Raw genomic sequence first — 53,192 nt, forward strand, 5'->3', positions numbered from 1 at the left:
GCTGACGCACCTCACAATCGCGTTTGAGGTGCGTCAGCCTCACCTCGATGGCTAGTCTCGGGCGTGCGGGCAACGCCCGTCACGGGCCGAGGAAAGCCAGCGCTACGACCACGATGTCGTCGCGGCAGCGGAAGGCGCGTTCGCCCGCATACACGACAACTCCATCGATCAGTTCCTTGCCGATGCGGTCACGGAGCCAGTGCAGATGCTTGGTGCCGGTGTCCTCGACGCGATAGGCCAGCTTGCCTTCGACACCCAGCACCCGGCCGTCCGCGTGTCGAGCGAGCAGGTCCACCTCTGCTCTACCAACGCAGGTCGCTTACTCTGCCGAACGCAGGCGATCTGGTCTGCCAAACGCAGGCTCCGCTACCCTCGAGGAGCACGGGAGCTGACAGCGTCGGGTCCGCCGTCAGCGCAATCGTTGCCGGCGACCGTCGAGCTGGGGAAGAGCGGGAGCTGTCGCCGCTGACAGGCGGTGTCCCGGCTGATCACCAACTCGGCAGTACGGCGGCAACGAGCGATCTGTGTCTGCCCATGAGGTCTCCCCATCGCTCAATCAGCGTCGCTGGACGGCGGTACGGTGACCTCATGCGGGCTGTCCGGATTGGGCTACCCATCGCCGTGCTGTTCGTGGTCGCCAGCGCGGCTGCGGTCGCCGTACCGCTGGTGCGGGCCAGCATGTCGGCAAGCGAGCCGGATGATCGGCCTGCTGCGGCTGTCGAGCAGTTCGTGTGTGCCCAGGTGGCGTCCAGCGTCGATGACTACTGCGATCGCATCGCCGAGGATCTCGGCCGGCGTACGCCGGTGACCGACGACGAGCGGGTAGCGGCGCAGCCGCGCCGGCAGGCGTTGCTGGACGGCCTCGTCCGCGAGTTCGGCGCGGATTGTCCCGGGCCGTTGAAGCACTGTCGGCTCCCGGCCACCACACCGGAGGCGGTCCGGCAGCGCTGATCGCTGCCGGCTTCAACGACCCGGCGGTACGGCCGGCGGTGCCGCCGGACAGGGAGAACGGTGGTGTCGAGAGTCGGCCGCCTCAGGTTTCATGAGGGTCCCGTAGGTCACCGTCCTCGGCGCTGTCTGCATCGGCACGGAACCGCGCCGCGTCCATCACCGGTGCGTGCCCTGACCCGTCCGTCAACTGCTCGCGGGTCACCACCCGGTGCCGACGGAGCGAAATCATCTCGCCCATGGGGGTGCCGTTACCGGGGACAACGAACGACTCGTCCTCGCCTCGCGCGTCAGCGCTGGTGATGTCTCCGCTGCGCACCAACTCCCGGATCGCCGCAGTCATCGCTGGTACGCCCGGTTCAGGCACGATGAGCTGGTCGACTGCCCAGAAGTAGCTGCCGTTCGCGACCTCCCCTGTTTTCCTCCACCGCGCCAACAGGCGGCCGACTTCATCGACAGTCACGATCGTCAACGACCAGGTGGAGCCGTCGGGAAGGTCGACGAACGTGTCGACGGAGGCCACAGTGTGAACGGTGTCTGTGCCTGGGTCGATCAGGAACCGTGCCACGAACATCGGCTCGGTGACGGTGGTGTACGGATCGCCGGTGCCCATGGACGCCAATCATGGCCTACCGCCGGGGTCGCCAGCGCGTCTCGTGAAGTGCCTGGTCGATGGTTTGCCGAGGCTGTATCGCCTCGTCGTCGTGGTCACAGAGGAGCAGCATGGTGGATGGGACGGCCGCCCCCTCTGGTCTGCCGCCCGCGCCGGACCAGTGCGCAGGTCTCTCAGACAGTCGGATAGCGCGTCCCAGTTCCAGCCGAAGTAGCGGGGAAGAAACAGGGTGTCCGAAAAGTCGTGAAAGAACTGGTTGGCATCGGTGAGTCTCATACCGTCAAGGCGGGCCACCACGAATTTGCCGGACGCCGGAAGCGCTGCGGCCAACTCCACTAGGGATTCACGCTGGCGGACCACGAGCGAATCGCCGAGGCGGAGCCGCATTCTGCCGCTGTGCAATTCAGCGCACATGGACGTCGATCCCATCCTCGGTGAGCCAGTGCAGGAGCTGCCCGAAATCCGGGTCGCCGGCTGGGGTGGGCGGGCCCAGGCACTCCTGAGCCACAGCCGAATGCCGCCAGACCAGCTTGAACGGCGCTGCGGCTCCCCAGCCACCTCGCGCGCAGTCGTGGAGTGCGTCGGCGTTCGAGCCGAAGTAGCCGCCCGGCCCGTTGATTGCCTCACCGAGAGCGCAGTAGAACCCTTCGACGTCGGTGACGTTCCGCCCGTCGAGTTCGTAGGTGGTGCCGGCTGGCTTGTCAGTGGCGTCGTAGCGGTGGTGGGCAAGCGTCGTCACGGTCCACTGGTGACGGATAGGGCGGTCGTAGTGTACCCAGTGACCGTGTTCGGTCGGCCGGCCGGAGCGCCAAATATCCCAGATCTGGCGTGCCCTGCCGGGCACTGGGTCGGTGATGGGGGTGTCGAGGGTTACGTCGATCAGTCCGTTGCCCAGCGCAGACGGACGGACTGCCGCCACCGACCCATGGACGTAGGCTCCCGGCACGTGGGTCGCGCTGCCGTCGTCTGCCACGCTGGCGATGGAGGCACGGATTCGGCGACGCCACGCCGCCCCACCAGGGTTGCCGATCCCGCGAGCCAGCGCGTCCAGCGCACGCTCCAGCGGTGGCATGGGCTGGCATCCGATGAGCACTGCCGGCCGGGCCGTCGCCAGTGAGGCTGGCCCGCTGTCGTCGAACAGCCCGTCGATGTCGACGCAGGCGGCGATGGTCTTGCCCGGATCGTCTGCGTCGTCGTCGACCAGCAGCCAACGAAGCGGGAGCGTATCGTGCCAGAGCCGCAGCAGTTCACCAGGCTTTCCGCCGCCACGAGACATGGAGTGAGCCCTTCCGTGTAACGTCGCGAACACGTAGCGCATCGCCGCCGAACTTCCTACCGATGGGCTCGACCGCTTCGCCGACGACCCCGTTGCTACGGTGCGGCAGGCGATGGCGAGCAGCCCTCGCCTGCCAGCAGCGCGGATCGCCGGGCTTCTCGACGACCCCAAACCGGTTGATGCCTCCGCAGCCAACCCGGCCCTGACTATCGACCAGCACCACATCCTGGACCGGCTCAACGTGGGCTGATTGGCGCTCGTCGGTGAATCAGTCGGTGTCGCTGGCAGCCAGTACCGCCAGCCGTCGCCGGTCCGGTGAGACCACCGCCAGACCGATATCCCAGGCGATACGGTCGAACCACGCGGTGGCACCGGCGAACGAATACCACGAGCAGCGATGTGCCAGTGCTTCGACATCACCGGCCGATGCGCCATTCGCAGCGCCGACCAGCGCCGCGACCGACCGCCACGCCAGCAGCCTTCCGTACGCTCCGAACTCGCCACGGTTGTACGCGCCGCCGGTCGACGCCGCTGCGAACAACTGCCGCCACGCCTGCGGCGGCGAGCATGTGCCGAGCCCTGTCGTCAGGCCCAGGGTGCACTCCAGGTCGACGCTCACCAGCGCATCGCCGACGGCGTCCGGCGGGAGGTCGTCGTCGAACGCGAACGTCTGTGCCTCGATACGGCCGTTGGATCCGGTGGCCCAGTTGTCGACCGCCGCGCTGAGCGCCGCAGCCTCGCCAGACGTGGTCGTCTCCTGCCACCGGGGAACAGGACCGTGCCCGTGCGCGAGCTCCGCCGCCATGGCCGGCAGGTCATGGCGGCCCCCGCCGTGGTGGTACCTGGCACGGCTGGGGTGCCCTTCGATCGGCGTCAACGACAACGGCAGCCAGCCGAGCGGATGTTGGCGCCAGTGCGGCGAGACAACCCACCGGTGATGCACCTCGGCACCGCGCAACACCAGCTCCTGCAGCAGACAGGCCCGCAACTCCTCCGACCCGTCCGTGTCGAACACGACGGCCAGGTCTGCGGCGGTATGTGCCGAAGCGAGCAGCGACGCGGCGTACCGGATCTGGCGGCGGTCCTGCACGACGGACATCAACCGGACGGCCTGGTCGATCGCCCCTGGCGTCAGAGTCAGCAGCCGCATGATCCGGTCGAGAACGCTGCTGTACTGCCGCGGTGCTGTCGTATCGTCCCCGCAGCTGCGCCACACCGCGATGCCGAGGTCCGCGACGAAGCTCGCGTCGCCGGCCCGGAGACGCTTCTCGGCGAGCGCCAGGACTGCCGTCACGTCGCCCAACTCGGCGAGGCCGGCCGCGATGCGTTTGAGGTCGTCATCCACGCCGAGCACTCTAGCCAGCGTTCACCCGTTGCACCGGACGGGCGATCGGCGTACGGGCGGCTCGTTGCTACCGTCGGTCGGTGCGCCAGGACTCGCCGAGGTGGGAGCAGATCAACCCCAGTGGGTACGAGTGGGAGCGGGAGGGCTTGCGGGAGCTGGCCTCGTACCTGCCGGATGTCGACCCGTACCACGTCTGGGCCAACATCGAGTTCGTCGCGTCCGACGGCTCGATCAACGAGGTCGACGCGCTGGTGCTCACCCCCAGCGGGCTGTACGTCGTGGAGCTCAAGCACTGGCAGGGTGAGCTGCACGGCGACGGCGGTCAGTGGGTGCACCGGGCGACGAAGACGTCGCGGCTGATCCCGCGGGACAATCCGACGATCCTGGCCAACCGTAAGGCGAAGCGGCTGGCGAGCCTGATCGACCACTACGCCCGCCAGCAGCGCAAACATGCCCGTACGCCGTTCATCGGGGCGGCGGTGTTCCTGCATGCCCGGTCGGTGCGGTCGCAGCTGGATGCGATCGGCCGCCAGCACGTGTACGGCCTGCACGATGCGCCCGAGTCGGGTCTGCCGAGTCTGCGGGAGATGTTGACGGGCGCGCCGCGTAACCCGGCGCATCTGGTCGACGAGGCCCGGGGTCGGGAGATCGTCGCCCTGGTCAAGGGGGCGAAGATCCGCCCGTCGGTGGCGGACCGCAAGGTGGGGCAGCTGCTGCTGCATCCGCGTCCGTTCGCCGAGGGCGTCGGCTGGCAGGATTTCATCGCCGGGCATGTGGTGGACACGGCGTTGCTGCGTCGGGTGCGGTTCTATCTGACCAGCCGGGCCCCGGAGGAGGAGATCCCGGCGATCCGGGCGGCGGCCGAGCGGGAGTTCCGGCTGCTGCAGGGCATCCATCACCCGGGGATCGCCCAGGCGCACGACCTGGTCGATCATCCGCTGGGCCCGGCGCTGATCTTCGACCATCAGCAGCAGTGGGTACGCCTGGACCAGTATCTGGTGGAGCGGGGTGACCGGCTGACGTTGGCGCAGCGGCTGCACCTGCTGGGCGACCTGGCCGAGATCGTCGACTACGCGCATTCGCGCCGGCTGGCGCACCGGGCGCTGCATCCGGGGGCGGTGTACGTCTGCGATCCGGAGTCGTCGCGTCCGCAGCTGGTGGTGACGAACTGGCAGACCGGTGGCCGGCTGGCGGACACCCGGTTGACCCGTACCGGTGGTTCGTCGACGGACCCGGGCAGTCTGACGTTGCTGCACGACGACGAGGTGCGGCGTTACCAGGCGCCGGAGGCGGCGATGCCGGGCCGTCCGCCGGGCCACCAGTTGGACGTTTTCGCACTGGGCGCGGTCGGCTACCGGATTTTCGCCGGTCAGCCGCCGGCGGGCAGCGCCGAGGAGCTGGCGACGGCCGTACGCGACAGCGGGGTGAACCTGGCGGCGGCGGTCGACGGGATGCCGGCGGCGTTGGTTGACGCCGTCTACGACGCGACCCGGGGGGATCCGACGCGCCGGTCGGCGAGTGTCGCCGCGTTCCGGTCCCGCCTGGAGCGGGTGTGGGACGAGCTGACCGCACCGGAGCCGGAGCCGGTGGTCGATCCGCTCGTCGCCCGCAAGGGCGACGTGCTCGACATCGGTTACACCGTGCTGAGCCGCCTGGGTGCCGGTTCGACGGCGCTGGCTCTGCTGGTCAGCGAGCCGGCGGTCGACGGCAAGGACGGCCGGCGGCTGGTGTTGAAGGTGGCCCGCGACGAGCAGCACGCCGCCCGGCTGGCGGTGGAGGCGGAGACGCTGGGCAAGCTGCGGGACCGGCGGGTGGCCGCGCTGGTGCGGGGGCCGATCACGGTCGGTGGCCGGACGGCGCTGCTGATGGAGAGCGCGGGGGAGCGGACCCTCGCCGAGGAGCTGCAGGGCGGCCGGCTGACGCTGGATCTGCTGGAGCGGTACGGCCGGGACCTGCTGGAGATCGTCGTCTACCTCGACGAGGTGGGGATCTGGCACCGGGATCTGAAGCCGGCGAACCTGGCGGCCCGACCGCTGAATGCCAAGGACCGGCAGCCGCATCTGTGCGTTTTCGACTTTTCGCTCTCCGCGACCCCGACGGACCAGCTGACCGCTGGCACCGCCGGCTATCTGGATCCGTTCCTGGGTCCGCCAAAGCGGCTGCGCTACGACCGGGCGGCGGAGCGGTTCGCCGCCGCGGTGACGTTGTTCGAGATGGCGACGGGGTCGCTGCCGGAGTGGGGTGGGGCCAATCCGGCGGCGGTCAGCGACGAGGTGACCCTGGATCCGGCGGTGTTCGAGCCGGCGGTCGCGGACCGGCTGGTCGACTTCTTCGGCCGGGCGTTGGCCAGGGAGACGGCCGACCGGTTCGACACGGCAGAGGAGATGCTCGACGCCTGGCGGGACATCTTCCGTAAGGTGCCGGTGGCCGGCGGCGGGCTGGCGTCGCCGGCGGCGGTGTCGGTGGCAAGCCTGGACACCGTGTTGGAGCAGTCGCCGCTGACCGAGCGGGCCCGTTCGGCGGTGCGCCGGCTCGGGTTGGTCACCGTGCGGGACCTGCTCCAGGCCAAACCATCCACGTTGGTCACCGCGAAGGGTGTGCCGGACGCGACCCGCAAGGAGATCCTGGCGTACGCCCGGTCGTTGCGCCCGCTGTTGGCGGCCGACCCGGCCGACGGCGTCGGCGATGTCGACGGTGCGGAAAAGGGCGGCGACGGTCGGCCGGCTGCCGGGGCGGCGACGCGCGGCATGGAGACGCTCTGCGCCGCGCTGCTTCCGGCGGAGACGGGCCGCACGAGCAAGCGCCGGACGACGTTGGCGGTGCTGCTGGGCCAGCAGCCGGCACCGGGCGACGACACGTGGTTGCACTGGCCGACGCAGGGTGAGGTGGCGCGCCGGACCGGCCAGACCCAGCCGCAGATCTCGGTGCTGCTGCGTAAGCAGATCGACGCCTGGCGGGCCGACGACGCCGTGTCGGCGGTTCGGGACGAGATCGTCGCCCTGGTGGAGAGCCGGGGGGCGGTGATGTCGGCCGCCGAGCTGGCGGATGCGCTGATCGCCACGCACGGCTCGTTCACGTCGGAGCCGAAACGCACGGCGCAGGCGATCGGCCTGGTCCGGGCGGCGGTGGAGACGGAGTTGTCCACCGGCGGCGACGCCCGGCTGGCGATCCAGCGGTTCCGGGCCTCGTCGACGGTGCTGGTGGGCCGGGAGCCGGTGGATCCGGCGTCGACGACGACGGCAGCCGACCTGTTGTCGTACGTGGTGGCGCTCGGCAGCCGTGCGGCGGAGTTGGTGCAGGCCGATCCGCTGCCGACCCGGCAGCGGGCGGTGGCGGAGCTGGCCGCGGTCACGCCGCCGCCGACGATGCCGGTGGTGCCGGAGCTGCGGCTGCTGCAGTTGGCGGCCGCCGGCAGCAACGGCCGGGCCGACGTCAACGGGCAGGGCCAGCTCTACCCGGTGGGCATGCCGGCCGAGCGGGCGTTGCGGTTGGCTGCTGGCAGCATCGCCGGGCAGCGGCTACGCGAGGACGAGATCATCGGCCGGGTCCGGGCCCGTTTCCCACGCGCGCAGCAGCTGCCGGGCCGGCCGCAGCTCGACACGCTGGTCTTGAACATTGCCGGGCTTGACTGGGATTCCGAGCAGCGGGTGTACGCGCCGCCGGCGCTGCCGTCGGTGTTCAGCGGCACCCGGGGTGCCACGGTCACCGGCGGGTACGCCCCGCCGCTGTGGCAGGCCGATGAGGTGGCGGCGAAGCTGGCCGGGGCGATCGACCGGCGGGCGTTCCTGGCGGTGCTGACCCCGTTGCGGGAGCTGGCCGCCGCCCGGCGGGAGCTGCTGGCCCGGCTCGGGCTGACCGAGGTGGACGTGACCGGGATCCTGCTGGATCGGCTGCGGGCGCTCGGCTACCCGTGGCAGGCGCTGGTGGCGGCGGACTCCGGTTCGGCCACTGACGCGAACTTCCGCAGCTTGGTGGATCTGGTCCGGCACGAGGTGGTGCCGGCGATTCGGGTGGCGCTGGCCACGGACGCGCCGGTGCTGTTGACCGAGGCGGCGCCGCTGGCCCGGTACGGCCAGGTGGAGCTGTTGGCGGAGTTGGCGGATCTGACCCGACCCCGGCCGGCGGCGCGGCTGCTGCTGGTGCCGGCCCGCAAACCGGATCCGGCGATGTTGGACGGTTACCAGTTGCCGTTGACGTCACCGGCGAGTCAGTCGCTGTGGATTTCGGGGCAATGGCTGAACGCCAGATCTGGTAGGACTATCCACCATGCCCATTCGACGGCTGCTTCTGGAGAACTACCGAGGGTTCCGTAACCGGCAGGAGATCGAGCTGGCACCGATCACCGTGGTGCTCGGCAAGAACAACTCCGGCAAGAGTGCCCTGACCCGTGCGCCGCTGGTGATCGCCACCGGCTTCGACACCACCTCACCGTCCCCACTGGACCTGGAACGCCTCGGCCCGGACGCGGTCGACGACCTGCGTGAGCTCTACTTCGATCAGCTCGATGTGCGACCGCTGACGTTGGGCGTGACCGTCGACGGTCCGCTGCCGTTCACACTGCGGGTGGATCTGGAGTATTCAGCCAGACTACGGAACGCGGTAGTGGCGGCGCTTCGGGTCGACACAGATGACAGCGCCGACCCGGTCGGCACCGTTGAGTTGGTGTCGAGCCGATTCACCGCCCCGATGCCGGATACCTCGGACATCGACGGCGTCGAGCTGTCGACGCTTCCTGAGCCTTCGGTCGACGGGCTCGACGAGTACGACATCCGCATCAGTGGCGGGCCGACCCGGACGAGGCAGGTGCGTTTCGCGGGCCTGCTGCCTGCCGCCGGGCAACTGCCGGACCTGGACGACCTGTTCCGCCAGGTGCGCCCAGGTCTGATCCGATACCTGGGGCCGTACCGGGAGCGGGTGGCCCGTCAGCATCGGATGCCGATCGGCACGCCTGCCGTGCTCGGCACCAAGGGCGAAGGGCTGGCCGGCCTGCTGGCCGACAGCCAGCGGAAGTCGGACGGACGGCTGCTGGCACAGATCAATGCGCACTTTCGCGAGATCGTGCCGGGGTGGCGGCTGGAGGAGGTCCCTGCCGGCCCGCTCTGGTCGACGGTGCTGGTCAGGGACGGCTCCAGGGCAAGGATCAACCTCGCCGACGCCGGTAGCGGGCTGGCCCAGGTGCTGCCGATCCTGGCGCAGTGTGCGATGGACGAACTGGCGGGGATCACCACAGCGCCGCCGTTGCAGATCATCGAGGAGCCGGAGGCGCACCTGCACCCACGTGTCCACGCTGACCTGGCCGACCTCTACCTGAGGACCGCGCAGCGGACCGGGACCCGGTTTCTGATCGAGACACACAGCGAAACGCTGCTGCTGCGGCTGCGTCGCCGGATCGCCGAGGTCGACAACGACTACGGCCCGGAGACGGTTGCCATCTACGTCGTGGAGCAGCACGACGGCGTCTCGTCGGCACGTCGCATCCCGCTGGACAGTCTCGGCAACCTCGACGACAGCTGGCCGCCGGGCTACTTCTCCCAGGACTACCACGAGGTCCGAGCCCTCGCGGCTGCCCAGTCGGAACGGAACGCCCGTGCTTCTTGACATCGACGAGACGATTCTGGACGGCGCGGACCACCGGCCGGTGATCACGCTGCTCTGCATGGTGGCGGAGAAGCGCCACGACTGGCATCCGACGTTGTCGCAGGCAGCGAGGATGATCGACCTTGTCGAGCGGCTGGCCCGAGCGGGTGTCCGGATGCCGGTGCTCAGCCAGTGGGCAGAGGAGGCGACGGAGGAGGCCGCGTACCCCAGCCCACCGGACGCTCGGCGGACGGTGCGTGTCGGCCTGGCTGACCTGGAGCATCTGGTCGCTGACCTGGACAAGCCGGCGGTGCTGGTGGTGGAGAATCAGCTCGCCGATGGCAGCTTCGTGCAGGACATGGCGGCGGCCCTGGACGACAAGCGGATCGTCGAGGCGCTGCGTCGGATGTGGCTTCGGCTGCACAACGGCGGCGGTAAGGGCCAGATGGCCGAACTCGCCGCCGATGAGGGAAAGAAGTTCGCGATCGTGTCGCCAAGGGTGGCGATCCTGTTCGACGGCGACCGCGACGGCCCTGGCCAGCCGAGCGACAACGAGCCCAGGAAGGCGCAGGCGCACGCGGCCGGCATCCAGAACGTGCACATCCTCGCCTACCGGGCGGCGGAGAACTACGTCCCGCTCGTGGTGTGGGAGTCGCTCTACCCCCGGCATCGGCGCAGGATCAGCCAGCTGCGGGCGATGCCGGCGAATCAGCGTGGCTACCTGAAGAAGGACTCCTACCCCGGTAACGGGCTGCCCAGGCAGCTCACCGTGGCGGGCCGGAAGCTGACCGAGGCGGACTTCGACGAGCTCGGCCCGGACGTCGTCGCCGAACTGCGGCAGATCCTCACGATGATCCACACGATCCTGTAGGACACTAGCGGTATGTCCAGCAGCCGGGGAGACGTCCAGGTCGAACCTATTGCGATGATGCTGGTCGACATGCTGGAGGAGATCGCCGCAGGCCGGATCCGGGTGCCCAGGTTTCAGCGGCCGTTCGTGTGGCGACCCGAGCAGATGCTGGACCTGTTCGACAGCATCGAGCGAGGATGGCCGATCGGCGGCATCACCGTGTGGGAGACCACCGACGAGGTGCCCTCGCTCGACCACCTCGGCGAGGTGCCGGTGCGGATGCCGCCGGCAGGCACTCCGGTGTCGTACGTGCTCGACGGGCATCAACGGCTCTCCACCCTGTTCGGGGTGCTGCGTAGGCAGGGCCGGCCGCCGCGCGGCGACGATCAGCGGGAGTGGAAGTGGCGGATCTATCGCGATCTGGAGCCGCAGGAGGACAACGAACGCTACCGGCATCATCGGGCGTTCGGCTCCCCGCCGCCCCTTCCTCCTGATTCGTACCTCCCGATGCGCTCCGTCAACAGCACCGTCGACTTTCTCCGCTTCCTGCGGAACCTGGAGGCGCGGGTCAACGACGCCACCCGGATGGAGAGGCTGATCAACGAAGCCGACTGGGTGGCGCAGCGGGTTCGTGCGTACAAGATTCCGTTGGTGCGGGTCCGCGACAGCGACCTGGGGTCGGCCATCGAGGTGTTCGCCCGGATCAACAACCGTGGAGTACGCCTGGAGACACACGAGATCGCCTCCCGGCTGACCGGCCCGGTCCAGAAATCCACAATGGGCGAACAGGTCGACAGCATCGTCGAGTCCGTCGCGAGCACGGGCTTCGGCGAGCTGCCCAGGATGGCGGTGTTCCGGTCGATGCTAGCGATCGCCGGCGAGCCGGACGTCATGAAGCCGCACTGGGAACAGGTGGCGCAGCGGATCCGGACCAGCCAGGTCGACGTGCTGGCGGCCGGGCAGGAGGCGGTGCACAAGGCGGTGGAGCTGCTGCGGGCGGCGGGGCTGCCGCTGGCGGCGCTGTTGCCGTACTCGCATCAGTTGGTGTTGTTGACCTATTTCTTCCACTGTCGGCCGGAGCCGACCGGCAACCAGCGGTTGGAGCTGGAGAAGTGGTTCTGGGTTACGTCGTGGGCGGGGTCGTTCGCGGGCGCCAACTCGACCCGGATCCGTGAGGGCCTGGCGGAGATGAAGGCGTTCGCCTCCGGCGCGACCTCGACCCTGAAGCTGGACGTCGGCGCGGTGCAGCCGATGCCGGAGCCGTTCAACCTCAACAGCGCCCGGACGCTGGCGTACGTGGCGTGGGAGGCGCACGAGTTCCCGACCCGGCGGGACGCGCTCGGGCAGGAGTTCGACGTGGTGAAGCGGTTGGCGGCCGGGGTGCCGCAGGCGTACCGGCCGATCGTGCCCGGCTATTCGACGGCGGCCAACCGGATCATCCTGCCGACCAGCCCGGGGGACAACCCGCTGGGGGTGTTCAAGGAGCTGCGCAACGGCCAGCTGGAGCGCACGATCGGCCGGGAGCACGTGACGAGGCTGCTGGCCAGCCACTGCATCACCGAGCGGGCCTTTCTCAAGTTGCTGGCCGGCGACTACGAGGGGTTCCTGAAGCTGCGGGCCGAGGTGTTGCAGGAGCGGCTGCGGGCGTTCGCGAAAGGGCTGGGCGTCATGCTCGGGCCGGACATGACCGGCGTGGCCGACAACGATACCGAGCACGACGAGTGACTCAGCGTGCTGCTGCTCGTCGGCGTCTTCGCGCAGCGATCGGTTAGCAATTCGCCAGCATCTCTGGCTCCAGGGCCGGCTGTATTGCGCCAATTGGTGTCATCAGGTGACGGTTCTGGAGATGGTGGCTGTCGGGTCGCTATACGTGCCAAATCTATCGCTCACCATCGCATGGAAGTGGTGTAGACCAGGGCTTACGCCGTAGAACTGTTTCGACGAGTGCGTCCCACACTGCGCCGTGAACACCTCTACCCCATCGATGAAGAAGTGGCAGATAACAGGGTCGTATCCTTCCCGCCAGCCGACACTAAACGAAACGCCGACGTGTCCACCGCCGTAGATAACCACGGTAAGGTTGGTCGCCACCGGCTTTGGCGCAGGCGGGTCCTGCGGCGCAGGAGGAGTCGGTGGTTCCTGGGGAGGCGCGGGGTTCGGCCGAGGCGACGCAGGCGGCGGCGTTGGCGTGGTCGGAGCAATGGAAGGCTGCGGCTGAATGCTAGGCGAAGGCTCTGCGGCCGGCGGCGGGGCGGTCCATCGGACGCGGTTCGATTCGACGCCGAGTGCTGCAGCCCAATGTTCAGGGCCATCACCTGATCGACATTTGTCGACCGCCTCGGCGTAGCCGCGGCCGTCAGTTAAGACGACGAATGACCTGAAGCCTTCCGGACTCACCGTGTCGTGGCAAGTCACGGTGACTTCAGCGTTGGCAGGGAAGTTCTTCAGCCGGATGTCGTAGTAGTAGCCTGACTCTGCCGGGTCGCCTCGGCTGAGTTCAACCACCTGGTCGGCCAGACGTAGCGTGAAGGCGACGTGGTCGGAGATGTAATCGCCTACCCTGACGTTGTGACTGAAACCGTCTGCCTTGCACCCTGTGCTTGAGAAGGCTGACCCATCTGCATCCGTGCGTACAACAAAAGAACCGACGACGTGGTCCTCGATATAGCACGTGACGGTAACGTCAGTCAACGAGCTAAAGTTGAATAGCTGGACCTTGTACCAGTTCTCGCCGCTTCCCGTTGGCCCGCCATCATCGAGCTTGATGTAGGAGTTCGACATTAGTGGTGGCGTGCTCACGCCGGGTAGTGTTCCCGGATTGGGTGATCGAGCGTCCATGTAGTCACCGCTGCATTGGCGCACATCCTGGAGAAGGTGCACAAGCGAGGAGTGGACGTAGCCGCTTCGCCCTTGGCTGGTGGTCGTGAAAAACCAGCGATCCGACGGGTAGTTTCCGATGTCGACCGGAAGCGACTCGTTCTGAGTCCAGCACCACACATCCAACCGGACGTGGTTGTCGACCTTCTCGATCGTTGGGCACATCGCATCTGGTCCCGTACTGGGATCAATGATCGGACAGCTGCGGAGGTTGGCCCATCCGTCGTTGGACAGGACGTAGCCGACCGCAGGCTTTGACTCGCTGGTGACCGGCAACATGCGTTGCGCCGCAGCTGGCACCCCGATAATTGCGGCGAGTGCCACCACGATCAGGGCTGTCGTGAGCGTCTTGTGCCGAGAGAGCCAACTCGCGCAGCTGGACGCTTCGAGAAATTTTCGCATAGTCCCCTCGATTCCTTGTCCGTTAGTAGCTGCAGTCCGGCAAGTCTTCGGGACTTCCTTCGAGGAGTTCGACGTACATGTCCGGCACCCAGCGCCTCTCGTGTGCGCTGATGAGGTACCACGTACTCGTCGATGTTGGTCGGTCCCGCCATGGGGCATCTGTAATTGTTCGCCCCTCTTGCAGCCGACAGACTACCTGCACAGGTGCACCCTCCGGGTAGTGTGCGACATCAGTGCCCTTGCCGGACTCGGTGGGGTCGCTGTAGGCCCTAACCCCCGGATAATTGTTCGTTGCAACTTCCCAGGTGTTGACAATCTTGGCGTCCACTGGGGTTCCGGAAATCGTGGGCGTTGTTGCCGTTGTCCTGGGAGATTTGTTGCCGCTATCGCTATTGGAACCGGTTTCTCCCCGCGTTGTATCGGGTAGCATTGTCAGCAAGAGAGTCGCGATGGCAACCAGTGTTCCCAATACTGTCGCTACTCCGACAATGCCCTTGCTGAAGAATCCCCAACGCCTCCGGGTTGGATTCGAGCTGGCTTTGGCGTCGGGCTGGGTGGACTGGATATCGCCTAAATTACTTTGGCTTGCGGCATGACTAGCAACGTTCCGGTTGCCGATATAAATATCGCGGCCGTATATGCGAGAGAAATGCTGGCGGTGGTCTGCTGCCGCAGGACCTTGATCGGCTGCGTCATCGCCTGATCTTGGCTCTGGCGGTGAGGGTGTTGGATCCTTCGTCACGATCGCTCCTCCAGGGACGGGAAGAACATTGTGCACGGCTCATGTTGATCTTTATCGCTGGGGTGCGCTGGATCTTCTACTTATGGATCTTCGATTGCGAGAGAAGCTCGCGAAACCAAGACTGCTGGGTCCGTGGTCTTGCCCGACTTATTCCTCTAACCCTTAGTGTCCTGATATGCATCGCTGGTCATCTACGCAAATGCTGGTGTCGGAAAACTTGCAGACTTCGATCTAAAAGTGCCTCTAACCTGCTCTTTTGGCCAAGGCTCTCGGGTTGGTCATCCCTTGGACTCCAGAGATCAGCCCATCGGTTGGACTTCAACGGGGAGTGACGAGTCGAGGGGCAGCCAGACGGCGACGCGTGCCCGGCTATCCAGCGGAGCGGGACGCTGTGCCCGGCTCCTACCCGGCATCTGCTGCGGTTGGTCAACGATCGGCGAGCAGGTGGTGTAGGAACCGGCCCGGGTCGGCCAGGAACGCTCGGGTGAGGGTTACCGGTTCGGCCTGGTCGTAGTCGACCGGAGCGATGGCGCCGGCGGCGTCGATTTGCAGGATCGTCGCGCCAGGGCTGGCCAGCAGGATCGGCGAGTGGGTGGCGATGATGAACTGACTACCCTGGTCGACCAGGTCGGCGATGCGCAGCAGCAGGGCCAGGCAGCCGTGTACGGACAGCGCTGCCTCTGGCTCGTCGAGCAGGTAGAGCCCTTGCGGGCCGAAGCGATGGTTGACCAGGTCGAGGAACGACTCGCCGTGGGAGCGTTCATGTGGGGAGACTCCGCCGTAGGCACCGAGCAGGCCAGGCGAGTCGGGGTCGGCGTCGATGCGCTCGATCTCGGTGGCCACGTTGTAGTACGACTCGGCGCGCAGGAAGAAGCCGGTGCGGGCCTTGCGGCCGGGAGTGCGTTGCAGCCTCAGGTGCTCGTCGAGCGGGGATTCGGTGGTGCGGGTGGCGAACCGAAACGAGGTGCTGCCACCCTCAGGGTTGAACCCGGCGGCGACCGCGACCGCTTCGACCAGGGTGGACTTGCCGGTGCCGTTGTCACCGGCAAGCAGGGTCACCGGTGTGGGGAAGTCGACGCCCTGCTCGGCCAGCCCGGCCACGGCGGGGATGGTGTACGGCCATCGGGCACGATCGGCCGGGGTCAGCGTGTCGGCCGACAGGTATGCACGTCGCACGAACATTTGTGATCACCTCCTGCCCTCAGGGTCGCAGCCGTGCCCGATGACCTGGCGAGTGACGACGTCAGGTTGTCGGGCTGGGGCGGTCCTCCTGCCAGGGGTTGCCGCTGTCTCCCTGTTCAGAGAAGCAGAACGGCACTCCGGGGTACCGCTGGGGGAACACACGCTCTGCCTGGTCGGGGTCCGGGGTGCCGACCTCCACGCAGGATCCGTCGTGGCGTACGCCTGATTGCACCACCGGCAGGCCCCGCTGCCGCCAGTAGTCCTGGTCGCGGAGGATCTGTTGGAACGTCGGCTCCAGGTCGATCGCCGCATGGTCGGCCGGGTGCAGACGCACTCGATGACCCCACGGCATTGACTCGATCGCCGCCTCGAACTCGGCGGAATCCTTGGCCCAGACGTCGACCCGGTCATCCTGCACATCAATCGAGAGACCCGCGTAGACCTCAGCGAACTCGCCTTCACCGAGGTGCCCGACCGCCGTGGCGATCTGGTTCAGCTCATCCTGATTCGGCCAGGCGGACGGCACACCTGTGACGGTCGGATCGCCAGGTCCCGCCGCAACTGAGTCCGACCCGGTGACGCCGCACGCAGTGAGGAGCCCGAGCGTGAGGATCGAAGCGGCGAACATCCGGTGCGTCCTCATGATTTCCTCCTTACCCGCCCCGGCGGCGCGGCTGCGGATACCTCATGTCGGCAGGGGCGTGGTGCCGCTGCCGGGCCGTAGGATCGCAGCCGTGCTCGATGAACTCGACGAAGACGCGCGACGGCGACTCCAGCAGGCGATGCAGGCGCAGGTGAAACACCTGGTCGACGACCTGCGTAAGCGGCTCGCGGAGCCGGAGTCGCTGTCGCTGCGGGCCGAGCTGCTGCAGGAGTACGAGAAGGCGAAGAAGGCCGAGCGGCTGGCCGGCGCGTTCGAGGTGTGGCTGGAGGACGTGCTCGATCAGGCGGCGGTGGCCTGGGTGCTGGGTTGTGTCTTCGTCCGCTTCTGCGAGGACAACGAGCTGATCGACGGGCTGTGGATCGGCGGGGACGACCCGGCGGCCCCGGCCGAGGCGGGCATGCAGCGGCGGCAGGCGTACCTGATCGAGGCCGAGCATTCGTTGCACAACGACCGGCACTGGTTGCGGGAAGCGTTCCGCTACCTGGGCAGGCTGCGCCCTACGGCGCAGATCTTCGACAAGCACAACCCGGTGTGGCGGTTCGACATCTCCGGCGCGGCCGCGGAGGGGCTGAGCAACTTCTTCCGTACGGGGGAGGGCCGGGTGTCGCTGCGCAGCGCGACCCTGGACACCCGCTTCCTCGGTGACCTCTATCAGGAGCTGTCGACGCACGCGAAGAAGACGTACGCGCTGTTGCAGACCCCAGTGTTCGTCGAGAAGTTCATCCTGGACCGGACCTTCGAGCCGGCGCTGAGCGAGTTCGGCCTGCCCGAGATGAAGGTGATCGACCCGACGTGCGGCTCCGGCCACTTCCTGCTCGGCGCGTTCGACCGGCTGGTGCGCGAGTGGCGCAAGCGGGAGCCGACCACCGACATCCGGGCCATCGTCGACCGGGCGCTCGGCCAGGTCACCGGCGTCGACATCAACGCCTTCGCGGTCGCCATCGCCCGCTTCCGGCTGCTGGTCGCCGCGATCAAGCTCGGCAAGTGGCACAAGCTCGAACGCTGCCCTGCCTTCCCGGTCCGCGTCGCCACCGGCGACTCCCTGCTGGAGTGGGGCCGCGCCTCCCGCGCACAAGGTGACCTGCTGGCAGCTCTTGAGGGCGAGCAGGTCTTCGCCTACGAGAGCGAAGACGACGAACTGCTAGCCGAGTATCTGGAGGTCGGTCAGTACACGGTGGTGGTCGGCAACCCGCCCTACATCACCGTCGCCGACCCGGCCCGCAACAAGCTCTATCGCAGCATCTACCCGGGCGTCTGTCACAGGCAGTACGCACTGACCGTGCCCTTCGCCAAGCGCTTCTTTGACCTGGCGAAGAAATCCGACGAGTACGGCGAGGGTGCTGGCTACGTCGGCCAGATCACCGGCAACGCCTTCATGAAGCGCGAATTCGGCAAGAAGCTGATCGAGGACTACTTCGCCCACGAAGTCGAGCTGAGCGAGGTCATCGACACCTCCGGTGCCTACATCCCCGGCCACGGCACCCCCACGGTGATCCTGATCGGCCGCACCAACGCCCGCCGCCGTCTCCCGGTCGTCCGCGCTGTTCTCGGTGTGCAGGGCGAGCCGACAACGCCGGACAATCCGGCCGACGGCCTGGTCTGGCAGGCGATCGTCGACCAGGTCGACGCACCTGGCTCCGCGTCCCGCTGGGTCACCGTCCAGGATCTCGACCGCACCCGCCTCCTCAAACACCCCTGGAGCCTCTCCGGCGGCGGCGCTTCGACACTTGTTTCTGCAATAGAGGACGGGCGCAAGCGTATCGCTGAGCGGGTGGATCACATCGGGTACACCGGGCAAACGAATGCAGATTCTGCAATGATCACTGATCGAAAGGTAATGGCTCGATTCGGAGTCGAATCAACCGTTCATCGCCAGTTGGTAATCGGTGAGGATGTCCGAGATTACAGAATCGGCAGTAATGAACACGTTTTCTTCTTTTATGGAAGAGAAAATCTGCTTGACGTAGAAGATTTCCCTGGGGCCTATCGGCGTTTGTGGTTAACGAAGACGACCCTTTGGGCGCGAAGGACGTTTGAGAAGATTTCCTATAAGGCTGAAGGGCGGAAGTGGTGGGGGTGGCATCAGGTGGCGTTGCGTCGCCTCTTAGAGCCACTTTCTGTCGCATATGCGGAGGTTGCTACGCACAACCATTTCGTTCTGGATCGCGGCGGAAAAGTCTTTAAACAGACGGCGCCGGTGATCAAGTTTCCGGGCGGCGCTCTTGAAGATAACTACCTCGAGTTGCTTGGCGTGCTAAACAGCTCCACCGTCTGCTTCTGGTTGAAACAGGCTTGCTTCCCTAAAGGTGGGAGTGGTGTGGGGCGAGGGATCCAGCCGGAGAGTTGGATGGAGCGCTTTGCGTTTAACGCCTCGAATATTGAGCAGGTGCCGTTGCCGGCGGAGTATCCGTTGGGGCGGGCGCGCGAGTTGGACACGTTGGCGCAGCGGCTGGGGGAGCTGACTCCGGCGGCGGTGGCCGGGTCGGGGGTGCCGACTGTGGAGCGGCTGGCGCTGGCGCGTGCCGAGTACGACCTGGTCCGCACGCGGATGATCGCGCTTCAGGAGGAGCTGGACTGGGAGGTCTACCGGCTCTACGGGCTGATGGATGAGGATCTGACCCATCCGGACCCGCCAGGGCTGAGCCTTGGTGAGCGGGCGTTCGAGATCACGATGGTGCAGCAGAAGGTGGAGACGGCCTGGTTCATGCGGCACGACTCCGTACCGGTGGACAAGCCCAACCCCGACTGGCCGGCGGATTACCGCGACCTGGTGGAACGACGGATTGCTGCCACGGCCGGCAACCGGCACCTTCAACTGATCGAGCGTCCGGAGTGCAAGCGGCGCTGGGCCACCGACGGCTGGGCCAAGATGCAGGCGGCGGCGTTGCGGGACTGGCTGCTGGATCGGCTGGAGGCCCCCGAACTGTGGGGTGGCATGCCGGAGCCGCTGTCGGTGGCGCAACTCGCCGACCGGGTGGCCGGCGACGCCGACTTCCAGCAGGTGTTGGCGCTGCTACCGGAGTACGAGGGCATGAGCCTGGTCGTCGCGCTCGACAAGCTGGTCGCCACCGAGCATGTGCCGTTCCTGCCGAAGCAGCGCTACAAGCCGTCCGGGCTGCGTAAGCGGGTGTTGTGGGAGCAGACCTGGGAGAAGCAGCGGCGTGAGGACGCCGGGGAGACGGTCGAGATCGACGTGCCGCCGAAGTACACCTCGGCGGACTTTGTCCGGCCGTCGTACGCGAAGGCGCGGGGCAAGCTCGACGTGCCGAAGGAGCGGTTCATCTCGTACCCGGAAATGGGCCGCGACACCGACTCCAGTCTGCTGCTCGGCTGGGCCGGCTGGGACCACCTGGCGCAGGCGCAGGCGCTGGCCACGGTGTACGTGAACCGGCGCAGTCAGGAGGCGTGGGAGGCGCACCGGCTGCTGCCGCTGCTCGCCGGGCTGCTGGAGCTGGAGCCGTGGCTACACCAGTGGTACGCCGCCGAACGCCCCGGCTATCCCGGCTCGCCGGCACAGTTCTACACCGACTTCATCGACACCGAGCTGTCCACCCTCAGCTCCGACCGCACAGCTCTGTCCCTGCTCCGCGGCCTCCCCGAGTAGGACCCGACACCGTCTGACCCTGTTGGACGGTGGTGGGGTTCGGTAGGTTCGGATGGTGCCGGGAGGGCGACGGAGCGGTGGTCGATGAGCGTTGACGATGTGAAGCGCACTGTCGAGCGGGGCAACGAAGCAGTCCGGCAAGGGTGTCAGATCCTTGAACAGGCGCTCACCGAGGCTGCAGAAGCGGGTGCCCTGGCGCGGGCCACGATGCATGACAGCACCCATGACGAGGTCGAGAAGGCGAAGGCGAAGCTGGACTCGTTGGAACGTGAGGTTGAGCTGGCGATCCGGCGGTTCGGCGCTGCTGTCCAGAACGCGAACGACTACGTAGCCAAGCTCTGATGTCCGGGACCCTCGGCGACGTCGTAGCGCGGCTCTACGCTGCGCGGGAGCGGCTGCTTGCCGCAGCCGTGACCGCCAACCGTGCACAGGCCGACGCCGAGCAGGCGGCAGCGCACTACTCGGAAGCTGCTCGCGGAAGCACCGATCAGTCGATCAAGACGGCTATCGCCGAGGCGCAGATCGCTGGGGCGAAGGCCGATCGGGTCGCCGGCATCCTGAACGATATCTGCGATCATATTGTCAACTACGTCAACCACATTGCTCCAGGCGTGGCGCCTCCGTCTGACCCCAAAATCGATGTCTCAGGTGAACGTCTTGTGGCAGAGGCTGAGGGGGCGGGCAGCAGGGCAGACCGGTTCGCGCGTCGCTTCGTGCAGAAGGCCGACTCCACTGAGGAACACCTGCAAGATGCGGAAAAGACGATGCAGACGGGAAAAGAAATTCTCGACCTGTTCAAGATCCAGCCGGGGTCGGAGAGTGCTACGACGGTAGCGCCGGAGCCGATCCCTGCTGATCGCCCGAGTGTGGACAATCCGGTGACTGCTGTGATCATGGCTGCGGGTGCCACTGCAGTAGTGGGTCGCGAAATGTGGAAAAAATACAAGAAACGCCATGAAGGGAAGTAAATTATGAAGATTGAGCCTGACTTGGTCGAATATTTTCGCACGATGCTGAAGGGTGACTACGCCGAGAACGATCGCCTGGAAGTCCAGCTGAACATAAAAGGTTGGGGCGACTTTTCCACTCTGATGGGCATCGTCTTCTACTACGCCGTCAACCACCGGTTGCCCGTGGATGCCAGCGAAGCCGACATCGTGCAGTTCGTTGCTGAGCTGCGCGCGGCTGCTCCAGTGGATCCGCGCGAGATCGACGCCAACGCTGCGGAACGCCTGGTGAAGGCGGCACTCGACCCCGATGTCGAGTCCGACTTCGATCCTGAGATGGCAGGCAAGATTCAGAGCCTTACCATCATGCACGTGCTCGGTGAAGGTCGGGCGAGCGGGGACGAGATTGATGCCATTCTCGCCAGCGCTGTCGAAACGGCTAGTCGACTCTGATGCCGGTGCTGAGCTGCTGATCGGACCGGGTCGCGTAGTTCTGCAGACGTGCTTAGATTCCTGTTATCTCGCCGATTTCGAGGGCTATCTACGGTTTACATGGCGTCGGGCTCGGTCTGATAGGTGGCCAGTGCGGCCGGCATCGGCAGTCCATACTTGTCGCACAGGAACCGGGTCTGGCAGTATCGCTGGGCATCGGCGGCCACGTTGCCGAGGACTGTGGAATTCACCCCTGCACCGATGAGGACGCCCACGATGGGCACGGCTTTGGCGACGTTTTGAACTGGAACCCTGGCACCAGCCGGACCCAAGTGCTGCAGCAACTTCTCAAGGGCGACCACGAGGCGATGGTCCGCACGGAGCTTGGCGGAGAATCTTACGCGTCCCTTCAGAGCGCTGGCCGCTCGTGCGGTGTCGCGCAGCGGCCCAACCTTGGCTGCCTGTGCCATGAAGGACCGGTGCACCAGACGTTCGATGAAAGCTTGCTCCGAGGGGTCTTTGGCGTCGTAGCCGTAGGAGTACGCGATGCGCGACGCGATCGAGGTGCTCAGGACCTGGATGACGAGGATGTCGGCAGTAATTGCGGCGGGGATCCCTGCCACGGGGACCAGGGCCAGCAAGCCCATCGCACCACCTTCGACCGCGCCGGCGGAACGCCACCTCAGTGTGTTGCGGGTCAGCAGCCGGTCACACACCTTGAGGTCCTGCTGCCGCAGCTCAGTGAAACTGTCGAGTTCGATGCCACGCTTGCGGGCGATCTTCTCGACACCCTTCGGGTCGTTTAGCTCCAAGGCCCAGGCGTTGACCAACTCCAGCAGCGCTGCCGCAGCCTCGGCCGCCGGTCGCAGGGCCATGCTGGCGACCGCGTCGCCTCCGCGGCGCACTGGTTCCTTGATCGTCTCTGGCACAGCCCTGGTGGCCCGGCTCGCGGCGTTTCGCGCGACCTCGCCGGAGCGATCGAGTGCAGTGCTCGCCCAGTTCGGTAAACCACGGCGGTTGTTGCGGCGCTGCCAGTGCTCGTTGAGCCTGTCCCACACCTGCTCTTCGTATGCACTCATCGGGGTTGCGCCGTCGGCGAGCGAGTCAGCGACAGTGCTCATCGAGGGCCTCCATTCGACTGGGATGACTGGGTCATGATGGCACTGCCGGGCGGCAGGCGGCGGTGAGCTTCGGCCGACGACCAGGCCAGGCATACAGTCCACAGACGATCGAGGGTACGTCGCTTGCGCTCAGGGCAGACATCGCCTAAACGGTGGAGGGCCGGAACCTCCACCCGCTGAATGCCGCACTCCAGTCGTCTGCTCTCAGAATGGAGACAGCTCTCTGTCTCGGGTCAGTGAGGAGCGTCGGGGGTGAGGGTGGAGAGGAAGGACGTCCAGCCGGCGGGGGAGAAGGTGAGTGCCGGGCCGGCGGGGTCCTTGCTGTCGCGTACGAGGACTGTGGCGGGGACGTTGGTGGCGACCTCTACGCACATGCCCTGCCCGTTGCTGCGGGTGCTCTTGCGCCAGATCGCCTGATCCAGGCCACGGGGGGTGGTCATTCGGGGCTCTCCCTTGCTCCCTGCGCCAGCATCGCCTCCGCCCTCATCCGCAGGAAGGCCAGCGAGTCGGCGGGTGAGAGCGCGGTCGCACGGAGGTGGTCGAAGGCCAGCCCGTGCGTCTCCACATGGTAGTCCTTGTCCAGGTACAGAGCGCCACTCAGATTCTCCTGGTAGACGACCGTCGGATGGTTGCTGAAGTCGAGCATCGTGAAGGAGACGCCCATGCCCATGTGGGCACCCTGGCGAAACGGCAGCACTTGGACGGTGGTCGACGGCCGCTGCGCGATTGTGGCCAGGTGCTCCATCTGGGCTGCCATCACCTGCGGGCCTCCGACCGGCCGGTGCAGGACTGCCTCGTCGAGGACGAACCACATCCGGGGCGGGTTCGGCCGGTCCAGGATCTTCTGGCGAACGATACGTACCTCGACCCGCTCCTCGATCTTCCCTGGTGGGCCGTCCGGGAACTCGGCGCTGATGATGGCGCGTGCGTAGTCCGTGGTCTGGAGCAAGCCGTTGACGAGCTGAACGTTGTAGGCGCGAAGCTGGATCGCCTCGTCCTCGAACGCCACGTACTCGGCGAGTTCGTGTGCCATGGCGTTGGAGTAGTCGTGCCACCAGTTGTACTGCTGGGCCTCGCGGGCGAGCTGAGTCAGCGCCTCGACGTCCTCGTCTGACACACCGTAGAGCCGGAGCAGGTTCGTGACGGTCCTTGGTGCCACCGACACCTGCGCATTCTCGACGCGCGACAGCGTCGACTTGCCGACCTTCACCTTCTGGATGACCTGGTCGATGGTCAGATCGGCGGCTTCGCGACGTGCGCGGAGCTCTGCTGCGAGTCGACGGCGCTGAACGCTCGGGATTCCTGCCATAGAGGACAGTGTGCAGCACGGTTCTGAGTTTGGCGAGTCCCGAGCAAAGGAATCTATGAGCCGATGGGAGTTGCAAGATCACATTATTGGTGCCAACGTAGGCGGTGCATCGAAGGTGGACGGTTGATCAACTGGCCGGCTGCTGAGTAGCGGGGAACGGCGAGTTCATGATCGTTTCCCGCTGCGTATCGCTGAAATCCCAGGTGATCGGGCAGGCTGCGGTAACGGCCCGCCCGGTCGTCCCCAGCCCAATCAGAAGGGTTGATCATGGTGGCGCTTGGTGCCCTGACTTCCGGAATCCTGCTCGGGTTCTTCGTCGGGTTGTTCAGTTTCAAGGTCAAGTCGCGGTGGTGTCCCGACTGCGGTCGGACGACGGTGCCCGCCGCTGATCGATAGCGTGCCGGCCGACCGGTCACCGGCTGATCCCCGCCCCGGTGACGAGTTGATCATCGATGGCGGGGCGAGTGTGCAGTTCGCGGCCGGGCGGGGTTTCCGGTTCCGGGTGACGACGGTGGACACGAAGCTGACGTACGAGGGCTGGGTCTGGTTGGCCGGCTATGTGTTGGCGCCGGACGGTGAGGCCCGTGAGCGTCGGGAGATCTTCGTCCAGCGTGACGGTCTCCGTTGGGCACCCCGCCCGCGCCGGCACCGCTGACCAGGGCAGCGGCAGCGCTACGTGAGCCGCGCGCCCTCTACCCGTACCTCTGAAGGTTTTCGACTGTTTGAAAGGTGGTCCCTGCTGTGCGTAGATTCCTTGACCTGTTCCGCCGGCGGCCGGTGCGGAGTCGGCGTAACCGGCGGTTGCTCGCCGAGATCGCGCGCCACAATCGGCGCCCGACCGGCGCTGCGGCCGGGCCGCGTCCGCCGGTGCGGCCCGCCCCGAACGCTGCCGGTCACTTGTACGGCAGGCCGGTGCGGCCGTCGATCAGCCCCGGACTGGTCCGCGACCGCACGTTCGGCGACCGTGTGCGGCGTGGCTGCGACCCGGTCGAGGTGCGGGCGTTTCTGCACCTGGTCGCCGACGAGTTGACCGCGCTGCGCGCCGAACTTGGCTCCACCCAGGAGGAGAACGCCCGGCTCAAGCAGGCGTTGCGGGACTGGCAGTCGGAGCAGTTCGAGCAGTCGCACCGGTTCGGGGCGGGGGTGGCGGCGTGAACGGCGTCAACAAGGTGCCGGCCGGCTCGCTGCACATCGTCGGCGTCGGCGCGGACCGCCGGCGGGCGCAACGCGTGTTCACCGTCGCGAACCTCGACACCGGGCAGGTCGCCTCGACCAGCCTCGTTCCGGGCTCGTTCACGCCGATCCCGACTCCGGGTGGGACGTGGTGGTTGCCGTACGCGCCGATCGTCACCGACCTCGCCGCCCGCGCCGGGGTGGCCGCCGCGACGCTGCGTGACCCCGACTTCCCCGACGAACCCGGTCGGCTGCCGTCGTCCGGGTTGACGCTGCCCCGGCAGTGGCAGCCCGGCATCCCGCAGTCCGACCGGCTGCGGTGGGAAGCCGTCGCGCTCACCAACCGGCTGGTGACGCCGTGGCTGGTGCTGATCGGCCGCAGCGTCGAGCCGCCGCCACCCGGCGACCCGGCCCGGCTGCTCGGCCGGTTGTGTGCGCTCGCCGACCAGTTGCACGTCGACCTGGTCCTCGAAGTCCGGCCCAGCTCCATCGGGCGTGGGCTGAGCTGGGACGTCCGGTTCGAGCATGCCGGCGGTACGGTGCCCGACTACCAGCACCGGTGGATCGCCGACCTGCCGACCGCGCTCGCCACCATCCCCGCCGAACGGGCGGTGATTGGCCTGACCGTTGCCAACCCGCTGCTGCCCGCCCACTACCTCACCGACGCCGCCCTCACCGGGCGTGCGATACCGGTCGGGTTGGACGGTCACCCCGGCGGCCACGACCTCGACCAGGTCGAACGCCGCATGATCAGTGATGCCGAACAGCACGGCGGCGCGCAGGCCATCTGGCGTAACCGGCACTGGTGGCACACCAGCCTGCGACCCGCCGACACCCCCGGCACATTCGTGCGCGGCTGGGAACCGCCGGCACCGAAACACTGGGGCGAGGCGATCCCCGCCCACCCCTGCGGCCGGTGCGCCGACCGGCCGGACCCGCCGTACTGCCTGGACTGTTACGGCACCCGCCAGGTGCGGCGCGGCGCGGTGCTCACCGTCACCGACCTGCGTGGCCGGACCGTGCACCGCAACTGGCGACCCGACATCGAACCGACCGGCGACCCGGAAGCCGCCGTCGGCCCGCAACCGCCCACCCTGGTGCTCACCGACCGGCCGTCCGGCACCACCGTGTGGCAGCTCGACGAGCACTACCAGATCGGCTCGCTCGCCGCGCAGTTCGGCGTGCAGCCGACCGACCTGACCGACATCGACGGCGAACACGTCACCGACCAGCACCTGCGCAACGGTGTCAGCCAGGTCCCCCACACCGGCGGCGACCCGCTCCACGCGTACCTCGGTGAAGTCGGCGCCACCTACGACGGCGCCCGCGTCATGGTCCTGGCCACCGGCTGGCCCGGCCCCACCCTCGACGAACTCGCCGCCCTGATCCGCGGCCTCGGCCTCGCCCTGGACATCACCGTCATCGACCACCGCAACACCATCGGCCGACCCGAACTGTCCCAGGGCCACAGCTGGTCGGTCCGGGTCGTCGACCCGGCCACCCCGCTGGCCGTCGACCCGGTCCCCACCAGCGCCGCCCTGCCCGAAGCGGCCGCGCTCTGCTACCGCTACCTGCACGGCGCACTGCGCGCCACCATCCCCACCGACCCGGAAACGCCGATCTCCGTGCCGCAACAGCCCGCAGCGGCCGGCACCCTCCCCGACACCACAACCCACACCACCCAGGTACGCCGCCACGCCGCCACCCGGCCCGGCGAACCTGTCACTGTCCGCCTCCACCCCGACGGCACCCACACCCTCACTACAGACCACCCGAGGTAGCCTCTGCCTGACGATGTTGACGGCTCGGGTTGCTGGGCGTTTAGGTGGTGGGCGTGCAGCAACCGCGGGTCGGGGTGGCGGCATTCGTGCTCAGCGAAGGTCGCTTCCTGATGGGCTTCCGCAAAGGTGCCCACGGGGCCGGCACCTGGTCGCTGCCCGGCGGCCACCTCGAACACGGGGAGAGCTTCGAGCAGACCGCGCGGCGGGAGGTCGAGGAGGAAACCGGCGTCGAGATCACCAACGTACGCTTCGGAGCGGTAACCAACGACGTGTTCGACGCCGCCCGGCACTACGTGACGATCTGGATGATCAGTGACCGCCTACGGGGCAGTCCACAGGTCCGCGAGCCGGATAAGTTCGTCGACCTCCGCTGGATCGCCCCGCCCACGATGCCTGATCCACTCTTCCTCCCCATGCGCAACCTGCTCGACCAGCACGACCTGGCGCAGCTGCTGCCGTGACAATCAGCCGACGAGGGTCGGCATCTCCGACCGGTTTCTTCTGCTTTTCCGGGCGCTCCGTGATGGCATCAGCCGTGGCATGAGCTGTACCTCGACGTGATCCAGATCCTCGCGGATCGTCTGCATGCTGTGCTTCTCGGCCCGTTCCCGTTTGCCGGAGGTGCGCTCGGCCCGGCGGAGTGCTTTGAAGGACACCGCCATCAGCCAACTGGCCGCAGAAGCGCGGCTGATGTGTCTCAGGCTCGCGTCCTGCAGCCGCCGTAGATACTCGGCTAGTATCGGACGGTCGCGTGGTGGCACGTCGCCTAGGATCTGGTCCGCAATCGGGGTGCTGTTGGCAGGTTTGAAGATGGCGAGTGCGATCAACGCATCGGTCAAAGTGTGTCGCCCGGCGACGCTGATATGGGTCTTCACTAGTTTGAGAAGGCGCTCCGCGGCGGGGCTGCGTTGAATCCTCCCGGTTCGTAGGTCGTCGACCAGTCCGTCTCGAATCAGCCACAGCTCGTTGCGAAATTGGCTGTGCGCTAGGCGGGTAAGCTGATAAATTAGCAGGAATGGTGACAGGGCTGCAGAGATCAGCATTATGAAGAATGCCAGCGAGTCAATGTGCATTTTCTTCCTCTTTCTGTCGGATATTCGCGCTCTCCAGCTCCTTCTCTAGTTTGTCAAGGCGCTCTCTCTGTTGCTTGATCTTCTTCTTCCTCAGGCGACTCTGATTTGCTGTCACGCCAAGGATGGTGGTGGATGCAACGGAGTAGGCAACTGCTATGCTTACTCTTATGTCGGCATTCACGGCTGTTGTCTCGCCGGCGAAGGCGGCGGCGATAGGCTGCACCGCTTGAAGTGGAATCCATGCTACGGCGATGACCGCGATCCACCGCGTGCCGTCGACAATCCCTTGAGTAATCTGGAACTTGTGGCCCTTTCTGCTATCTTCCCTCAGCTGCTTGAGTGCCTGCTCGGCCCGTTCAGCTCGCAGGTTTGCTCGATCGATTTGCAGCCGTAGTTTTTCTTTTTCGAGGTCGTCTATCTGCTTCTGTGGGTGTTCGCTGACCTCATCATGATCGTCTTTGTTGCTCTCCCGCATGACTGAGGATCATAAGAGCTTTCGTGTTGTTGAGTTTGACGTGCAAAAACAGCTAATCGGGCAAGCTGGGCTGTTGGGCTCTTCTTCGCATCTCTCTGTTATCTGACTGATGATCATGGGTAACTGCTGGTGGTGATTGATGTGCGGATAGTGTTGATCTTTGCTCGCGGGGTCACATCTGTCGGCTATCTGACTTTTTTGATCAACTCTTGGTTGTCGGGGGTGTGCGTACGGTGATGATACCGCAACGTCAATATCGTGTTCAATCTTAGCGGCGTTGATGAACGTGGATGTAGTGGGAGTTTGCCTACATCGAACTGATTGCACGATCTTCGCCGCGCTACCAGGTATGGCGCGTGCGCTTCATTACGGGACGAGGCGAACTGTGGGCGACGTGTCTGGGCTTGCCGGCGCTTGCCGCCTAGGATCGACGGGCTGAGGCGGTCACGGCTTCACACGTGCTCAACCGGGTGGAGGGGAGCGGGATGACACTGCTGCGGGATCTGATCAACATCCCGACCTCGGTGGGTGACTCCGACTTCGTCGTACGCGCCGCCGCCGGTGCCGATCTGGCCAACTACGTCGTCACCGACCAGCTCCGGGACAGCTTTACCAAGGCACTCGCCAAGGTCGAGCACGCCGTCACCACCGGCCGGTCCCAGGCCACCTTCCTGCACGGCTCCTTCGGCTCCGGCAAGTCACACTTCATGGCCGTACTGCGGGAGATCCTGCACGGCAACCCCGAGGCCCGCGCGCTGCGCAACCTCGGCGAGCAGGTGACCGCCGCCGACAAGTGGCTCACCGGGCGGCGGCTGCTCACCCTCACCTTCCACATGCTCGACGCCCGCTCGGTCGAACAGGCCGTGCTGGAGGGCTACCTCAACCAGATCACCGCCCTGCACCCCGACGCGCCGACGCCCGCCGTACACCGGTCCGACGCGCTGCTGACCGACGCGGCCCGGCTGCGCGCCCGGATGGGCGACGAGGCGTTCTTCGCCGCGCTCAGTGACGCCGACCCCGGCGTCGCCGCCGGGTCGGCCAGCAGCGGCGCAGGCAGCGCCGTCGGATCCGCCTCCGCCGTCAGCTCGGACGACGGAACCCCCGGCCTGGCCGTGCTGCACAGCCAGCGACAGGGTTGGACCGCAGACCGGTACGCGGCGGCCGCCGCCGAGCCGCCGGGCACCGCCGACCGCGACCGGCTCGTCACGGCCCTGACCACCGCGTTCTTCACCAACGCGGTACGCAGCGGCGAATACCTCGACCTCGACACCGGACTCGCCGTCATCACCCGGCACGCCAGCGACCTCGGCTACGACGGGATCGTCCTCTTCCTCGACGAGATGATCCTGTGGCTGTCCACCAAGATGAGCGACCACGTCTTCGTCAACACCGAAGGCGCCAAGCTCAACAAGCTGGTCGAATCGGCCGACGCCGACCGACCGATCCCGCTGATCTCCTTCGTCGCCCGGCAACGCAACCTGGAGGACTTCCTCGGCCCGCAGGTCGGCGGCACCGAACGCGAAGCCCTCGCGTTGGTCCTGCGCAGCGTCCAGGGCCGGCTCGGCGAGATCCCGCTCGCCGACACCAACCTGCCGGAGATCACCGAGAAACGGCTGCTCAAGCCGCTCACCGACGAAGCGAAGGCCGAAATCGACCGGGCCTTCGCCGTCGTCCGCGGCAACCGGCAGGTCTGGGACATCCTGCTGCTCGGCGCGCAGTACGGCGACGCCGGCATCGGCTCCGACGCCACCGCCTTCCGCAAGCTCTACCCGTTCTCCCCGGCCCTGGTCGCCACCCTCGTCGCCCTTTCCCAAGCCTTGCAGCGGGAACGGACCGCGATCAAGGTGATGACCGAGCTGCTCGTCGAACGCCGCGACACCCTGCGGATCAACGACCTGATCGGCGTCGCCGCGCTGTTCGAGCCGCTGGTGCTGCGCGGCGAACTGCCCGACCGGGTCGAACTCAAACAGCGCTTCCAGGCCGCCCGCGAGCTGTACGGCAAGAAGCTGCGCCCGCTGCTGCTGCGCCTCAACGGCATCACCGAAGCTGACGCCGTCGGCAACACCCAGTTCGAGCTCGACGACAAGCTGATCAAGACGGTGCTGCTCGGAGCACTCGTACCCGAGGTGCCCGCCCTGCACAACCTCACCGCCGGCAAACTGCACGCGCTCAACTTCGGCACCATCACCTCGCCGATCCCCGGCTACGAACACCAGATCGTGCTCAACCGGCTCAACAAGGTCGCCAACGAAGCCGGCGAGCTGCACCTCACCGACGGCGCCGACCCGGTCGTCACCATCGAGCTGCACACCGTCGACTACGACAAACTGCTCGACCTGGTCCGGCCCGAAGAGGCGACCACCGGCGGCGCGTTGCAGCAGTTGCTGCGCGAGCTGGTCAGCACCGAGATCGGGCTGACCGGCGCCACCGGGCAGCTCGGCGAGCTGCAACACCCCCGCGAGTGGCGCGGCCGGCGACACACCGTCCAGGTCAAGTTCGGCAACGTACGCGACGCCGACAGCATGCCCGTCGCCGCGCTGCTGCCCACCGGCGACGCCTGGCGGATCGTCATCGACTACCCGTTCGACCCGCAGGGCCGCCCGCGCAGCGACGACCGGGCCCGGATCGAAGCCCTGCGGCGCGGCGAACGCAGCGTCTTCTGGCTGCCGCTCTACCTCAGCGACCAGATGATGGGTCACCTCGCCCAACTGTCGAAAATCAACTACCTGCTGGGCGGCACCGGCGAACGGTACAACGACGCCGTCCGCGACTGGTCGGTGAGCGAACGCCAGCAGGGCCGCGTCTACCTCCAGCAGCGGCAGACCCAGCTGCGCGGCACCGTCACCAACGCCCTCAAACAGGCGTACGGCGTCGCCGCCCCGCAGCCCGGCGACGTCGTCGAGGACAGCGTCGGGGTGCTGCACACCCTCGACGACGCCGTCGCCGGCGAACTCGGCGACCCGCGCGGCGGCACCCTGGCCCAGGCGTTCCACAACCTCACCGGCCAGCTGCTGACCCTGACCTACCCGGGCCGGCCGGCGCTGCCCGAGGACGAGAAACCGCCGACCAGCGCCGAGCTGGCCAAGGTCCTCCTCTACGCCCGGCAGGCCGTCGCCGACCCCACCCGGGGCGCCACCGTCCCGGCCACCGACCAGCGGACCCTGCGGCGGATCTGCAACAACCTGCAACTCGGTGAGCTGGCCGACCACCGCTACGTGCTCACCACCAGCACCAGCTACTGGACCCGGCACCTGCTGCAGCGGGCCGCCGCCGACGGCCACCGGGACAGCTTCCCGGTGCACCGACTGCGCGGCTACCTCGACCAGCCGGAGCCCCGAGGCTTCGACCGCAGCCTGCAGAACCTGATCCTCTGCGTCTTCGCCCTCGACCACCAGCTCGCCTGGTACCTCAACGAAGGCCAAGTCACCGTCGACCGGGTCGACGCCGTCACCGACGCCCACGAACTGAAGTTCCCGCCGATGCCGAGCGACACCGACTGGCAACAGGCAATCGAACGCGCCCAGCACCTGTTCGGCCAGGTGCTGCCGGCCTGGCTCATCCCAGCAAACCTCGCCAAGGCGGCGGCCCAGGTCCGGAAAGCCGCCACCGAACATGGACCGGCCGTCAGCGACCTGCTCGACCAGCTCACCGCGCACGCCGGCACCCTCGGCCTCGACCCCGCCGCCGACACCGGTCGGATCGGCGTCACCCGCCGCCTCGCCCGGCTGCTCACCGACCTGCGCCACGAACGCGACGACGTCGTCCTGATCGCCCAACTCGCCGGCGCCGACCTCGGCGACATCGACGACGCGACCGCCGGAACGGCGATCGCCAGCGCGCCGACGCTGGTCCGCGCCCTGCGGGACCTCCAATGGTCGGTGCTGACCGCCATCGCCTCGATGGCCGCCGACGACCAGCGGGCCCGCGCCCTGGTCGACCGGCTGCACACCGCCGCCGGCCACCACCAGCACGCCCTCGACCTGGTCGGCGAGCTGCACGCCGTGTTCGGCGCGGCAGCCGCACTGCTCGCCGAACGCCGCCCCACCCCGACACCGCCGACACCGGACCCGGCTCCGAATCTGGATCCAAGGCCGAACCCGCAGCTGCCCGGCGGGGGTGCCACGGTCACCGTCGCCGACCCCAGCGGTACGCGGGCCATGGGCTACGACCACACCGGCGGCGGCTCGCCTGCCGTGCCCGGTGTGAAGCCGCCGCGCCAGCGGACCATCGTCGACGAGGCCGGCCTCAAGGAACTCACCGACGAGATCGGCGGCGAGCTCGCCCAGGGCAGACGGGTCCGGATCACCTGGGAGACCGAGTGACCGCAGTACCTACCCAGCCGACCACGACTCCACCGGGCCGGCCGGACATCGTCCGGCCCGACGCCGTACGCCGCAAAGTCGATGCCTGGCTGAAGGAGGGCGACGGCGCCGACGCCATCGCGCTGCGCGCCGCACCGGTCTGGGGCAGCGACCCGGTGATCATCCTTGGCGGCGTCCGGCTGCGGGTCGTCGCCTGCCCGACGCCGCTCGCCGCCCGAGCCGCCCTGCACGACCGGGCCGCCGACGAGAAGCTGGTGCTGCTCACCGACCTGCCCGACGCCGTCCTCGGTGACGGGCTGCTCGCCCACCTCAGCCGGCAGTCCGTCCGCAGCGTCAACGCCTGGGAACTCGTCCGGCAGATGTTCGGCGGCGTGCGACTCGACCCGAGCCTGCCGACCGACCGCCGCTGGCTGCCCGCCGCGCTCGCTGACCACGCCCCCGTCGACGGCTGGCCCACCCCGCCCGGCACGATCCTCACCCGCGACCACGCGCTGCGCTGCCTCACCGCCGAACTGCTCGGCATCGACCGTGACCAGCTCGACGCCTCCGGGCTGCTGCAGTGGACCACCGACGCGCAGGCGCAGCAGCGGTTCACCGACAGGGTCGCCGCCGATGTCGCCGACGGCATCACCGCCTATCTCCGTGACGTCGCCGGGCCGATCGCCGAGCCGGTGATGGCGGCGGTCCGCGCCGGCCACGGCGTCGACGTCATCCCCATCGGACTGCTCGCCGAGGTGCTCTGGCCCACGCCAGCCGGCGGGCCAGCCGGCGGGCCAGCCGGCGCGGCGGCCAGCCGACCGGCCGGCGTCGAGGTCGCCGTCGCCCGGACCCGGCTCGAACCCCGCTTCGGCACCCTGCGGATGACCCCCGTGCAGGCCGCGGCGCTGCACGATGCCGCCGACGCCTGGGTGGCCCGAGCCCTCGACTCCGACGACGAGCTGGCCCGCCAGCAGGGGCTGCGACTGGTCCGCCGGGCCGAGGCCATCGCCGCCGACATCGAGCTGACCAGCCAGTTGGCGGCGTCCAGCCTGCTGCCCGCTGGCGTCACCTGGCGGCTGCGTGCCTTCGCGGCAGCCGTCCACGCCGCCCTGCCGCCACCCGGCGCACCCGCCGCCGGCACCGTCACCACGGCCGGGCTCAGTCGAGCAGAAGCCGCGTTCAAACGGCTCACCGAACACCGGGCCGCCGACCAGGGCAGGCGGACCACCGCCCACATGGCCCTGCGTCTGCTGCGCTGGCTCAGCCGACCGGCCGGCCAGCCACCCCGGACCCTGTACGCAGCCCTGCAACGGCAGGTCACCGTCGACGGCTGGGTGGACCGGGCCCGGCTCGACGTCTTCGCCGGCGACGTCGACCCCGAGGTCGCCGAGGCGTACCAGGCGCTGCACCGGGCCGTCGACGCCCGCCGCGCCCGCCACGACGAACAGTTCGCCGGCCTGCTCGCCGAAGCCACCCGCGCCGACGCCGAACCCGGCCGGATGCTGCGCGTCGAAGACGTCCTGGACCGGGTCGTCGCCCCGATCCTCGACGCCGGACGTCAGGCGCTGCTGCTGGTCATGGACGGCATGGGTGTCGCCGCCGCCACCGAACTCGCCGAATCGCTCAGCCGCGACGGCAGCTGGATCGAGCTGACCCAGGCCGGCGGCCCCCGGGCCGGTGTCCTCGCCGCGCTGCCCACGGTGACCGAGGCCAGCCGGTGCAGCCTGCTCAGCGGCCGACTCGCCGTCGGCGACCGGCAGACCGAGCAGACCGCGTTCGAAGGGCGGTTCACCGGCGGTCGGCTGCTGCACAAGAGGTCCCTGCGGGCCGGGGCGGGTGCCGCCATCGACCCCGAGGTGCGGGCCGCAATCGACGACCCGACCGTGCCGGTGCTGGCCGCCGTCGTCAACACCATCGACGACTCCCTCGGCTACGGCGAGCCCGGCAGCACCGTCTGGGGCCAGGACACCGTCCCGGCCGTACGGGACCTGCTCGCCGTCGCCCGGCACCGGGTAGTGGTGATCGTCTCCGACCACGGGCACGTCGTCGACCGGGGGCCCGAGGCGGTCACCCTGCCCGGCGGCGACGGGCAGCACAACCGGTGGCGACCGGTCACCAGCAGCACCACCGACAGCAGCGGCGACAGCGCCAGTGACCGGCTCGGTGACGGCGAGTTCCTGGTCACCGGGCGGCGGGTGCTGCTCGGCGGCGGCACCATCGTGCTGCCGTGGCGGGAGGAGTTGCGCTACGGCCCCCGCAAGGCCGGCTACCACGGCGGCGCCGCCCCGGCCGAAGCCGTCATCCCGCTGCTGATGTTCACCGCCGGCAACGAAGAGTCGGTGCCCGACTGGCAGCCCGCTCCGGTCGCCAGCCCTGACTGGTGGCGGGAACCGGTGTCGTCGACAGCACAGCCCGGCACCGGCGGCGGCCGATCCGGTACGGGCGGCAGGCGGGCCGGCAAGGGCGGCCAGTCGGCGAAGCCGGTCCAGACCGAGCAGCTGTTCGACGTACCCGCCGATCCGCAGCAGCCGACGACGGCCGCGCCGCCGGCAGCCACCCCGGCCGACGCGGACCGGGCGCTGATCGACCGGCTCCTCACCAGCGAGCGGTACGCCCAGCGCCGCAACCCGCGTACCCCGCTCGACGACGACCGGGTCGCCGCCCTGCTCCGGGTGCTGCTGGCCGGCAGCGGCCGGGCCGGGCTGGAAACCCTCGCCGCGCAGGCCGGGGTGCCCGCGCACCGGATCCAGGGCACGGTGACCGCGTTGCGTCGGCTGCTGCAGGTCGAGGGATACCCGGTGCTGACCATCGACGCCGACGGGCAGACCGTCGTGCTCGACAGGCCGCTGCTGGTCGAGCAGTTCGACCTCGGCGAGTCGTCGTGACCGTGCCGACCCCGCCGGGCAGCCCACCGGAGATCTCCCCGCGTCGCCGCCGCGACATCATCGACGCGCTGCGGCGCGGTGCCGTGCCCGCCAACGGCCTCGATGCGCTCGCGGTCGGGCTGGACCGGTTCGCCGCCGCCATCGACGACGACCTCGACCGGGTCGCCGGTGGCGGCAGCGTCTTCAAAGCCGTCCGTGGCGAGTACGGTGCCGGCAAGACGTTCTTCGCCCGCTGGCTGGCCGAACGGGCCAAACGGCGCAGTTTCGCCGCCGCCGAAGTGCAGATCTCCGAGCTGGAAACCCCGCTGCACCGGATGGAGACCGTCTACCGCCGGCTCGTCGAGCACCTCAACACCGAACAGTTCGCCGCCAGCGCGCTACGTCCCGTCCTCGACGGCTGGATCTTCGCGCTGGAGGAGGACGTACTCGCGTCGGGCACCGTCAGTGAATCGGACCGCGACGGGCTCGACCGGGCCGTCAGCGACCTGCTGGAACGCCGCCTCGCCGAAATCTCCCGCAGCACCCCCGGGTTCGCCGCCGCGCTGCGCGGCTACCGCACCGCCACCGCCGTCGGCGACCAGCCCACCGCCGACGGGCTCGCCGCCTGGCTCGCCGGGCAGCCGCACGTCGCCGCCGCCGCGCGCCGGGCCGCCGGAGTCAAAGGCGACCTGGACCACTTCGCCGCGCTGAGCTTCCTGCGTGGCCTGCTCACCGTGCTGCGCGACAGCGGCCACCCCGGTCTGCTGCTCGTCCTCGACGAGGTCGAAACCCTGCAACGGGTCCGCTCCGACTCCCGGGACAAGGCCCTCAACGCGCTGCGCCAACTCGTCGACGACGTCCACGCCGGACGGTTTCCCGGCCTGTTCCTGGTGATCACCGGTACCCCCGCCTTCTACGACGGGCCGCAGGGGGTGCAGCGGCTCGCCCCGCTGGCCCAACGCCTCGCCACCGACTTCGGCGGCGACCCCCGCTGGGACAACCCGCGCGCGGTGCAGCTGCGGCTGCCCGGTTTCACCGTGCCGGCGCTCGTCGAGCTCGGCGTACGGGTCCGCCACATCTACGGCAGCGACCGGCTCGCCGACCGGGTCGACGACGCGTACCTGACCGAGCTGGCCGACGCGGTCACCGGCAGACTCGGCGGCACCGTCGGGGTGGCCCCCCGGATCTACCTGAAGAAGCTGGTCGCCGACGTGCTCGACCGGGCCGACCAGTTCACCGACTGGGACCCGCGCCAGCACTACCAGCTGACGGTGCGCTCCGACGAGCTGACCCCGGTCGAACGCAACGCCGCCAGCGCCGGCGAGGTCCCGTTGGACCTGCCGTGACCGACACCGGCGAGCTGCACCCGGTCCTGACGTACCACCTGGTCAACAGCCTCGGTTGGCGGGACCTGCGACCACTGCAGCGGGCCGCGGTCGGCCCTATCCTGGCCGGTGCGGACGCCCTGCTGCTGGCCCCCACCGCCGGCGGCAAGACCGAAGCCGCCATGTTTCCGCTGCTGTCGAAGATGACCGACGCCGGCTGGCCCGGCACCTCGGTGCTCTACCTGTGCCCGTTGAAGGCACTGCTGAACAACCTGCTGCCCCGGCTGGAACGCTACGCCGACTGGCTCGGCCGCCGGGCCGCCCTCTGGCACGGCGACGTCACCCCCGCCCGCCGCCGGGCGATCCTCGCCGGCCGGCCCGACATCCTGCTGACCACCCCGGAATCGCTGGAAGCGATGCTGGTCAGCGCCAACGTCGACCACCGGTCGTTCTTCGCCGGCCTGCGGGCCGTCGTCGTCGACGAGGTACACGCCTTCGCCGACGACGACCGTGGCTGGCACCTGCTGGCCGTCCTGGAACGGCTCACCCACCTGATCGGCCGACCGCTGCAACGGATCGGGCTGTCGGCCACCGTCGGCAACCCGGACGCCCTGCTGACCTGGCTGCAGGGCTCCGGCGCGGCCAGCCGCCCGAGCCGGGTCGTCGCCCCCGACACCGCTTCCGCCCCGGCTGCCGCTTCCGCCCCGGTCGCGGGGGCAGCCGTCGCGGACCGGGCACCGCCCGGCGACGTCGAGCTTGACTTCGTCGGCTCGCTGTCCAACGCCGCAACCGTCATCGCCGCCCTGCACGCGGGCGAGAAACGGCTCGTCTTCTGCGAATCCCGGCAGACCGTCGAAGAACTCGGCCAACTGCTGCGCCAACGCGACATCACCACATTCCTGTCACACGCATCGCTCTCCGTCGACGAACGGCGCCGCTCCGAACAGGCGTTCGCCGAGGCCCGGGACTGTGTCATCGTCTCCACCAGCACCCTGGAGCTCGGTATCGACGTCGGAGACCTGGACCGGGTGATCCAGATCGACGCCCCGGCGACCGTCGCCTCGTTTCTGCAGCGACTCGGCCGGACCGGACGCCGCCCCGGCGCCAGCCGCAACTGCCTGTTCCTCGCCCGCGACGGCGACGCCCTGGTCGAAGCAGCCGCCCTGCTGACCCTGTGGGGTAGCGGCTGGGTGGAGCCGGTCGTCCCGCCACCTGAGCCCCGGCACATCGTCGCCCAGCAGATCCTCGCCCTGAGCCTGCAGCAGAGCCAGGTCGGCGACCAGGAGTGCGTCGCCTGGTGGAACGGGCTGACACCGTTCGACGAAAGCGCCCGGCCGATCCTGCGGCACCTGGTGGACAGCGGATACCTCGACACCGACAGCGGCATGCTGTTCATCGGCCCCGAAGCCGAAAAGCGGTTCGGGCACCGGCACTTCATGTCGATGACCGCGGTCTTCACCGGTCCACCCGAGTTCACCGTCCGCTACGGACAATCCGAGCTCGGCCGGATCGACCCGAGCCTGCTCACCGAGGAGGTCCGGGGTGACCGCCGGCTATTGCTCACCGGGCAGAGTTGGCGGGTCACGTACATCGACTGGCGGCGACGGCGCTGCTTCGTCGAACCGGCCGACGGCGGAGGGAAGGCCCGTTGGACGGCTGGCGGCCTCGCCGGGCTGGGCTACGAACTGACCCGGGCCATGCGTAACGTCCTGCTCGGCACCGATCCACCGGTACGGCTCACCCGCCGCGCGGTCGACCGGCTGCACCGCGTACGCGACGAGCGCTCCTCGCTGGTGCACCCCGGCGGCAACGTCATCCTGCGTGACCGCTCCGGCGACCTGCGCTGGTGGACCTGGGCCGGATACCGGGCCAACGCCACCCTCGCCGCCACCCTCAGCGAAGTGGTCGACCCGGTGCAGCGCTTCGACGACTGCCAGATCCGGCTGCGCGCCGACCTGACCCCCGCCGACTGGCGTTCCCTCACCGCCGACGCCACCGACCGGATCTGCCTGCCCGACGTCGACGAGAAGGCCCTGGAAGGGCTCAAGTTCAGCGCTGCCCTGCCGGCGCGGCTCGCAATGGCTACCCTCGCCGCCCGACTGGCCGACCCGGTTGCCGCCTTGGCCGTGCTCCGGCAGGGAACCCGGTTCGTGTCAGTTTAGGATTGCCCGGGTGACCGATCAGGAGCTTTTCGCCCGTGTCCGGGAGCTGCGGGAACGGGGCAGCTCACCCAAGCAGATCGCCAGGGCCCTCGGGATGGCGCCGTCGGCCGTCGCGCCGCTGGTCCGCCAGATCGCGGCGGCCCAGCAGGCACACACCGACCCGGCCGACCGGGCGCTGCTCGGCTGCTGGATCAACCCCGGCTGGAGCGTCGGCCTCGGTCTGGCCGAAGCATCCGACGAGTGGGCGGCCACCGACCCGCAGGCCGGTGTCGAAGTCGGCCCCAGCGGCCTGGTGCACGTGCTCGTCGCCCGTCAGGAGCGCGCCAGCCGGGCTACCGTTTGCGGCTTTCTGATCGACGTCTACTGCCTCGGCGTCAAGAACGCCATCGGCCCGCTGCCGATGAGCATCGGCTCCATCGACGACTTCCGACGCGAGTTCTTCAGCACACTGGACGTGTCGCCGCTGGTCGCGCCGCTGGAGCTGGCCCAGCACCTGGTACACGGGTCGGTCGCGTACGCCCGGGGTCTGGGTTTCGAACCGCACCCGGACTTCGGCCCGACGGCCCCCTACCTCGGCGCCCCGGCCACCCCCACCCCGATCCAGTTCGGCCGCGACGGCAAACCGCTCTACATCTCCGGCCCGTACGACGACCCGCACGCGATCATTCGGACCCTGGAGTCGACGGTCGGTGCCGGCAACTTCGACGTCGTCACCCACGTGTGACGCTGCTGAAAGACGACAGCGAGCTTGACCCGATACATCTTCACAACTAGTTCTGTCTACATCACCCTGGGTTTGTGGGTGGATCGGGTTTGCTCGTCACCATCGACGGGCAGAGCGGAGTCGGCAAGACCACCGCCGCGCGGTTGCTCCACGAACAGTTGCGCGCTCAAGGCAGGCGGGTGCTGCTTACCCGCACCCCGTCCGATTCGGAGATCGGCTCCCTCGCCCGCGCCGGCACCTTCACCTACCGGGCATGGGAACTCGCGCTACTGGTAGCGGCCGACCGATACCACCACGAGCGTTCCGTGCTGCGACCGGCGGTCGCCGACGGTGCGATCGTGATCTGCGACCGCTATCTCGCGTCATCGCTCGTGCTGGATCCGCTCGACGGTGTCGCGCCCGACCTGGTGCGGGCGATCTACCGCCACCTGCCAGCTCCCGACATCGCCGTCATCCTGAGTGGAGACCCCGAGGTCTGTGCTCGTCGGGCAGCGGCCCGGGGACACTACAGCCGCTTCCACACCCCCGACCCCGCAGCCAACCGCCGCGAACGGGCTGGCTTCGTTGCCGCCGCGGAAGCGTTGCGCCGGGCTGGACATCCTGTCCTGACCTACGACATCGGTACCGACACCGCAGACGCCGTCACCCGGCAACTCGCCGGCCTGATTGTCGACCGGACCGGAGACCGGTGATGCAGGTCGCGCTGCTCTACCCCGAGGTCTACGACATGGCGCGGTTCCGGGAGCGTCGCAAGGAGTTCCCGCCGTTCGGGGTGCTCTACCTCGCGGCCGTGATCGAACAGGCCGGGCACGCCGTACGCATCATCAAGGTCACCCCCGAGCAGACCGCGCCGGACCTGACCGGCTGCGATGCGATCGGCTTCTCACTGGCCTCGTCCGCGACGTACGGGATGATGCTGGCCGCCCGGCACAGCGCTCGCTTCGACGGTGACCCGCTCGTGATGGTCGGCGGCGTGCACTGCAACTTCTACCCCGAGAGCAGCATGACCGACTTTCAAGCACACGTCGCCGCCGTCGGCGAATCAGAAGAGACCATACTCGAACTGCTCAACCGGGCCGGTGACCGCCGATTCGACGGCATTCCGGGCGTGCTCTGGCACGACGGCAGCCAGCTCCGACGGGAACCGAACCGGCCGCTGCTGCGCGACATCGACCAACTGCCCCTGCCTGCGCGGCATCTTCTCGCCCGCGACGACCTGGTCCTCGCCGACCGGCTCGCCGGCACCGACCTGCGGATGGCGCACGTCATGTTCAGCCGTGGCTGCCCGTTCCCGTGTTCGTTCTGCGCCGCCGGGCAGACCCGCATCCAGTACCGCAGTGGGGTCAGCGCCCGCCGCGAGTTGACCCAGTTGATCGAGGCGTACGGTATCCAGGGCTTCGCGATAGTCGATGACAACTTCATCGTTAACAAGCACAAGGTCGGCGAGATCTGCGACCACATCGCCGACCTGGGACTGCGCTGGTCGGCGCTATCGAGGGTGGACACCATCGATTCGCCGTTGCTGGCCCGGATGGCCGCGTCCGGCTGCATCGAAATCAAGTACGGTATGGAGTCGGGCAGCGAGACACTGCTGAAAGCCATGCGGAAGAACACCACCCGCGACCAGATCCGTCGAGCTGTCGCCGCGACTGTAGATGCCGGAATCGCGGCCAAGGTCTTCGTCATCCACGGCTACCCCGGTGAGGACTGGAGGACCACCGAGGAGACGATCTCCCTGCTCGCAGAACTGCGTCCATTGTTGGCGCGGGTATCGCTGTTCCGGTTCGTGCCGCTGCCCGGCACTCAGGTCTACGACCAAGCGGCGGCCTACGGCCTGCGGGGAACCCACCTGCAAGCGGACTGGGACGGCGACTGGGCAAAGTTTCACATTCATCACAACAACCGGCACTGGTGGGGCACGGCGCAGCAGTGGGCACAGACGCAGCAGTCGTATGACCTGCTGAGAAACTTCGTGGAAGAGAACTGGGGCCGGCAAGGCTGACCCCCGGGACGCACGACATCGTGCTAGCGTCCCCGCGTGCCTGCGGCTGAACCGGACATCGCCGCCCGCCACTGCCTCACTGGGGCGGAGGCCGACCGACTCTGGCGATGGTTGTTGGACCGACAAGGGCTCGGCACGAGTCGACGCTATACAGACGTCCCGCAGATCGCCGAAGCCGCACTAGGGCTGCACGCAGCCCGGCTGCCGTCACCGTACGCCACCGTGCTGGCCCGCGCACACAGCCCGGACGTGGCGATGCGGCTGTGGCACCCGCGCACCCACCGGGCCGTCACCACCATTCGCTGCATGCGCAAGACCCTGCACACCTTGCCGCTCGACCTCGCCGCTGCGGCCCACGCCGCCACGTTGCACTACCGGGAACGTGACGCCCTGCGTCAGGTGATCAACGCTGGGCTCACCGACCGAATGATCCACCGGACCACCGGAGCGATCGAAGCGCTGCTCAGCGAGGCGGGGCACCTTCCGCACCGAACGATCGAGGAACGCATCTGTGGTGGGGGCACCCCGGTTGTCGCCGTCCGCCTGGCGTTGAAGCTGGCCTGGGAGCGTGGGCTGGTCACGTACCGCAACCGCAGTGCCGGCTGGAACCGCGAACAGCGCACCTTCGCGCTCACCTCCACCGCCCACCCCGACCTCGACCTGAGCCTTGACCGGCAGACCGGCACCGCGCGCCTCGTCGAGGCGTACCTGGACCGGTACGGGCCGGCGTCGCTGCGCGACGTCGCCTGGTGGGCCGGGCTGTCCCGTAGCGCGATTCTGGCAGCGCTGAACGGCGGTGGGAGATCCCTCGTAGCTATACATGCGCCGTGGACCACCGCGACCCTGTACATCTACCGTGATCGTCTCGAGCAGTTCAGCCGGGACGATCACGCGGAACCGTCAGACGAGGCGCATTTTCTGGCTCACGAGGACGTCGCCCTGAAAGCGTACGCTGAGACCCGGTCACGCTATCTCGGCACACTGGCCGAACGTGCGGCGTTCAACCAGATCGGCGAAGCGCTGCCGACGATCGTCGTCGCCGGCAAGGTCGTCGGTATCTGGCAATGGAGCTCACCCGAACGTGCAGTGTCCTGCACCATGTTTCGCGGCCGGGCCACGCCGGCGATTCGGGCCGGTGTTCGACGGACGGCTCGACGCGTGGCCGCCGGCCTGCGGATGGGATACGACGGCAGAGATCGTATGACCAGCACCAAGTCCTCCACCCGGCGCCTACCAGGGCCGCTAGCGTCCCCTGCGCCCCGACACCTGAACGAGGTTGTCTAATGCTCCCGCTGCCCAGCGCCGCAACGCTTCAGGACCTGCAACGGTATGTCTCCGAGATGGAGAAGGAACGGGGATTCGCTGACCGCAGCGCCGTCGACCAGTGCCTGCTGTTGGGGGAGGAGGTCGGAGAGCTGTTCAAGGCGGTACGCAAACACGAGCGGCTCTCGGTCGAAGCCACATCGATCGTCGGCACCGTCGATGAAGAACTCGCCGACATCCTGATTTTCGTCTGCGCGGTCGCCAACCGGTACGGCATCGACCTCGACGACGCGCTGCGCCGCAAGGAGGCCCACAACGAGCAGCGCGTCTGGGCGTGACGGCGGCTGCGGCCAAGGACCGACGATCAACGTCAGGTCCAGGTACGACGCTTGGTCAACCGATTACGTCAGCCGTCGGTGCCGCAGTCGGCGACCGGTTGCGTGGACTGGGTCGTGGCGACGATGGTCAGGTCGTGTTCGGCGAGTGCGTCCGGTAGCCGTACCAGGCCGGAGCGTTGGCGCTCCCACAGCGCGATGCCGTCGTGGAAGCGGACCGCGTAGGTCAGCACCGCCCCGTCGCCCGGCGGACGGTGCCCGCCGGTGTACCGCGCGAAGGTGTCGGCGTCGCGCAGTGCCTGGTCGACTAACGCCTGGTCGATCCGCGCCGCCATCGCCGGCTCGGTCAGGTCCACCTCGGTCATCGTGCACGGCGGCAGATCCGAGATCTGTACGCCGATCCGCCGCTGGTACGAGCCGCTGAACTCGCGCTCCTCCACGTCGATGACCTGCACATCCGCAGGGTCACGTCCAGGGCGGGCACCGGGGAGCGGTTCTGGACGACGACGGTGCCCCGGTCACGCCGGGTGGCCAACCACGACACCCGCTCGGCGTACCGCCGCTCGAACCGGTCCAGCGCGAGACCGTTGACCTGCTGCTGGTCGCGAAGCGCGCTGACCGCGATGATCAGCGCCACCGTGGAGACGACGGTGGCGGTGATCGCGGCGACCGCCTGGACCCAGCTGGCGACGGTGCCGGACCGCCCCGGCTGATCGTTGCCGTCGCCGCCCGGTGCGGCGGCCCCGGACCGGCTCACCGGGACGTACAGGCCGCTGCCGGACCGGTGCCAACCTGACAAATCCGCCACCCCGCCCTCGGCCTGCCCGTGGCGACCACAGTGACCGCTACCTCACCCATCATGTCGGCCGGCGGCAACCTGGCGTCATGGCGCGGCTACTGCGCGGTGGTCGGAATGTGGTCGTCATTCGGAGGCTGCTGCCCGGCGGTGGCGTACCGGCGGGCCAGGGTCGTGAATGCGGCGGCCAGCTCCGGCGGGCCGACGACCTCGATGCCGGCGTCGAACATGCCAACGGCGCTCGCCAGACCCACCCACGACCAGGAGCCCAGAGTCAGCCGGCAGCGGCGTGGACCGATCTCCTCGACGACGCCGCCGTAGGCGTACGGAGCCACCTCAACGGCCGGGAGATCCAGGATCACCTGGCCCCGGCACGGCCAGTCACCTGAGCCGGTCGTACTGGTTGTGCCGTCCGCGCCCCGGAACCTGGCCGTGACGAACGCGGCGACGCTGTCCGCCGGCAGCTCGCGCGGGGTGAAGCGCGGCCCGGTCGGGGTGCGCGGGCTGATCCGGTCGGCCCGGAAGATCCGCCAGTCGTCGCGGTCGAGATCCCAGCCGACCAGGTACCAGCGCCCCCGCCAGGTGACCAGGTGGTGCGGCTCGACCCGGCGGGGGACGGGCGCCGACCGGTAGTCGAAGCGCAGCACCTCGCGGGCCCGTACGGCATCGCTCACGGCCAGCAGCGTCGCGCTGTCGACCGGATGCGCGGCGGCCGGCCCGACGGCCGGCGCGGTCGTGACGGCCCCGGTCGTGACGGCCCCGATCGCCTCGATGGCCGATACGGCGTCGATCCGGTGGCGCAGCCGCTGCGGCATGACCTGCCGGACGGTGTGCAGCGCCCGCGTCGCTGCCTCCCCGATGCCGGCACCGCTGGCAGTGGCCGTCCGCAGCGCGATGGCGAGCGCGACCGCCTGCTCGTCGTCGAACAGCAGCGGCGGCAGCCGGGCACCGGCGTCCAGCCGGTAGCCGCCGGCCGGTCCCTTGACCGCCGTGATCGGGTAGCCGAGATCGCGCAGCCGGTCGACGTCGCGCCGGACGGTACGCGGGCTGACCGCCAACCGCTCGGCCAGCAGCCCGCCCGGCCACTCGCGGCGGGCCTGCAGCAGCGACAGCAGCATCAGCAGCCGCTCCGAGGTTTTCGGCACTTTCCTATTCTGACCGCAGTAGCGGACACAAACTGGCCGCTTCCGCTGTGAGTGTTGCCCCCGCGCCCGACACCCGTCGGGCCTGAATCGCACAGCCAGAGAGGCCGACCTTGTCGATCACCACCACCACCCACCTCAACTTCCGCGGCGAGGCGCGCGTACGCGGCGAAACGGTCGAGGAGGTCACCGGCTACTGGGACAAGGTCGTTGACGTCGCTGCCCCGTACAACGGCTAGTCGGGAGCGCGACCGATGACGGTGCTCGACACCCGGGCGCTCAACCGCGCGACACTGGCCCGGCAGTTGCTGCTCGACCGCGCCGACCTGCCGGTGCACGACGCCGTCGCCCATCTGGGCGGCCTGCAGGCGCAGGAGCCGCAGGAGCCGTTCGTCGGGCTGTGGAGCCGGCTGCGCGGCTTCGACCCGGCGGACCTGTCGGACCTGCTGCTGCGCCGCGCGGTGGTCCGGACCCATCTGATGCGCCGCACCGTCCATCTGCTGACCGCCGCCGACGCCGTGGCCTGGCGTCCCCGCCACGACGCCATGCTGCGGCAACGGGTCCTCGCCGTCTACCGCCACGAACTCGCCGGGGTCGACCTCGACGCGCTCGCGGTGGCCGGTCGGGCGGTGCTGGCCGACGGCGAGCCCCGGACGATGACCGGGCTGGCCCGCGCCCTGCCCGACGCGTGGCGGCAACGGGAACCGAGAGCACTGGGGGCGGTGCTGGCCACGGCGCTGATCCCGATGGTGCAGCTGCCGCCGCGCGGGCTGTGGCGTACCGCCGGCGGGGCACGCTACCGGCCGCTGGCGGAGTGGGCGGGCCAGCAGCCGGACCAGCTGACCGACGCAGCCGGCACCGACTTGGCCGAAGCTAGCACCGACCCGGCCGTAGCCGGCACCGATCCGGTCGGCCAGGCACTGGTACGGCGTTACCTGGCCGCGTACGGGCCGGCCACCAGCTCCGACCTGCGCGCCTGGTGCGGCCTGGCCGGGCTGCCGGCCGCCGTGGCGGCGGTCCGCGACGAACTGGTCGTCTTCCGCAACCAGCGCGGCCGGCAACTGCTCGACCTGCCGGCCGCGCCGCGACCCGACCCGGAAACCCCGGCACCGGTGCGGTTCCTGCCGGCGTTCGACAACGCGGTCCTCGGCTACGACGACCGCAGCCGGATCATCGACGACGCCCACCGAGGGCTGTCCGTCGCCGGGGCACGGGTGGTGCTGGTCGACGGTCGGGTGGCCGCCACCTGGACCGTCGACTCCGGCACCGTCATGGTCGCCGCGCTGCGCGGCCTCACCCGCGCCGAGCGTGCCGCCGTGGCCGAGGAAGGGGAGCGCGTGGTGGCGTTCCTTACTGACGGCGACAGCCACCGGGTACGACTCACCAACGGCTGAGGGCAGGCCGGTCAGCTCAGGTTTCGCCGCCGCCGATCCGGGCACACCCGGCACCAGGGACGGGAGGGGTGACGACATGGGGCGACGAGACAGCAGCGCCGACCAGGGCCGGGACCAGTTCTCCGAGCACGATCGCGGGCAGGCGTTCGTCGACGACCTGGAGCAGCGGTCGGCGTACCGCCAGGAGATCCTGGACGACGTCGTCGCGCCGCCGACCGACCCGGTGCGCGAGGCGAAGGAACGAGACCTCGACGATCCGGCCGACGTACCGATCCCGGCCGAGACGCTGCGCGACGGCGGCCCGACCCGCTCCGGTGGCGGCCTGACCACCACCGGTGGTACCGCCGGCCCGGCCAGCACCCGCCGCGCCACCGGCCCCGGTCGGGCCAAGGAGCCCGGCCGGGGGAAGAAGAGCCGCGGTCGGGGCAAGGTGGCGCCGACCACGACCGGTGACGCCACCAGCGGCGGCATGGGTACGCCGGCCGGCGGCACGACCAGCGACGCCACCACCCGCGAGGGGTAGCCCGCCGCCACCCGTGAGTAACCGCCCTGCGGGGTGCCGCCGGTCGGGGCAGGATGGAAGGGTGACTGACGAGGGCATCAGCGACGGCGGGATCGGCGACGGTGGGATCGGCGAGGACGGCGTCCGGGACGAGGGCTACCGGATCGAACGCGACACGATGGGCGAGGTGCGGGTCCCCGCCGACGCGCTGTGGCGGGCGCAGACCCAACGCGCGGTGCACAACTTCCCGGTCTCCGGCCGTACGCTCGAATCCGCCCAGATCCGCGCGCTCGCCCAGATCAAGGGTGCGGCCGCGCAGGTCAACGCCGACCTCGGGGTGATCCCGGCCGGCATCGCCGAGGCGATCGTCACCGCAGCCGCGCACGTCGCCTCCGGCGGCTACGACGACCAGTTCCCGGTCGACGTGTTCCAGACCGGTTCGGGCACCTCGTCGAACATGAACACCAACGAGGTGCTGGCCACCCTCGCCGCCCGTGAACTGGACCGGCCGGTGCACCCCAACGACCATGTCAACGCCTCGCAGTCCAGCAACGACGTATTCCCGACCTCGATCCACCTGGCCGCCTCGCATCAGGTGGTGCACGAGCTGATCCCGGCCCTGGACGAGCTGGCGACCGCGCTGGAAGGCAAGGTCGACGAGTTCGCCACCGTGGTCAAGGCCGGCCGTACCCACCTGATGGACGCCACCCCGGTCACCCTCGGCCAGGAGTTCTCCGGCTACGCCGCGCAGGTCCGCTACGGCCAGGAACGGTTGCGGTCGATCCTGCCCCGGCTGGCCGAGCTGCCGCTCGGCGGCACCGCCGTCGGCACCGGGGTGAACACCCCGCCCGGCTTCGCCGCCGCCGTCATCGCCAGGCTGGCCGACGCGACCGGGCTGCCGTTGACCGAGGCCCGCAACCACTTCGAGGCCCAGGGTGCCCGCGACGCCCTGGTGGAGACGTCCGGGCAGCTGCGCACCATCGCCGTCGGCCTCTACAAGATCGCCAACGACATCCGGTGGATGGGTTCCGGCCCGCGCGCCGGCCTCGGCGAGCTGCGCATCCCCGACCTGCAACCCGGGTCGTCGATCATGCCGGGCAAGGTCAACCCGGTGGTCTGCGAATCGGTACGCCAGGTCTGCGCCCAGGTGATCGGCAACGACGCGACGATCGCGTTCGCCGGCAGTCAGGGCGACTTCGAGCTGAACGTGATGCTGCCGGTGATGGGCAGCAACCTGCTCGAAGCGGTCCGGCTGCTGGCCGCCGCCAGCCGGCTGCTGGCCCAGCGTTGCGTCGCCGACCTCGCCGCCGACCCGGAGACCTGTCTGGCGTACGCCGAAGGGTCGCCGTCGATCGTCACCCCGCTCAACCGCCACCTCGGCTACGACGAGGCCGCCTCGATCGCCAAGCAGGCCCTCGCCGAGAACAAGTCGATCCGCGCCGTCGTGCTGGAACGCGGCCACGTCGACGCCGGCACGCTGACCGCCGCCGAGCTGGATGCGGCGCTGGACGTTCTGCGGATGACCCGGCCCAGCTGAGTCGGCATACCCTGGTGGGGTGATTACCACCGTGGTGTTCGACGTCGACGAGACCCTCGTCGACCTGCGGCCCGCGGTCACCGGCGCGCTGCAGACCGTCCTCACCGAGCTGCGCCGGTTGACCCCGCGCGCCGCCGAGCTGACCCTCGGCGACATGGCCGACGACTGGGCGGCCGCGTTCGCCGCCGACCCGTCCGCGCCGGTGATGCAGATCCGCCGGGGCGCCCTGGCCCGCTCGCTGGACCGGGTCGGCCTGCCCGAGCAGCTGGACCGGATCACCGGGATCTTCTTCGAGCGCCGGTTCGCGCTCAGCCGGCCGTACGCCGACACGCTGCCCGCCCTGGACCGGCTGCGCCGCCGGTACGCGGTCGGCCTGGCCACCAACGGCAACAGCCGCGCCGACCGGTGCGGGCTGCGCGGCCAGTTCGCCTTCGAGGTGTACGCCCACGTCGACGGCCTGCCGAAAAAGCCGGACCAGCGGTTCTACGACGCCGTACTGGCCGCCGCCGGGGTCACCGCCGCCGACCGGGTGGTCTACGTCGGCGACTCGATCCCGCACGACGTGGTCGGCCCCCAGGCGGCCGGGCTGCGGGCCGTCTGGCTGAACCGGCGCGGCGAGCCCTGCCCGCCCGAGGTGTGCCCGGACGCCCAGATCACCAGTTTGGCGCAGCTGCCCGACGCCCTCGCCGACCTGTTCTGAACGGCCCGCGCATCCTCGGAAGGAGCTGTCACAGCTCGCTGGCGAGCAGCCGGGACACCGCCTCGGCGGTCGCCTGCACCTGCGCGCCGATCGCCGGCACGTCCAGGGTGCCCATCGTCACCACCCCGACGCTGGCCTCCAGGCCGGGCACGCCGAGCACCGGGGCGGCGACCCCGTACGCGCCGGGCTGCAACTCGCCGCTGCTGGTCACCGGTCCGGGCGTACCGTCACGGCCGGCCAGGATCGCCCGGCCGGCGGCCCCGCGACCGACCGGGTGCCGCGACCCGGCCCGGTACGCCACGTGGAACGCCGTCCAGCTCGGCTCGACGACGGTCAGCGCCACCGCCTCGGCACCGTCGGCGACGGTCAGGTGGGCGGTGGCGCCGGAGGACTCGGCGAGCCGGCGCAGCGCCGGCAGCGCGGCATCGGCCAGCAGCGGCTGTGCCCGCCGGGCCAGCTGCAGCAGCCCGGCACCGAGCCGCAACCGACCGGCGGTGTCGCGGCGCAGCATGCCGTGCGCGGCCAGGGTGGTGGCCAGCCGGTAGACGGCGGCCCGACCGATACCGAGCCGGCCGGCGGCCTCGGTGACGGTGATCCCGCCGGTCGCCTCGGCGACCAGGCCCAGCAGGCGCAGCCCCCGGTCCAGGGTCTGCGCCGTCTCCGCCCCTCGCGCGTGCACACCGACAGAGTACGGACGGGTGCCAGTCGGTACCCTCGTAGCGTGACGCTCCGCTTGTACGACACCGCGACCCGGTCCGTGCGGGACTTCGTGCCCCGCCAGCCCGGCGAGGTCAGCGTCTACCTGTGTGGCGTCACCGTCCAGTCCGCCCCGCACATCGGTCACCTTCGCTCCGGCGTCAACTACGACGTGCTCCGCCGCTGGCTGGCCCACCAGGGGCTGCGGGTCACCTTCATCCGCAACATCACCGACGTCGACGACAAGGTGCTGGACAAGGCGGCCGCCGCGGGTCAGCCGTTCTGGTCGATCGCGTACGCCAACGAACTGTTGCTGGCCGCCGCGTACCGCAGCCTGAACGTGCTGCCGCCGACGTACGAGCCGCGCGCCACCGGGCACATCCCGGAGATGCACCAGCTGATCGAGCGGCTGATCGACCGCGGCCACGCCTACCCGGCCGGTGACGGCAGCGGCGACGTCTACTTCGACGTCGCCTCGTACGCCGACTACGGCGCGCTGTCCGGGCAGCGCCCCGACGCGATGCAGCCGGCCGGCGACGGCGTCGACCGGGCCAAACGCGACCCGCGCGACTTCGCACTCTGGAAGGGCGTCAAGCCGGACGAGCCCGCCGACGCGGCCTGGCGCTCGCCGTGGGGTCCGGGCCGGCCCGGCTGGCACATCGAGTGCTCGGCGATGTGCTGGCGTTACCTCGGCCCCGAGTTCGACATCCACGGCGGCGGGCTGGATCTGACCTTCCCGCACCACGAGAACGAGGTCGCCCAGTCCAAGGCGGCCGGGCTGCCGTTCGCCCGTTACTGGGTGCACCACGGGCTGCTCAACCTGGGCGCGGCGAAGATGAGCAAGTCACTGGGCAACGTCATCGACCTCGGCCACGTCGCCCGGCTCGGGGTGCGTCCGGTCGAGCTGCGCTACTACCTGACCGCGGCGCACTACCGGTCCCGCATCGACTACTCCGACGACGCCCTACTGGAGAGTGCCACCGCGTACCGGCGAATCGAGGGTTTCGTCCGGCGGGCGGCGGAGCAGGTCGGCGCGGTCGCCGCCACCGACATGCCGGCGGGGTTCGCCGCCGCGATGGATGACGACCTGAACACGTCGGCCGCGTTCGCCGTGCTGCACGACGGGATCCGCGACGGCAACAACCTGCTGGCCGGCGGTGATGATGACGCGGTCCGGGCCAGCCTGGGCCGGGTCCGCGCCATGCTGGGCGTGCTCGGCCTCGACCCGCTCGACCCGTCGTGGGGCGACGCCGCCCCGCGCGACGAGCTGCGTGGCGCGGTCGACGCGCTGATCGCCCTCGCCCTCGACCAGCGGGCGCAGGCCCGCGCCCGGCGCGACTGGGCCGCCGCCGACGCGGTGCGTGACCAGCTCAAGCAGGCCGGCGTCACGGTCGAGGACACCCCGCACGGCCCCCGTTGGACCATTGGAGAGCAGACCTGATGCCCGGCAACTCGCAACGACGTGGCCGGCGGGTCACCCCCAAGAAGGGCACCACCCAGGGCTCCGGCGGCAAGAACCGGTCCGGCCTGACCGGCAAGGGGCGCACCCTGCCGGCCGACGAACGGCCGTGGCACAAGGGCTACTCCGGCACCGAGAAGCTGCCGAACAAGACCGCCTGGAAGCAGGAGAAGGAACGCCGGGCGGCGGCCGCCGAGGGGCGCGCGCCGAAGATCGGCGTACCTGGGACGAAGGACACCACCTGGGGTGGCGGTGGCCGCAGCCGGGGCGGTCCGGCGACCGGCCGGTTGGCCCGGGGCGGTGCCCGGTCCGGGCCGCGGGTCTCCCCGGGCCGTAAGGCGCACCCGCCGAAGGACGCCCCGGAGCTGCTGGTCGGCCGCAACCCGGTGGTCGAGGCGCTGCGGGCCAATGTGCCGGCGACCGCGCTCTACGTCGCCCAGGGCATCGACGTCGACGACCGGGTCACCGAGCTGGTACGGACCGCCGGTGACCGGGGCATCGCGATCCTGGAGATCACCCGGGCCGAGCTGGACCGGATGACCGGCGGCGTGCTGCACCAGGGCGTCGGGCTGCAGGTGCCGGCGTACGCGTACGAGCCGTTCGAGGACCTGCTGGCCGCCGCCGCCGAGCAGCCGGAGCCGCTGCTGGTCGCCCTGGACGGGGTGACCGATCCGCGTAACCTCGGGGCGGTGGTGCGCTCGGCGGCCGCGTTCGGCGCGCACGGCGTGTTCGTGCCGGAGCGGCGGGCCGCCGGGATGACCGCCACCGCGTGGCGGACCAGCGCCGGTGCGGCCGCCCGGACCCCGGTCAGCCAGGTGGTCAACATGACCCGGGCGGTGAAGAAGTGCCAGGCCGAGGGGTTCGTCGTGGTCGGCCTGGACGCCGACGGCGAGACCGACCTGTATGACCTGGAGGCTGCGGTGGGTCCGCTGGTCGTGGTGGTCGGTTCCGAGGGTCGCGGGCTGTCCCGGCTCGTCGGCGAGACCTGTGACCTGCGGGTACGCATCCCGATGCACTCCGACGTCGAGTCGCTCAACGCCAGTGTGGCCGCCGCGGTCACCCTCGCCGAGGTCGCCCGCCGCCGCCTGGTCGGCTGACCGGCCGATCGCTGATCAGCGGGTCAGTCACCCGTAGCATGCCCGGGGTCGGTGTCGGGCGGGTTCGGGGTGCGGCGGAGGAACAGCTGATGACAGGGCAGGACGAGGGCTTCGCCCTCGGGGTCGACCTGGGCACCTCCAACACGGTCGCGGTGCTGCGCTGGCCGGACGGGCGGACCCGACCGCTGCTCTTCGACGGCGTGCCGGTCCTGCCGTCCGGGGTGTTCCTCGGCGACCGGCTGCACGTCGGTCGGGACGCGCAGCGGCTCGCCCAGGCCGACCCGGCCCGGTTCGAGCCGAACCCGAAACGCCGGGTCGACGAGCCGACGGTGCTGCTCGGCGCGCATGACGTGCCCACCGCTGACCTACTGGCCGCGGTGCTCGCGGCGGTGGCCCGGTCGGCGGTGGAGGCGGTCGGCTTCCTGCCGCCGGCGGCGCTGACCTACCCGGCCGGCTGGGGGGCCCGCCGCCGGGAGGTGCTGGCGCACGCGGTGGCCCGCGC

The 53,192-nt window shown here is 69.2% G+C and carries 47 protein-coding genes and 1 pseudogene; 31 read left to right on the plus strand and 17 right to left on the minus strand.

What is annotated here, in order from left to right:
* Positions 1-79: 79 nt before the first annotated feature.
* On the minus strand, positions 80-295 hold the full coding sequence (locus ACXAHD_RS08055) for a hypothetical protein (protein WP_475049486.1): 216 nt from the start codon (positions 293-295) through the stop codon (positions 80-82).
* A gap of 293 nt (positions 296-588) precedes the next feature.
* On the opposite strand from ACXAHD_RS08055, the gene ACXAHD_RS08060 reads away from it, so the two are divergent.
* A complete protein-coding gene (locus tag ACXAHD_RS08060) occupies positions 589-951 on the plus strand; it encodes a hypothetical protein (RefSeq protein WP_475049489.1) in 363 nt (120 codons plus the stop codon).
* Between the two features lie 82 nt (positions 952-1,033).
* Here ACXAHD_RS08060 and ACXAHD_RS08065 read toward each other — a convergent pair whose 3' ends face one another.
* Genes ACXAHD_RS08065 through ACXAHD_RS08075 form a run of 3 tightly spaced genes read right to left on the minus strand, consistent with a single transcriptional unit; the run spans position 1,034 to position 2,837 of the window.
* A complete protein-coding gene (locus ACXAHD_RS08065) occupies positions 1,034-1,561 on the minus strand; it encodes a hypothetical protein (protein WP_475049491.1) in 528 nt (175 codons plus the stop codon).
* Between the two features lie 9 nt (positions 1,562-1,570).
* Positions 1,571-1,990, minus strand: coding sequence for a barstar family protein (locus ACXAHD_RS08070; protein WP_475049494.1), 420 nt, complete (start codon positions 1,988-1,990; stop codon positions 1,571-1,573).
* Positions 1,965-2,837: a barstar family protein gene (locus tag ACXAHD_RS08075; RefSeq protein WP_475049499.1), complete on the minus strand. Its 873-nt coding sequence runs from the start codon at positions 2,835-2,837 to the stop codon at positions 1,965-1,967. Before ACXAHD_RS08075 ends, ACXAHD_RS08070 begins: the two co-directional genes overlap by 26 nt.
* 112 nt (positions 2,838-2,949) lie before the next feature.
* Between ACXAHD_RS08075 and ACXAHD_RS08080 the strand changes: the two genes are divergently transcribed.
* Entirely contained in the window at positions 2,950-3,087 is a 138-nt protein-coding gene (locus tag ACXAHD_RS08080; protein ID WP_289212031.1) for a hypothetical protein, read from the plus strand.
* 18 nt (positions 3,088-3,105) lie between these two features.
* On the opposite strand, the gene ACXAHD_RS08085 is transcribed toward ACXAHD_RS08080, so the two are convergent.
* Positions 3,106-4,182: a DUF6183 family protein gene (locus tag ACXAHD_RS08085; RefSeq protein WP_475049501.1), complete on the minus strand. Its 1,077-nt coding sequence runs from the start codon at positions 4,180-4,182 to the stop codon at positions 3,106-3,108.
* 80 nt (positions 4,183-4,262) lie between these two features.
* On the opposite strand from ACXAHD_RS08085, the gene pglW reads away from it, so the two are divergent.
* Genes pglW through ACXAHD_RS08105 form a run of 4 tightly spaced genes read left to right on the plus strand, consistent with a single transcriptional unit; the run spans position 4,263 to position 12,334 of the window.
* Positions 4,263-8,495 carry a BREX system serine/threonine kinase PglW gene (gene pglW, locus ACXAHD_RS08090; protein ID WP_475049504.1) on the plus strand — a complete coding sequence of 1,411 codons (4,233 nt, stop codon included), beginning with the start codon at positions 4,263-4,265 and terminating at the stop codon, positions 8,493-8,495.
* A complete protein-coding gene (locus ACXAHD_RS08095; protein WP_289212034.1) occupies positions 8,449-9,780 on the plus strand; it encodes an AAA family ATPase in 1,332 nt (443 codons plus the stop codon). The genes pglW and ACXAHD_RS08095 overlap by 47 nt, the downstream gene beginning before the upstream one ends.
* The gene (locus ACXAHD_RS08100; protein ID WP_281552888.1) at positions 9,770-10,630 is read left to right on the plus strand and encodes a hypothetical protein; all 861 of its coding nucleotides are present in this window, start codon (positions 9,770-9,772) and stop codon (positions 10,628-10,630) included. The genes ACXAHD_RS08095 and ACXAHD_RS08100 overlap by 11 nt, the downstream gene beginning before the upstream one ends.
* A gap of 12 nt (positions 10,631-10,642) precedes the next feature.
* Positions 10,643-12,334: a GmrSD restriction endonuclease domain-containing protein gene (locus ACXAHD_RS08105; RefSeq protein ID WP_475049508.1), complete on the plus strand. Its 1,692-nt coding sequence runs from the start codon at positions 10,643-10,645 to the stop codon at positions 12,332-12,334.
* Between the two features lie 102 nt (positions 12,335-12,436).
* Here the strand turns inward: ACXAHD_RS08105 and ACXAHD_RS08110 are convergent, their stop codons facing one another.
* The 3 genes from ACXAHD_RS08110 to ACXAHD_RS08120 form a co-directional block, all read right to left on the minus strand.
* Positions 12,437-13,888 carry a hypothetical protein gene (locus tag ACXAHD_RS08110; RefSeq protein ID WP_475049511.1) on the minus strand — a complete coding sequence of 484 codons (1,452 nt, stop codon included), beginning with the start codon at positions 13,886-13,888 and terminating at the stop codon, positions 12,437-12,439.
* Between the two features lie 1,168 nt (positions 13,889-15,056).
* Complete coding sequence (locus ACXAHD_RS08115) at positions 15,057-15,812, minus strand: AAA family ATPase (RefSeq protein WP_475049513.1); 756 nt, start codon at positions 15,810-15,812, stop codon at positions 15,057-15,059.
* A 61-nt stretch (positions 15,813-15,873) separates the two neighbouring features.
* Complete coding sequence (locus tag ACXAHD_RS08120; protein WP_475049515.1) at positions 15,874-16,338, minus strand: hypothetical protein; 465 nt, start codon at positions 16,336-16,338, stop codon at positions 15,874-15,876.
* Between the two features lie 79 nt (positions 16,339-16,417).
* Here ACXAHD_RS08120 and pglX point away from each other — a divergent pair, with 79 nt between their 5' ends.
* The 4 genes from pglX (at position 16,418) to ACXAHD_RS08140 (ending at position 21,480) form a co-directional block, all read left to right on the plus strand.
* Positions 16,418-20,080 (plus strand): BREX-2 system adenine-specific DNA-methyltransferase PglX, encoded by a 3,663-nt coding sequence (gene pglX, locus ACXAHD_RS08125; protein ID WP_475049517.1) that lies wholly within the window; start codon positions 16,418-16,420, stop codon positions 20,078-20,080.
* Positions 20,081-20,164: 84 nt separating this feature from the next.
* Complete coding sequence (locus tag ACXAHD_RS08130; protein ID WP_289212042.1) at positions 20,165-20,422, plus strand: hypothetical protein; 258 nt, start codon at positions 20,165-20,167, stop codon at positions 20,420-20,422.
* Positions 20,422-21,048 (plus strand): hypothetical protein, encoded by a 627-nt coding sequence (locus ACXAHD_RS08135; RefSeq protein WP_475049520.1) that lies wholly within the window; start codon positions 20,422-20,424, stop codon positions 21,046-21,048. Before ACXAHD_RS08130 ends, ACXAHD_RS08135 begins: the two co-directional genes overlap by 1 nt.
* Positions 21,049-21,051: 3 nt before the next feature.
* On the plus strand, positions 21,052-21,480 hold the full coding sequence (locus tag ACXAHD_RS08140; RefSeq protein WP_289212044.1) for a hypothetical protein: 429 nt from the start codon (positions 21,052-21,054) through the stop codon (positions 21,478-21,480).
* Positions 21,481-21,575: 95 nt separating this feature from the next.
* Here the strand turns inward: ACXAHD_RS08140 and ACXAHD_RS08145 are convergent, their stop codons facing one another.
* The 3 genes from ACXAHD_RS08145 to ACXAHD_RS08155 all read right to left on the minus strand — a co-directional run bounded on the left by ACXAHD_RS08145 (position 21,576) and on the right by ACXAHD_RS08155 (position 23,889).
* Complete coding sequence (locus ACXAHD_RS08145) at positions 21,576-22,580, minus strand: EcsC family protein (RefSeq protein WP_289212045.1); 1,005 nt, start codon at positions 22,578-22,580, stop codon at positions 21,576-21,578.
* Positions 22,581-22,813: 233 nt separating this feature from the next.
* Positions 22,814-23,020, minus strand: a complete 207-nt coding sequence (locus tag ACXAHD_RS08150) for a DUF397 domain-containing protein (RefSeq protein ID WP_475049523.1) — start codon at positions 23,018-23,020, stop codon at positions 22,814-22,816.
* Positions 23,017-23,889 (minus strand): helix-turn-helix domain-containing protein, encoded by an 873-nt coding sequence (locus tag ACXAHD_RS08155; RefSeq protein ID WP_278171870.1) that lies wholly within the window; start codon positions 23,887-23,889, stop codon positions 23,017-23,019. The genes ACXAHD_RS08150 and ACXAHD_RS08155 overlap by 4 nt, the downstream gene beginning before the upstream one ends.
* A gap of 397 nt (positions 23,890-24,286) precedes the next feature.
* On the opposite strand from ACXAHD_RS08155, the gene ACXAHD_RS08160 reads away from it, so the two are divergent.
* The 4 genes from ACXAHD_RS08160 to ACXAHD_RS08175 all read left to right on the plus strand — a co-directional run bounded on the left by ACXAHD_RS08160 (position 24,287) and on the right by ACXAHD_RS08175 (position 27,304).
* Entirely contained in the window at positions 24,287-24,544 is a 258-nt protein-coding gene (locus ACXAHD_RS08160) for a hypothetical protein (protein WP_475049526.1), read from the plus strand.
* An 86-nt stretch (positions 24,545-24,630) separates the two neighbouring features.
* Positions 24,631-25,044 (plus strand): DivIVA domain-containing protein, encoded by a 414-nt coding sequence (locus tag ACXAHD_RS08165; protein ID WP_475049528.1) that lies wholly within the window; start codon positions 24,631-24,633, stop codon positions 25,042-25,044.
* Entirely contained in the window at positions 25,041-26,843 is a 1,803-nt protein-coding gene (locus ACXAHD_RS08170; RefSeq protein ID WP_475049531.1) for a hypothetical protein, read from the plus strand. The genes ACXAHD_RS08165 and ACXAHD_RS08170 overlap by 4 nt, the downstream gene beginning before the upstream one ends.
* Positions 26,844-26,896: 53 nt before the next feature.
* On the plus strand, positions 26,897-27,304 hold the full coding sequence (locus ACXAHD_RS08175; RefSeq protein ID WP_281552899.1) for a nucleotide triphosphate diphosphatase NUDT15: 408 nt from the start codon (positions 26,897-26,899) through the stop codon (positions 27,302-27,304).
* A gap of 3 nt (positions 27,305-27,307) precedes the next feature.
* Here the strand turns inward: ACXAHD_RS08175 and ACXAHD_RS08180 are convergent, their stop codons facing one another.
* A complete protein-coding gene (locus ACXAHD_RS08180) occupies positions 27,308-27,916 on the minus strand; it encodes a hypothetical protein (protein WP_475049535.1) in 609 nt (202 codons plus the stop codon).
* Entirely contained in the window at positions 27,906-28,391 is a 486-nt protein-coding gene (locus ACXAHD_RS08185; RefSeq protein ID WP_475049537.1) for a hypothetical protein, read from the minus strand. Before ACXAHD_RS08185 ends, ACXAHD_RS08180 begins: the two co-directional genes overlap by 11 nt.
* Positions 28,392-28,876: 485 nt before the next feature.
* Here ACXAHD_RS08185 and ACXAHD_RS08190 point away from each other — a divergent pair, with 485 nt between their 5' ends.
* From ACXAHD_RS08190 to ACXAHD_RS08230, 9 genes are all read left to right on the plus strand, one after another.
* Positions 28,877-32,713 (plus strand): BREX-2 system ATPase PglY family protein, encoded by a 3,837-nt coding sequence (locus tag ACXAHD_RS08190; RefSeq protein ID WP_281552902.1) that lies wholly within the window; start codon positions 28,877-28,879, stop codon positions 32,711-32,713.
* Positions 32,710-35,577: a BREX-2 system phosphatase PglZ gene (gene pglZ / locus ACXAHD_RS08195; protein WP_475049539.1), complete on the plus strand. Its 2,868-nt coding sequence runs from the start codon at positions 32,710-32,712 to the stop codon at positions 35,575-35,577. The genes ACXAHD_RS08190 and pglZ overlap by 4 nt, the downstream gene beginning before the upstream one ends.
* Positions 35,574-36,902, plus strand: a complete 1,329-nt coding sequence (gene brxD, locus ACXAHD_RS08200; RefSeq protein WP_289212052.1) for a BREX system ATP-binding protein BrxD — start codon at positions 35,574-35,576, stop codon at positions 36,900-36,902. Before pglZ ends, brxD begins: the two co-directional genes overlap by 4 nt.
* Positions 36,899-39,043 (plus strand): DEAD/DEAH box helicase, encoded by a 2,145-nt coding sequence (locus ACXAHD_RS08205; RefSeq protein WP_475049543.1) that lies wholly within the window; start codon positions 36,899-36,901, stop codon positions 39,041-39,043. The genes brxD and ACXAHD_RS08205 overlap by 4 nt, the downstream gene beginning before the upstream one ends.
* 10 nt (positions 39,044-39,053) lie before the next feature.
* Positions 39,054-39,767 carry a hypothetical protein gene (locus ACXAHD_RS08210; protein ID WP_289212054.1) on the plus strand — a complete coding sequence of 238 codons (714 nt, stop codon included), beginning with the start codon at positions 39,054-39,056 and terminating at the stop codon, positions 39,765-39,767.
* A gap of 74 nt (positions 39,768-39,841) precedes the next feature.
* Positions 39,842-40,459: a dTMP kinase gene (tmk, locus tag ACXAHD_RS08215; RefSeq protein ID WP_281552907.1), complete on the plus strand. Its 618-nt coding sequence runs from the start codon at positions 39,842-39,844 to the stop codon at positions 40,457-40,459.
* Positions 40,459-41,769, plus strand: coding sequence for a B12-binding domain-containing radical SAM protein (locus ACXAHD_RS08220; protein ID WP_281552908.1), 1,311 nt, complete (start codon positions 40,459-40,461; stop codon positions 41,767-41,769). Before tmk ends, ACXAHD_RS08220 begins: the two co-directional genes overlap by 1 nt.
* A gap of 36 nt (positions 41,770-41,805) precedes the next feature.
* Entirely contained in the window at positions 41,806-43,053 is a 1,248-nt protein-coding gene (locus ACXAHD_RS08225; protein WP_289212055.1) for a DNA glycosylase AlkZ-like family protein, read from the plus strand.
* Complete coding sequence (locus ACXAHD_RS08230; protein WP_281552910.1) at positions 43,053-43,370, plus strand: MazG nucleotide pyrophosphohydrolase domain-containing protein; 318 nt, start codon at positions 43,053-43,055, stop codon at positions 43,368-43,370. Before ACXAHD_RS08225 ends, ACXAHD_RS08230 begins: the two co-directional genes overlap by 1 nt.
* Positions 43,371-43,438: 68 nt before the next feature.
* Here the strand turns inward: ACXAHD_RS08230 and ACXAHD_RS08235 are convergent, their stop codons facing one another.
* The 3 genes from ACXAHD_RS08235 to ACXAHD_RS08245 all read right to left on the minus strand — a co-directional run bounded on the left by ACXAHD_RS08235 (position 43,439) and on the right by ACXAHD_RS08245 (position 45,308).
* On the minus strand, positions 43,439-43,822 hold the full coding sequence (locus tag ACXAHD_RS08235; RefSeq protein ID WP_475049548.1) for a hypothetical protein: 384 nt from the start codon (positions 43,820-43,822) through the stop codon (positions 43,439-43,441).
* Complete coding sequence (locus ACXAHD_RS08240) at positions 43,729-44,175, minus strand: hypothetical protein (protein WP_475049550.1); 447 nt, start codon at positions 44,173-44,175, stop codon at positions 43,729-43,731. The genes ACXAHD_RS08235 and ACXAHD_RS08240 overlap by 94 nt, the downstream gene beginning before the upstream one ends.
* Positions 44,176-44,261: 86 nt before the next feature.
* Complete coding sequence (locus ACXAHD_RS08245; RefSeq protein ID WP_475049553.1) at positions 44,262-45,308, minus strand: helix-turn-helix transcriptional regulator; 1,047 nt, start codon at positions 45,306-45,308, stop codon at positions 44,262-44,264.
* Positions 45,309-45,418: 110 nt separating this feature from the next.
* On the opposite strand from ACXAHD_RS08245, the gene ACXAHD_RS08250 reads away from it, so the two are divergent.
* The 5 genes from ACXAHD_RS08250 (at position 45,419) to ACXAHD_RS08270 (ending at position 49,438) form a co-directional block, all read left to right on the plus strand.
* Complete coding sequence (locus tag ACXAHD_RS08250; RefSeq protein ID WP_281552913.1) at positions 45,419-45,544, plus strand: hypothetical protein; 126 nt, start codon at positions 45,419-45,421, stop codon at positions 45,542-45,544.
* 15 nt (positions 45,545-45,559) lie between these two features.
* Positions 45,560-46,699: a winged helix DNA-binding domain-containing protein gene (locus tag ACXAHD_RS08255; RefSeq protein WP_289212057.1), complete on the plus strand. Its 1,140-nt coding sequence runs from the start codon at positions 45,560-45,562 to the stop codon at positions 46,697-46,699.
* Between the two features lie 76 nt (positions 46,700-46,775).
* Positions 46,776-47,222, plus strand: a complete 447-nt coding sequence (locus ACXAHD_RS08260; RefSeq protein ID WP_289212058.1) for a hypothetical protein — start codon at positions 46,776-46,778, stop codon at positions 47,220-47,222.
* Between the two features lie 157 nt (positions 47,223-47,379).
* Entirely contained in the window at positions 47,380-48,738 is a 1,359-nt protein-coding gene (locus ACXAHD_RS08265; protein WP_475049559.1) for a class II fumarate hydratase, read from the plus strand.
* 19 nt (positions 48,739-48,757) lie between these two features.
* Complete coding sequence (locus tag ACXAHD_RS08270; RefSeq protein WP_281552917.1) at positions 48,758-49,438, plus strand: HAD family hydrolase; 681 nt, start codon at positions 48,758-48,760, stop codon at positions 49,436-49,438.
* Between the two features lie 28 nt (positions 49,439-49,466).
* Here the strand turns inward: ACXAHD_RS08270 and ACXAHD_RS08275 are convergent, their stop codons facing one another.
* On the minus strand, positions 49,467-50,117 hold the full coding sequence (locus ACXAHD_RS08275) for a helix-turn-helix domain-containing protein (protein WP_289212059.1): 651 nt from the start codon (positions 50,115-50,117) through the stop codon (positions 49,467-49,469).
* A 42-nt stretch (positions 50,118-50,159) separates the two neighbouring features.
* Here ACXAHD_RS08275 and cysS point away from each other — a divergent pair, with 42 nt between their 5' ends.
* The 3 genes and pseudogenes from cysS to ACXAHD_RS08290 all read left to right on the plus strand — a co-directional run.
* Positions 50,160-51,575, plus strand: a complete 1,416-nt coding sequence (gene cysS, locus ACXAHD_RS08280; protein WP_281552919.1) for a cysteine--tRNA ligase — start codon at positions 50,160-50,162, stop codon at positions 51,573-51,575.
* Entirely contained in the window at positions 51,575-52,690 is a 1,116-nt protein-coding gene (rlmB, locus tag ACXAHD_RS08285) for a 23S rRNA (guanosine(2251)-2'-O)-methyltransferase RlmB (RefSeq protein WP_289212061.1), read from the plus strand. The genes cysS and rlmB overlap by 1 nt, the downstream gene beginning before the upstream one ends.
* Before the next feature lie 89 nt (positions 52,691-52,779).
* A pseudogene (locus tag ACXAHD_RS08290) lies at positions 52,780-53,192 on the plus strand (Hsp70 family protein); the annotation flags it as partial.

It is taken from the genome of Micromonospora sp. ABR4_055 (assembly GCF_056160425.1).

Bases quoted from the DNA above. Each gene is read 5' to 3' on its own strand.
- ACXAHD_RS08145 (WP_289212045.1), bottom strand. From the start codon at position 22,580: ATGAGCACTGTCGCTGACTCGCTCGCCGACGGCGCAACCCCGATGAGT.
- ACXAHD_RS08220 (WP_281552908.1), top strand. From the start codon at position 40,459: ATGCAGGTCGCGCTGCTCTACCCCGAGGTCTACGACATGGCGCGGTTC.
- ACXAHD_RS08150 (WP_475049523.1), bottom strand. From the start codon at position 23,020: ATGACCACCCCCCGTGGCCTGGATCAGGCGATCTGGCGCAAGAGCACC.
- ACXAHD_RS08115 (WP_475049513.1), bottom strand. From the start codon at position 15,812: ATGTTCGTGCGACGTGCATACCTGTCGGCCGACACGCTGACCCCGGCC.
- ACXAHD_RS08255 (WP_289212057.1), top strand. From the start codon at position 45,560: ATGACGGTGCTCGACACCCGGGCGCTCAACCGCGCGACACTGGCCCGG.
- ACXAHD_RS08155 (WP_278171870.1), bottom strand. From the start codon at position 23,889: ATGGCAGGAATCCCGAGCGTTCAGCGCCGTCGACTCGCAGCAGAGCTC.
- ACXAHD_RS08260 (WP_289212058.1), top strand. From the start codon at position 46,776: ATGGGGCGACGAGACAGCAGCGCCGACCAGGGCCGGGACCAGTTCTCC.
- ACXAHD_RS08230 (WP_281552910.1), top strand. From the start codon at position 43,053: ATGCTCCCGCTGCCCAGCGCCGCAACGCTTCAGGACCTGCAACGGTAT.
- ACXAHD_RS08070 (WP_475049494.1), bottom strand. From the start codon at position 1,990: ATGGGATCGACGTCCATGTGCGCTGAATTGCACAGCGGCAGAATGCGG.
- ACXAHD_RS08140 (WP_289212044.1), top strand. From the start codon at position 21,052: ATGAAGATTGAGCCTGACTTGGTCGAATATTTTCGCACGATGCTGAAG.
- ACXAHD_RS08110 (WP_475049511.1), bottom strand. From the start codon at position 13,888: ATGCGAAAATTTCTCGAAGCGTCCAGCTGCGCGAGTTGGCTCTCTCGG.
- ACXAHD_RS08105 (WP_475049508.1), top strand. From the start codon at position 10,643: ATGTCCAGCAGCCGGGGAGACGTCCAGGTCGAACCTATTGCGATGATG.
- ACXAHD_RS08060 (WP_475049489.1), top strand. From the start codon at position 589: ATGCGGGCTGTCCGGATTGGGCTACCCATCGCCGTGCTGTTCGTGGTC.
- ACXAHD_RS08080 (WP_289212031.1), top strand. From the start codon at position 2,950: ATGGCGAGCAGCCCTCGCCTGCCAGCAGCGCGGATCGCCGGGCTTCTC.
- ACXAHD_RS08265 (WP_475049559.1), top strand. From the start codon at position 47,380: ATGGGCGAGGTGCGGGTCCCCGCCGACGCGCTGTGGCGGGCGCAGACC.
- rlmB (WP_289212061.1), top strand. From the start codon at position 51,575: ATGCCCGGCAACTCGCAACGACGTGGCCGGCGGGTCACCCCCAAGAAG.
- ACXAHD_RS08180 (WP_475049535.1), bottom strand. From the start codon at position 27,916: ATGCACATTGACTCGCTGGCATTCTTCATAATGCTGATCTCTGCAGCC.
- ACXAHD_RS08130 (WP_289212042.1), top strand. From the start codon at position 20,165: ATGAGCGTTGACGATGTGAAGCGCACTGTCGAGCGGGGCAACGAAGCA.
- ACXAHD_RS08095 (WP_289212034.1), top strand. From the start codon at position 8,449: ATGCCCATTCGACGGCTGCTTCTGGAGAACTACCGAGGGTTCCGTAAC.
- ACXAHD_RS08190 (WP_281552902.1), top strand. From the start codon at position 28,877: ATGACACTGCTGCGGGATCTGATCAACATCCCGACCTCGGTGGGTGAC.
- ACXAHD_RS08075 (WP_475049499.1), bottom strand. From the start codon at position 2,837: ATGTCTCGTGGCGGCGGAAAGCCTGGTGAACTGCTGCGGCTCTGGCAC.
- ACXAHD_RS08135 (WP_475049520.1), top strand. From the start codon at position 20,422: ATGTCCGGGACCCTCGGCGACGTCGTAGCGCGGCTCTACGCTGCGCGG.
- ACXAHD_RS08185 (WP_475049537.1), bottom strand. From the start codon at position 28,391: ATGCGGGAGAGCAACAAAGACGATCATGATGAGGTCAGCGAACACCCA.
- ACXAHD_RS08065 (WP_475049491.1), bottom strand. From the start codon at position 1,561: ATGGGCACCGGCGATCCGTACACCACCGTCACCGAGCCGATGTTCGTG.